We start from the raw sequence: 57,671 nt of genomic DNA, 5'->3' as shown, positions 1-57,671 counted from the left end.
GAATGCCATAAACAATGTCATGACAAAACTGAGGTATTTGCTGATATCCGGTATAAAGTTAACGCTTTCTGGCGTTGTTTTTACAAAGAAGCCAAAAGCTAACGGGAATACCACAAAGTAAGCAAATGCCATTCCTAGATAGAATAGGAAGCTACTTGATACCAGTAACGGCAGCATTAATCGACGTTCATGCTTATACAGCGCAGGCGCGATAAATGCCCAGACCTGGTATAAAATGACGGGTATCGAAACAAATACAGATACCATCATGGTCAGTTTAATCGGAGTAAAAAACGTCGATGCTACGTCTGTCGCACTCATTTGAGAGCCAACAGGCAGCTTATCAATCAAAGGCGCAGCAACAAGGCGATAAATATCATTTGAAAAATAAGCGAGCGCCGCAAAGACGATTAATACCGTAATCAAACAGTTTAGTAGCCGCTTTCTTAGTTCAATCAGGTGGCTAATAAGTGGTTGAGCATCATTGACAGCCATGTGTTATTTTTCACTTTCTGTTTGATTGGAGTTTGTTACTTTAGCATCGAGTGGCTTAGAGTCTGTTGGTGTTGCTGAAGCTGGTTTTTCTTCAACAACTGCAGCCATCTTAGCAGCATACTCAGGATCAGGGTCTGACTCTTGAGTTTGCGAAGAACTAGCATGGGATTCCTTTACCGCAGCATCGTAGTTTTCTGTGATCTCTTTTGCTTTGTTCAACTCAGATTGGACATCATTGGTTGTTGCCTGATAACCACTTTGTAAAGACAAAGCAGCATGACGCAGGTCATCCATCGACTTTTTAAGTTCTGGAGAAAGAGTTTCCAAACCCGCTTTCTCTTCAACTTTTTTAAGAGTCTCTTGCAGTTCTTGCAATTTCAGTTCTTGTGATAGCTCATTCTGGACATTAGCAGCCATAGAGCGCATAGCACGAATCCAACCAGCAACAGTTCTCACTGCCACTGGTAGACGTTGAGGGCCTAATACCACAAGACCGATGATCGCAACTAGCAGTAGTTCACTAAAACCTATGTCAAACACGGTTTATCCCTGCTCTTTATTTTTGCTCTCAACTGGGCTCTCTTTTTTCTCAGGAGCCTGTTGTTCAGTGATGTTTTTTGGCGCAAAATCAGCGTCTTGCTTCTCTTGCTCTGCTTTCGCTTTTGCAGCTTCATCATCACTCATTGCTTTTTTGAAGCCTTTAAGTGATTCGCCCAAGTCAGAACCTAAAGAACGTAATTTCTTGGTGCCGAAAATTAAAATGATAAGCAAAGCAATGATAATTAATTGCCAAGGACTACCGAAAGCAGCCATTGCAAAAGTTGATTCCATTGTTAATACCTCTATAGTTTTGGGATCAATTGTAACTAACTCTATTATATACAACCAACGCTAAATACGGAAATGATCACAGCCTTATAAACTTGTCGCAAAACAAAGTCTACTTAATTATCCTCTCCTTTACACCAACCTACAAGCCACGACAATGCACCTACAGCCATAAATGCTGCTGCAATTCGGGTTAAGTCGGAAATAAAGAATAAGCTACCACAAAGAATAAAGGTTGCCCCAATTCCTAATAGGTACTGTGATTTACGTTGTTTAGTGCGTTGGTGCTTTAACTCTTGTGTAAGCTGTTCAATATTGGACTGCAAGAAACGGTGCTGCTTTAATGCCCCATAGATCAAATCAGGGATTTCTGGCATTTTCTCTGCCCAATATGGCGCTTTTTCCTTTAACGCTTTGGTAATAGCCGGAATACCCACTTGGCTATGGATCCAATCCTCTAGGAATGGTTTTGCTGTTTTCCATAAATCCAACTGCGGATATAACTGACGACCCAGACCTTCAACGTACAACAAAGTTTTCTGCAATAACACCAATTGCGGCTGCACTTCCATATTAAAGCGACGGGCGGTATTGAACAGATTCAATAACACATGCCCAAATGAAATCTCAGCTAATGGCTTTTCAAAGATAGGCTCACAAACAGTGCGAATAGCAAACTCAAAATCTTCAACATTGGTATCTGGCGGAACCCAGCCAGAATCCACATGCAACTCAGCAACTTTACGGTAATCTCGATTAAAGAATGCAATAAAGTTTTCAGCTAAATAGCGCTTATCTTCTTTGTTAAGTGAACCCACGATCCCACAGTCGATACCAATATAGAGAGGATCTTCTGGGTGGTCGTAGCTAACAAAAATGTTGCCTGGGTGCATATCTGCGTGGAAAAAACTGTCACGAAATACCTGAGTAAAGAAGACTTTTACGCCCCGCTCTGCCAACAACTTCATGTTCGTGCCTTGCGCTTCTAATGCCGCAATGTCTGAAACAGGAATACCGTAGATACGCTCCATGACCATCACGTTTTCACGGCAATAATCAGGATAAACTTCAGGGATATACAGCATAGAACTGTTTTCAAAGTTGCGTCGTAACTGGATAGCGTTAGCAGATTCGCGAAGAAGATTTAGCTCATCAATTAAGGTTTTTTCGTACTCACGCACGACTTCTTTAGGACGTAAACGTCGTCCATCAGGAAGAAGAGGAACCCAATTGGCGATACGGTACATCAGCTTAATATCCGCTTTGATGACAGGCAAAATATCTGGGCGAATCACTTTTAAAACAACATCTTTGCCATTTTCTTTTAATGTTGCAGTATGAACTTGGGCAATCGACGCAGAGGCAAGAGCTTGCTCATCAAAGTTATCAAACCATTGTTCTAATGGACCACCGAGTGACTCTTCAATATAACGACGGGCTAATTTACCATCGAAACTCGCCACTTTATCTTGTAATAATGACAGCTGGTCAGCAATTGCAGGAGGGAATAAATCTCGGCGAGTCGAAAGCATTTGACCAAATTTGATCCAAACCGGCCCTAATTCTTGCAATGCTAAGCGCAGTCGTTCACCAAGATCTTTATCTTTGTGTCTGTTTTTGATCCAAAAAAAACCTAGCCGCCCAATTCTTAAAGGCAATGTCAGCTTAATTTTAGGGATCAGCTCATCTAGTCCATAAGAGAGAAATACCCGAATAATGAAGTAAAGGCGTTTTATTTCACCGGGAGTCATTCTTCTCCTCCAACTGATTGAGTCGTTGTTCTAACTGACTCATTGAATTTGAAACCTGCTCAACTTCGTCGCTAAAGTGCGCCAATTCCAGCTGGCTTGGTGCCATTTTCCACTCTTCCAGAATAATGTCTTTAACGTATGTTTTTTGGCGACCGACTAAACGAGACGCGAGGCAAGCCCCTTTACCCAACACTTTACTGATGCCTTCTGCCGCAATATCACCAATATAAGGGGATAAATAATGAGCCGGGTTCCAGATAGCTAAATCCAGTAATGAAGACCAGTGTTGAACAATTTGCATATCGCCTTCAATCACAATGTCACCATTATTGATGAGTTGTGAAAGCTGCTGCTTATCTTTCAACTTTATCAATGTAAACAGTGACGTTTTGATAGTGCAATCTGCAGGTTCTTGCCATTCACTTAATACATCAACATGATTTTCAGCAAAAATAAGTGTCAGAGTTTTATTCAGCTCTTTAAGCTCAATCCCCATCACTTTACCTGCTAAACGCATTCTTGCAGGTTGCAGGACTTTTTCCTTGAACAACATGTGGTTCAAGGAGGTTTCCATTAATGCCGTCATCAAGGAATACAAAACAGTATTAGGATTTTCAATATGCGCTGATGGTGCTTCCATCTTAGAATTTAAACCCTTTATGTAATGCAACAATACCACCGGTCATATTGTCATAAGAGACTTGCTCGAAACCTGCGTTTTCCATCATTCCTTTCAAGGTTTCTTGATTTGGGTGCATACGGATAGATTCAGCGAGGTAACGATAGCTTTCAGGATCATTCACAATCACTTGACCGATACGCGGTAAAATATGGAATGAGTAAGCATCGTAAGCTTTGTTCAGTGGTTCAAGAATTGGTTTAGAGAACTCAAGTACTAATAGGCGTCCACCCGGCTTCAATACGCGAAACATGGAGCGTAATGCTTTATCTTTATCGGTCACGTTACGTAAACCAAAAGAGATAGTAATACAGTCAAAATAGTTATCAGGGAATGGCAATTCTTCTGCGTTCGCTTGAACGTAATTAACATTACCAACAATGCCTAAATCGCGTAGTTTCTCGCGTCCCATTTTTAACATTGAATCGTTAATATCTGCCAGAACCACTTCACCCTTTTCACCCACAAGGCGAGAGAATTTTGCAGTAAGGTCACCAGTTCCACCAGCAAGATCAAGTACACGTTGATTACGACGCACACCACTCGCTTCGATTGTGAAACGTTTCCAGATACGATGAATACCAAAAGACATTAAGTCATTCATCAGGTCATATTTAGAGGCTACAGAGTGAAAAACATTTGCGACTAGGCCAGCTTTTTCTTCTTTCTCTACAGTACGGAAACCAAAATCGATGGTTTCTTTTGTTGGTTCGGTCATTTCTATTATGCCTGTTAATCGTTCAAACTTTTTTGTGAAGTGTACCAGCCTTTGAGTGAAAACCCTATTATAACTCTAAGATTCCGCACAATTAGACTTGTCAGCCCGCTCAGCTAGCTGAGGGTCTATAGATTGCTTAACTTCCACACCTAACTCTTTAAAGCTTTCCGCTTGAGCAAGCAAATTACCTCGACCTTCAGCAAGGCGCTTCATTGCTGAAGAATAAGTATGATTTGCTTTCTCTAAACTCGAGCCCAATACCTGCATATCATCGATAAATAAACGCAGCTTATCGTACATTTTAGCGGCTCTATCTGCGATTTCTTGAGCATTTTGCTCTTGCCGTTCATAGCGCCACAAATTATTAATGGTACGCACGGCCACCAACAAGGTGGATGGACAAACCAACATAATATTCAGTTTTAATCCTTCATCAAGTAGTTCAGGCGCTTCTTTTAGTGCTAGTAAATACGCAGGTTCAATCGGAATAAACATGAGCACATAATCTAAAGAGCGAACTCCCGGTAACTGATGGTAGTCTTTGCGACTGAGCATTTTCATATGATTACGAATGGACGCCACATGCTCCTTGATGCCTTGCTGCTGCTGTTCTGGATCATCGCTATTAAAATAGTGTTCATAAGCCACCAGTGACATTTTCGCATCGACCACCACATCTTTGCCTTCAGGAAGATGGATAATCACATCGGGTTGATAGCGGCTATTAAACCCCGTATTGATGCTTACCTGAGTTTCAAATTCACTGCCTTTTCGCAGCCCTGAAACTTCTAAAATCCGCGTTAAAATCGTTTCCCCCCAGTTCCCTTGGATTTTGTTATCTCCTTTTAGGGCTCGGGTTAAATTGACCGCTTCTTTGGTCATTTGGTTATTTAACTGCTGTAATTGGCGAATTTCATAAGTGAGTGTATGGCGTTCTTTGGCTTCTTCACCATAGCTTTGCTGTACTTGCTGGCGAAACCCTTCAAGTTGCTCACGAAACGGTGACAGCATCGCCATTAAATTTTTCTGATGTTGTTCGGATGCTCGACGTTCGTTCTGCTCAAAAATACGATTGGCTAAATTTTCGAACTGAGCGGTAAGGCGCTGCTCGCTGTTTTGTAAAATCCGTTGTTTTTCTTCATTGGCGAGCTGCGTCTGTTCAAAACGGGTCATCACTTCCCGCAGCTCAGCTTCCTGTTCGCGGTTAATATCCCGCTGTGTGCGTAGCTCCTGATCGAGCCTGTCACATTCCTCTTTCCACTGCGCTAAATGCACATTTTTTTCATCGCTCGCCGCCAGTTGGCGATATGCCTCTTGTAGCTCTCGCTCTTTTCCCGCTATTTTTTGGACAATAGAAAACCAGACCGCTAAACCGCCGACCAAAATGCCACTTAAGGCGCCAATAATTGCATATAAAAGAGAGGTATCCACGACTCAATCCTTACTTTTTAAAATCTAGAGTAAGGTAATGGGATACTGTATAAGTGTCCAGAGGTAAATCTCCCAACGGCTACTTTTTGCGAGCGGCTTCGCAGCTTATCCCATCCAACTCGCAAACCAACGTAAACCAAGCGCGCCAGGGGCTAAAATGCCAAACGCCCAAATCATCGCAGAGGCTAGGTTAGCGACTTGGAAATGTCGCTGCTTCATTTCACAGATCCCCGCAACAAGCGGCACTACCGCCCTCAGTGGCCCGAAAAACCGACCAAAGAAAATGCCCCAAACGCCCCACTTCTCAAAGAAGCGATGCCCTTTGTCTATCATTTCAGGGTTGCGGGAAATCGGCCACATTTCACGAACTTTATCTTTATAGTGAAAACCAAACCAATAAGAGACCCAATCCCCGAAAAATGCGCCCAATGCAGCGGCTAACCAAATCGGGAAAAAGGCAATCTCACTTTCACCAATTAATGCCCCTAGCCCAAGCAAGATAACGGTCGCAGGGAGCAATAACGATAAGAAAGCGAGGGACTCGCCAAACGCAAGAATGAACACAATAGGGATAGCCCACACTTCGTGAGCGCGAGTGAATTCTGTAATGACCGTGACAATTTCATTAATGCTCAAGGGCGAATTCCTACGGTTTGAGATTGGTATGTTAACTATGAGTAGACTAAGTAACTATTATTCAGCTAATTAACTGTTATTAAGATAAGCAATTATTACGCCGCTAAGTGAATATATTATAGTTCTTGGAAGTAAATAAAGTTGCAACAAAACTGGCATATTGCAACTTCAATTCCGCAGAGGTTTATTCGAGGAAGTAACTTTGTAATACGCTGCGCTGAGCTTTATCTAAACCAAAGTCTTTTTCTAGCCAGCCATCCACACCACCATAATTATTTTCTATACTTTTCAATGCAGTTTGTAAAAATTCTTCACGAACAGAAAACACATATTCGAATTTTTTCACCACGTTTTCACTCATGGTTTTGGAGAACTCTTCGAGTAAATGGTTACGGAATGGCGCTAACGTCTCGTTCGTTAAAAGGTAATCATCCATCACGGTATTCACATCTGCACCCAACGCAAACAACACGAGCGCCGAGCCAACCCCAGTGCGATCTTTACCCACGGCACAGTGTTGCACAAGTCCACCTTTTTCTGGCTGCTTCAACATGTTCACTAATTGGTGATAAGCGGCATTATTCAGCGGAAGTAACTCATAGAGGCGGAACATAAAAGCTTGAGGATCAAACTGTTCTAGTACTTCAGGGGTGAGTTTATCAAGATTCGCACTCACTTCTTTTGCCAGCGGGTTCGCAGGGGCATGCACATAATGAGCGCCACTCCACACCACATCCGGTTTATCCAAAATTTCAGCTTCATCGCGATAGTCGATGATTTGGAAAAGGTTTTGTGACTGTAAAACTTTTTCATCATCTTGGGTTAAGCGGTCGAGCGCCCCAGAACGAAATAAAACACCGGGCTTTATTTTTCCACCATTGGAAAGCTTTTTTCCCCCTAAATCACGAAAGTTAATTCCACCTGTTAAAGGTAGTACAGAGGGGTGAAGGTAAGGTTTGGTTGACATACGTTTTCCCTTTTTAGCTCTGTCATTGCTCAAACTAAAAATAAACGAAATCATCAATTACTTGTAATTTGAGTAACTTAAGAGGCTTCTATTAATTGTTTTAAATGACAATAACAGATTCATCGATGAAGGGAATAAGAAAAACGCGAGAAAATAAATTTTGCGCTGATCAATTAGAGATACAAGAATATTTAAGATACATGGGTAGCACGATGATAACTGAACCCGTTTACCGAAAATCCACAACCGAGTGAAGTCAGTAAACGGGTCAGCTAATTAGGATTACAGCAGGCGACGAGCAGCTTCGACAACGATACTCAGAACATTGCCTTCTGTTTTTTTCAGAAGCGCTTCATTTGGAATTTCTTGCTGAGTACGGTTTACGATAACTCCAGCGACCATACCTGCACGCAGGCCTTGGCTTGCACACATGGTTAACAGCGTTGCAGATTCCATTTCATAGTTCATCACGCCCATGTCTTGCCACTCTTTCATTGAACCTCTGAAGTGACGCATTACGCGGCCTGTATAGGTGTCGTAACGTTCTTGACCTGGGTAGAAAGTATCGGAAGATGCGGTAATACCAACGTGTACAGTTGCACCCGCTTCTGTCGCCGCAGCATACAGCGCATTAGTACACGTGAAGTCAGCAACTGCAGGGAATTCCAGTGGTGCAAAGTGCTGGCTTGCGCCATCTAAACGAACCGCACCTGTGGTGACAAGTACATCACCCACATTGATGTTTTCTTGGATTGCGCCTGTTGTGCCAATACGTAAGAAGGTACGGATACCTAACTGAGCCAGTTCTTCAACTGCGATAGAGGTTGATGGGCCACCAATACCGGTTGAGCAGACAATCACGGCTTTGCCATCAAGCTCGCCACGCCATGAGGTGAATTCGCGTAATGAAGCCAGATGTACAGGGTTGTCCATCAGACGTGCAATTTTTTCAACACGGTTAGGATCCCCAGGAACAATAGCAACGGTTGCACCCTGTAAGTCACTCTTTTTTAAACCTAAGTGGAAAACGTCAGACATATCAAACTCCTTTACACAATGGCATCATTGAATTAGTACGTTATTGTCAATATAGCGCTTAGCTTTGATTAATTTAGTGACCAATATCTACTTTAATAGAAACAGATACATATGAATTTCATTAAAATGAGATCGTGATCACAAATAAATTATCTTAAGATGAATGTGAATAATGAGATACACCCAGTATAGATGAATGTTTGTGATTATCGAAAGAAAGCGCCCGAATGGGCGCTTTTATTAGGCAGAAGAAAAAATACTATAATATCAATACACTAGATTTACAGTGCTACATCAGATTACAACACTACGTCAAGGATCAAGACCCCAACCAACCCGATAGCCCAAGCTATTGTTGTTGGAATAGACCAAACAATCATTTGTTGTTTAACGTCTTTGATCCCCATCATTCTGTTCACTACCCAGTAAAGGCTGTCGTTAAAGTAACCGAAGAACAGAGACCCCATCGTTGCCGCTTGGGCCGCAACTAATAAGTTGATATCAGGAATTTGGCTAATGATTGGTGCAGAGATTGAAGCCGCGGTGATCATTGCTACCGTTCCAGACCCCTGAATTAAACGCACTAATGTCGCGATAATAAACGGGATTAATACGGGCGTAATCGGTAAATTCGCGACATGCTCCGCAAGAATGGTTCCCGTCCCGCTGTCACGCAATACTGCACCTAATGCTCCACCAGCACCTGTCACAAGCAGGATGATACCCGCTGCTTGTAAACCTTCTTCCATACGGTCGATAACTTCTTCTTTCGATGCTTTTGGCATTAACGTATAGACCGAAATCAGGACACTAATAGATAAGGCGATAATCGGTGCTCCCAAGAATTGGAATGATTGGAAGTACCAATTATCATCCATGCCTTGGAAGGCGGCTGTTTTCAGTAATAATCCGTTGATAGCATTAATAAAAATCAACAGAATTGGCGTGATAATTGGTAACAATGATAAGAATAAGCTCGGTAATGGTTTGTTGGCTTTTTCTTCCATGTAACGCGCATGTACTTCTTTTAAATCTTCGCTGCCCGTCTCATCTGGCATAAATTCAGGATATTTAGTTCCCAGCCACTTGGCGTAGAACACAATCCCGATAACGCACGGCACTGCCAGCGTCATACCCGCTAAAATCATGGCACCAACATCAACCCCGAAGATCCCAGCAACACCGAGAGGGCCCGGAGTTGGTGGTACAGTATGGTGGGTAACAACCAGACCACCCGCCAATGCGACACCAAGGGTTAAAATACTGCGCTTCCCATTCTTCGCTAACGCTTTTGCCAGCGGATACAAAATAACGAATGCAGAGTCGACAAAGATAGGAATACTGACAATATAACCGGTAATTGCCAGCGCCCACTCTTCGCGTTTTTTACCTAACCATTTGATAAAACTATAAGCTATCTGCTCAGCAGCGCCGGACACTTCCAGCACCCTTCCCATCATTACCCCGAGACCGATAACAATACCAATGCTACCGAGGGTCGAACCAAAGCCCTTTGTAATAACGGTGACGGTTTCCGCCGCAGTTAATCCCCCTGATAACCCTGCGATTGCAGCCGCAATCAACATCGCTAACAAGGCGTGAACCCGCGTTCGCAATACTAAAAAGATAAGGACAAATATGGCCACCGCGAGGCCAATAATAGGAATATAGGACATTGTTTAATCTCCTATTTTGCACAGCCGTGGTGCTTAATGAAGGAACGGATCGCATCGCTAAATGATCCATCAGCTTTAAAACCTAAATCCAGTGCACGGCGAATATCGAATTTACCCGGCCAGCTAGCTACGATGCGGTTGACGGCTTCATCCGGTTCAAAGCGAATTAAATCAACTGCTTGTTGACCAGCGACATCACGCAGGGCATCAATCATCTCTTGCACTGTCACGGTGATCCCTGGCAGGTTCACTGTGCGTGAAAGACCAAATTTCTCTGCTGGAATCGAAACCGCATGGATGAAGTTGTTGATGACCGTTTCTGGGCTAGATAACCATAGCGCCAACTCTGGAGACACTGGGCAAACACTCTCAATCCCATTGAGAGGCTCGCGGATAATACCGCTAGCAAAAGAAGATGCCGCTTTATTCGGGACTCCCGGGCGAATACTAATGGTAGGTAAGCGCATCACGCGTCCATCCACATAGCCTTTACGGGAATAGTCGTTCACCATCAATTCACACATGGCTTTTTGAGCGCCATAAGAAGACTGAGGGTTCACAACACACAGGTCGGTGATCACATCCGGTAATTCACCGCCAAAAACCGCAAGGGAGCTGGTGAATAAAAACTTGATGGCAGGGTTTTTAGCGCGAGCGACTTCAAGCAATTGGCGAGTCGCATCGAAGTTCACTTTCATGCCTAAGTTAAAGTCACTTTCAGCATGGCTACTGACGATCGCCGCAAGGTGGAATACCACATCAGTTTGCGCGTCAATCAGCTTATCGGCCGCTTCTGGCTGGGTTAAGTCTAATGCAACGCAACTCACGCGAGAGTCTTCAATAGGCGATGTAGGGCACTGAATATCCGCTAAAACGAGCTGGTCAAATTTTAATCCTTGGTTGTTTTTAAGCAAAGCAGCGGCTAGCTGCTGGCCCAGAAAGCCTGCGCCACCAGTAATAATAACTTTCATTGTCATTCTCCTTGCTATAACCCTGTCGGGCTATGCATCAGTAGGTAAGATGTTTTTTATGTATTTATTAAATGAAGTTTTATGTTTTTTTCGAGTATCCGTTGCACCACATCAGACGGTAAATGTTGGTCACAAATGATGTCGTGCAATTGATCTAATGGGCAGACACGGAACATACCGTATTTACCGAATTTACTGCTGTCTGAAACCAGTACACATCGACGAGCAACATCCAATAAAGTTTGTTTTATTTGGACTTTTTCCTCATGAGGAGTGGAAACCCCATGTTGCAGATCCCACGAGCTGGTACTAATAAACGCGATGTCTACATTCAGTGTCTGCAACATAGCGGCCGCCGTATTGCCAACACAGGAGTGATTGCGTTTATCAACCTGCCCGCCAGTGTGATACAGGTTCAGTTGTGATTTATTCATCAAGTACTGCATGATGGAAAAATCATTGGTCACGATAGTGAGATTAAAACGCTCACCTAATACGCGGGCAATTTCAAAGGTAGTCGTGCCTGCATCGAGGTAAACCACCTGACCATCTTCAACCAGTGAACTGGCAAACTGCCCGATTTCGCGTTTCGTTTGATGATGAAGCCTCGCCTTTTCGCTCCATGGTAGCTCTTGGCGTAACGCATCATTTAACCGAACTCCACCGCTAATTCCGACAACCTTCCCTTCCTCTTCCAACATGCGAATATCACGTCTAACCGTCATATGAGAGACATTCATTAAACCAACTAAGTCATTGATAGACACAGTTTGGTGCTCATAGACATAGCGATAAATAAAATCACGACGTTCGGAAGGGATCATTCGGTTCTCCTAGGAATTAGCTTGCTTTAGCCAGCCTAAACCGTCTTCGGTGCGTCCTGCTGGGTGGTATTCACATCCCAGCCAGCCTTCATATCCCATTTCATCAAGTTGATTAAAAATCCATGGGTAATTGACTTCACCGCTATCAGGTTCATGGCGAAAAGGTACTGATGCTATCTGAATATGACTAAATTTACCCCAAAGACGCTCAATTGTTTTCAATAAGTCACCTTCCATAATCTGGCAGTGATACAAGTCCAATTGAATAAATACATTGTCGCGATTGATTTCAGGTAACAGCGCTTCAGCCTGCTTTTGGGTCGTTAAGAAATACCCCGGCATATCGCGGGTATTAATCGGCTCGATAAGCACACGAATGTCGTGCTCAGCCATCACATCCGCAGCATACTGTATATTCTTAATAAAACAGGTTTTTTGCTCTTCAGGCGTGAATTTATCATCCACTTTTCCTGCCATAGCATGCACTTGCTTGCAGCCTAATGCTAAAGCGTACTTCAGGGCGGTTTGTACCCCTTGAGCGAATTCTGCTTCACGACCGGGAATAGACGCCATTCCACGCTCGCCAGCGCCCCAATTTCCCGCAGGCATATTAAATAGTGCTTGAGTAAGCTGATGTTTTTTTAATTCAATCGCAATAACATCCGCATCTTCTTCATAAGGGAAAAGATACTCAACGCCCTTAAAGCCAGCCTGAGCGGCACGTTCAAAGCGTTGAATAAACGGAACTTCGTTAAACATCATACTGAGATTTGCTGCAAATTTAGCCATATCTATCGCCTCATTTCTGTGGATAACGGCTTTCGAGCTCATGAACCTGCTCTTGCGTTAACGTGGTGAAGCCGTGTGGGCGCAATGTAATGTATAGACGCGCGGTATCTTCTAATTCTTCCGCATTGAAAAACGCCTGTCTTAAGGTTTTTCCGCCAACAACGGGGCCGTGGTTAGAGAGTAAAATCGCATTATGATTTGGCGCTAATTTTGCGATTTCTTCACCAATACGGTCATCACCCGGTGGTAAATATTCAATCAACGGTAATTTGCCCACACGCATCACGTAATAAGGCGTGATCGGCGGTAAGCAGTTTGCGGTATCTAAATTCGGTAAACACGACAGTGCCGTTAGCCAAGGTGAATGTAAATGAACCACCGCTTGGCAATCTGAACGCTGCAAATACATTGCCATATGCATGGAAACTTCTTTTGTTGGCTTGTCACCATCAATCCAGTTACCTTGCGCATCGAGCTTGCTCAGGCGCTCAGGATTTAAATCACCAAAGCTCGAGTTAGTCGGGGTGACAATAATGCAGCCATCCGGCAAGCGTGCGCTGATATTGCCTGCACCACCGCTGCTGTAGCCGCGATTAAACATTGATTTAGCCCAATCCACTAACTCTTGGCGTAGCGCCTTTTCATTACTCATTAACCATCTCCTGTGCTAACTGGAAGAAATTCTCTTGACCAAAATTGCCTGATTTCAGTGCTAACCAGTTACCGCTCGCTAAGTCTTGTACCCAAGGCACACCTGGCGCGATAGGTGAGCCAATACTTAATTGTTCAGTTCCAAGGCTTTGCACCACTTTCCCAGAGGTTTCGCCACCTGCGATAATAAAAGTGTTATAACCTTGCTGCTGAAGTAACGTCACTACCTGCCCAAACACATTTTCCACCGCGGTACTCGATAATGCGGCGCCGTATTTTTCCTGTGTTTGCTTCAACAACTCAGGTGGTTGGGTTGCATATAACAGAGGCGCTAACCCAGTGATTTTCTGGTCTTTAACCCATTTCGCTAATACAGTTGCATAGTCTGGATTATTGATGCATTCACCCACATCTAGCGCTTTGCTAGGTGCAACTTGTTGATAGCTTTGTACTTGCTTGTTGGTCATTAGCGAGCAGCTACCTGATAGAATGACCGTTTTTCTCTCTTTGCCCGTCGGCTTAGCGCCACGGCTTTCCCCTTGCCCCCAAGCTACTTGGCTATCAATATTCGCAAGTGCAGCCCCCAATCCAGACCCGCCCGTTAATAAAGGCAGTGATTGCGAAGCCTGAGCAATCGGCAGTAAATCATCCATCGTGAAGCTATCCACAACCGCATAGCTGATACCTTGCTGGCGTAGCTGTTCTAACTGCTCTGTGATAGCGGCGCTACCCTTTTGTACGGTTGCCAAGTTAATCAGCCCCGCTTTACCTGCGGACTGTTTTTCCATGACGCGCATCAGGTTGGCATCGGTCATTGGTGTCACTGGGTGATGCTGCATTCCACTTTCATTGAGCAATTGACCGTTAACAAACAGGTGCCCATGTACCACGGTTCGACCGTTAACAGGCAATGCAGGGCACACTAGCGATAATGAGGTATCCAGCTGCTTCATCAGTGCATCGGTGACTGGACCAATGTTGCCTTTCTCGGTTGAATCAAATGTGGAGCAATATTTAAAGAAAATTTGCTGGCACTGCGCCGATTCCTTCAGCCAGCGGCAGGCATTCACCGAGGCACTAATGGCTTCATCCACAGGGCAAGAACGACTTTTCAAGCTCACCACAATGGCATCCACATCTTGAGGGATTGGGGTATTTTCATTCGGCTCATTCAGTAGCTGCACCACTTTCCAGCCGTTTTGTACCATAAAGCCTGCAATATCTGTCGCGCCGGTAAAATCATCAGCAATCACGCCTAATTTCACTGTCATGCCTTTTTCTCCGGTAAAGTAATTCCCTTAAAGGTTTTGATAACGGCACTATCATCCTGTAAGCCAAAACCTTCATTACTGGCTGAGATAAACATTTGATGCGCTGTTGCCGCCAAAGGTAGCGGGAAATTCAGCGCTTTTCCGGTTTGCATCACCAAACCGAGATCTTTCACAAAAATATCGACTGACGATTTAGGTGTATAGTCTCCATCAAGTACATGCTGCATGCGGTTCTCAAACATCCATGAGTTACCAGCGGCATGGGTGACGATGTCATACATCACATCTAAATTGATACCCGCTTTTGCCGCCAGCGCCATACTTTCCGCAGCAACCGCAATATGCACCCCCGCCAGTAGCTGGTGGATAGTTTTCACGGTTGAGCCAAGGCCGATTTCATCCCCCACACGATAAAGGCGCTCTGAAATTGCCTCAAATACCGTCGCAAGCTGAATGAATAGCTCTGGAGAACCCGATGCCATGACGGTCAGTTTGCCTTCTGCCGCTTTAATCGCGCCGCCAGATATCGGCGCATCGACTAATGGAAGCTGGTATTCGGCAAGGCGCTGAGCTATCTGTTTTGTCTGCTCCGCCGCCAGTGTGCTGTGCAACACAATGGCAGTATTTGGACGAAGCTGCTCGACCAGTGGTTTCTCACCACCAAACAAAATCGCCTCAACTTGTCGGCCATTAACAACGACCATAAGTAGTGCATCTAGCTGTTGCGCATACTGCGCAGCATCTTTACCTGTAGCTTGCGCCCCATATTCGAGTAGCGCCTCACAGGCTTGTGGATTTAAATCAAACCCATAGGTTGGGATCTTATTTCTTATTAGTGATTGCGCGATCCCCATCCCCATCGAACCCAGACCAATAACGCCAACATGGTTAACGGTATTTTTCATCTAGCCCCCTGATGTTGTCAGTTCCAACAAATGATAAATTCTGGTGAATACTGTTAGTTTAGTTTTGGTAAGTACTGTTAATTCTGGTGAATATTGTGAATTTTCACATAACCAAATTCACAAACACATGACTACCATCACACTAAAGATAATATAAATTTTAAACAATTATTCTATATCCCAATGATATTTAAATAATTTTTAATTTAACAACCTGATATCTCCCTTCACAAGAAAGTGTGATAAAAATTGTGATTGATTTGGCTATTTTTTAACCCATTGGTTTTTATACCGATTAAATTCCCTCTTTGTCTCTGATTTTCATTGACCTGTTGAGTAAATTCCCCAAAATAGCCGCCTATTATTTTTTGTAAAATGTTCCATACTTGGTATTGAACGCATCAATTACGTTATCGAGGAGTCAAAATGGGTCTGTTTGATCAAGTGTTAGGCATGGTTGCAGGTGATAAAATGCAACAGTTTCAATCTGTTATTGATTGGGTTGAAAAGCAAGGTGGGCTCTCAGGTGTCGTCGATAAATTTAACACTGAAGGCTTAGGCGGGATCGTTTCATCATGGATTGCTGAAGGTGAAAATTTGCCAGTTAATGCTAGCCAGTTAATGCAAGTTTTCGGTGATTCAGGGATCCAAGAACTCGCTCAGCGCGTTGGTTTAGATCCACAACAAGCAACAGATATGGTCGCTAAGTACTTACCGACTATCGTAGATAGTGCTAGCCCGAATGGTGTGCTGCCAGAAAATATTGATTTAGCGTCAATTGGCATGAACTTACTGAAACAAAAACTGTTCGGTTAAGATCTGCACTCAGCACAGATAACAAAAAGCCCACTTTAAAGTGGGCTTTTTACTGAACTAGCTTTGATACTCATTTCGCAGTTTTTTCGCCGCTTCCACCATGTTAGCCAGTGCTTGGCGAGTCTCTGTCCATCCGCGAGTTTTTAAACCGCAGTCTGGATTCACCCATAAACGCTCCACGGGCACTCGCTGTGCAGCCTTACGTAATAGCGCCACAATCCACTCTACATTTGGGACGTTAGGCGAGTGAATATCATAAACCCCCGGACCAATTTCATTTGGGTAATCAAAATCTTCGAATGCGTCTAATAGATCCATATCCGAGCGCGACGTTTCAATGGTGATAACATCAGCATCCAGCGCAGCAATCGAATCCATGATGTCATTGAACTCGCAATAACACATATGGGTGTGAATCTGTGTCTCATCATCGGCGATAGCGGCACTTAATTTAAAGGCATCTACCGCCCAAGTCAGATAGTCATTCCACTCATCGCGGCGCAGCGGCAGCCCTTCACGTAATGCAGGCTCATCAATCTGAATGATGCCAATACCCGCTTTTTGTAAATCATCCACTTCGTCACGCAATGCCAGCGCAATTTGCTTGGCTATCGTTTCACGACTGACATCTTCCCGAGGGAATGACCAGCACAGGATTGTCACCGGGCCTGTCAGCATTCCTTTGACCGGTTTATCCGTCAACGACTGTGCATACTTCGCCCACTCCACGGTAATGGCTTCTGGGCGGCTAATATCACCAATGATCACAGGTGGCTTCACGCAGCGAGAACCGTAACTCTGTACCCAACCATTTTGCGTAAAGACATAGCCATCAAAGTGTTCACCGAAGTATTCCACCATGTCATTTCGCTCGGCTTCACCATGCACGAGGACGTCAATATCCAGTAGCTCCTGCTCCTTGATAGCTTGTTTGATATGCTCACTGATACTGGTACGGTAATTCAGTTGATCCACATTACCTTTTTTGAAATCAAGACGTAAAGAACGAATTTCACTGGTTTGCGGGAAAGAGCCAATCGTCGTGGTTGGCCACAACGGCAGATTAAAACGTTGGCGCTGAAGTTCAGCGCGCTTTACATAAGGACGAGTACGCTCGGTATCTTTCGCGTTAATTGCCGCTAAGCGCTGAGCGACCTGCGTATTATTGACTCGAGAAGAGGTGCGGCGAGCACGAATTGGCGCACTATAGGTTTCTAGCGCTGCGATGTATTCTGCCGTTGGTTGATTGAGTGTTTTCGTCAATAGTGCCAGTTCTTCACATTTTTGCAGCGCAAACGCAAACCAGCTTTTCACTTCGGCATCCAGACGCGTTTCATCATTTAAATCAATTGGGCTATGCAGTAACGAGCAAGATGAACCGACCCACAGAGTGCGCTCTCCTAGCAGCGGTTTCACCCGTTGGAATTTTTCGCCTAAATCCCCTTTCCATACGTTACGCCCATTAATTAACCCTAACGAAAGCACCCAGTCCTTAGGAAGTGCTTGATGCAGTGCCGCGATATCATCCTTACCCGCAACCACATCCACATGCAGTCCTTGCACTGGCAGTTGTTTAATCACATCCAAGTGATGGCTAATACCGTCAAAATAAGTGGTTAACAGTAAGTTAGTTTTACCTGCTAGGGATTGATACGCTTGTTGATATGCGTCCTGCCATTCGAGAGGTAAATCGAGTACCAGTGCGGGCTCGTCAATTTGCACCCACTCCACGCCTTTTTCAGCCAGTCTAGTTAGAATTTCTTGGTAAACAGGCAGTAAATCTTTCAGTAACGATAGGCGGTCGAAGGCAGGTCCCTTCACTTTTCCTAACCACAGGTAGGTAATCGGGCCAATGACGACAGGTTTAACGTTGTGACCGAGTTTTAATGCTTCGTCGACTTCTTCAAACAGTTGATTCCACGACAGTTTAAATTGTTGCCCTTGCTGGAATTCCGGCACGATATAGTGATAGTTAGTATTAAACCATTTCGTCATTTCTCCCGCCGCCGCTGGCTTGCCTGTTGGCGCACGACCACGAGCCACACGGAATAAGGTATCTAAATCGACAGTGCCATCTTCATTTTGATGACGCGGCGGAACGTTTCCTAGTAATAAACTAGTGGTTAAAACTTGGTCATACCACGCAAAGTCACCGACGGGTAGCAGATCGACACCGGCATTTTTTTGTTGTTCCCAGTGACGAACACGTAATTGATAACCCGTTTCAAGAAGTGCAGATTGGTCAATTTTGCCTGCCCAATAATCTTCTTGTGCACGTTTGAGTTCTCTTTTTAGACCGACACGTGGAAAACCAAGTGTATGATTTATAACAGACATATTGACCCCTTAAAATATTTAGCCGTCTAGATGTTTACACATCTATAATCAACAGGTACTGTATAAAGCACAAGCGCAAATTATTCATCGTCTACTTGAAGGTTTCTCATGATCGAATTAAAACATTTAAAAACGTTGCAGGCACTCAGCCAATACGGATCATTAGCTGCCACTGCGACGCACCTGCACCAGACTCAGTCGGCGCTATCTCACCAATTTAGTGATTTAGAGCATCGCTTAGGCTACAAACTGTTTGTTCGTAAAACTCAGCCCATCCATTTCACACCGCAAGGGGAAGTGCTGCTACAATTAGCGCAACGTATTTTGCCAATGGTGAAAGACGCGATTCGTGTCTGCAATGAACCGACCGTCAGTACGCTGCGTATCGCGATTGAGTGCCATAGCTGCATTCAGTGGTTGACCCCTGCGCTACAACAGTTTAGGCAAGCATGGCCACAAGTGACCGTCGATTTTAAATCTGGCGTAACCTTTGACCCGCAGCCTGAATTACTTTCGCGAGAATTAGACATCGTGATGACCTCCGATATCCTTGCGGATCAAGATTTACACTACACACCGATGTTTGATTATGAAGTGAAACTGGTGGTGGCGAATGACCATCCATTAGCTAAAAAACCGTTGATTGAGCCTCATGATCTTGCCAAAGAGACATTGCTGATTTATCCAGTTCAGCGCCAACGTTTTGATATCTGGCGTCATTTCTTACAGCCTGCGGGTGTTTCACCTAATATCAAAACCGTCGACAATACGCTGATTTTAATTCAGATGGTGGCGGCTAAAATGGGGATTGCAGCACTGCCACACTGGGCGGTGGATTCCTTTGAAAAACAAGGTTTGATTACGACGAAAACTTTAGGAAGTGGGTTATGGAGCCGACTGTACGCTGCATGTCGTGAAGGCGAACAGCGCCAGCCAGCCATTGAAACATTTACCAATACCGCTACTGATCACGCGGTGGAGAATTTGTCTTACGTGAAGTCGGTGCGAGGATCCAACGCTTATGCACCCACAGAGACGCAATTATCAGGCTCGACCCCATGGTAAAACTGAGCCAATTAGGATGTTGCTGCCAAATAGCAAAGTTCACTAATAAACCGGCTGGAACCATCATGTTATTCATTATCGCGAGGGTTCCGGCATCCACTTTTGTGGCGCCATAGTTCCACAGAAAATAACCAATCCCCGACGCAACCACACCCAACCAGAGTAAAACTATCCATTGAGCTTGGCTTGTCGGCACCATCGCCTTATTTCCAAACAGTAGCCATCCCATCAAGGCAATCAACGTCGCCCCGAGATAAAACCATGAAAAGGCTTGATGCTGGGGGATCGGGTGCACTTCCATTAAGCGCTTATATCCCACTTGCCCCAATGCAAAGAAGATGTTGGCAAGCTGAACAAACATCAGACCAATCCAGAATGATTCGCTAAGGTGATCATAACGAATAATGGCAGCACCAATCACGGCTAATATCGAGCTAAACAGATAGCCTTTACGTAGGCGTTGGCGCTCTAAAAGGTCATAAATCAACGTAACATATAGCGGAGTTAATACCGTAAATAGCAAAAATTCTGCCACACTCAGGTATTTATAGGCTTGGAAAACAAAGTAATACATGATCCCCAGCTGGCAAGCACCTACCAACATATACAGTGAGATCACTTTGGCGCTGAAGTTGCGCCAACGCAGAAAAGGTAGGAATACCAAAGAGGCTAAACTCACGCGGATAAGCACAGATAGCCAGCTATCCACCTGCCCTGCGAGGTATTCCCCCATTAAACTAAAAGACGCTGCCCAAAGCAGCGTCGTGAAAACGAGTAACCACATTGTTGTTCACTCTCAAGCACAATGATTTAACAAACAAGATGCCCGTAGAATACGCGTTTTTTCGATTTAATGCTCTTTTTCGATCAGTACGGCTTCTAATAAATCCAGATCCACCAGCAAGCTTTGCAAGGTTTCATTACTGATTTTCCGTGTTGCACGCAAGTGATAGAGCTCACCACGTTCTGCACGTAGCGCCGTTAAGCGAAAACGCCGTTCAAGGTCTTCAATCTGCAAGTTGTGTTCCATCTCGTCTTGGTCGGCGGTTCGACGGCGTAAATGACCAATCACCCTTGTCGCGACCTCGTTGATGTCTTCCGAATCTAATTGCTCTTCCACATCCGCCGATAAACGCTCTTGCATCTTGTTCAAGCTGACAATCGCCACTTCTGCCATTGCGGCTTTCGCCATACGGATCTCGTTGATATCCGCCTCTTTATCCCCCACTTTAAAATTGCGCAGCAGGAGTGGTAACGCCACAACGCCCGCAAAAATGGAAAATAAAATAACCCCTGCGGCGATAAACACCAGCTGGTACCTTGCTGGGAACGGAGAACCATCGGTTAGAAACAATGGCACCGAGAGCACACCGGCTAAGGTAATTGCCCCACGAACCCCGGCAAACGACGCTAACCACAATTCACGGACGGTATAGCTCGCGAACTGTAATGGGCGTTTTTTCAAGAACAAGCGGCTGAATCTCTTCATCAACCATAGCCAGCAGAAACGCAAAATCAGTAAGGCAAAATAGATAATAACGACGGCGGTAAACAGCATCCAAGTTTCGACGCTTGGGTCGAGTTCCGCTTGAATAACCGATGTTTCCCAAATCCCCGGTAATTGTAAACCGAGCATAATGAACACTAATCCGTTAAAGACAAACTCTAACATCGACCAGACGCTATCGGCACGTAAACGCATCGCCAAAGGTGCATTACGGATAACGCCAGACTTGGTGATAGTCATACCCGCAGCAACCGCCGCCAAAATACCCGAGAAACCGATATGTTCCGCAATCATGTAGGATGCGAATGGTAACAGCAGCATGAAGACAATTTGCGTTGCGGGGTCATCCCCACTCCAGCGGCTCATTAAGCGTAGAGACTTACTGTATAGCCACGTCACAGCAACACCCGCCAATAGACCACCGACTGCGACTTTAAAGAATTCGATTGTAACGCCCGATACGCTGAAGACCATCGTTCCCATGGCAATCGCCACGGCGAACTTCAACGCCACCAGACCGGAAGCATCGTTCATCAATGCTTCCCCTTCGAGTACGCTCATCATGCGCTTGGGAATTCGTCCTTTCCCGACGATAGAGGACAAGGCCACCGCATCTGTTGGGGAAAGTACCGCAGCCAGCGCAAAGGCGGCAATAAGTGGAATACCAGGCATCAACCAGTAAATCAGATAACCAATCCCGATAACGGTTACTAATACTAGCACTAATACCAGAATGAAAATTTCTCGCCCATTCTGGAAAAATTCACGGGTAGGGGTTTTCCAACCATCGACGAATAACAGCGGTGGAATCAACAGAACCATAAAGAGTTCGGGGTCAAAAGAGACATGTAACCCAAATTGAGGCCACGCTAATAATGCACCGATAGCAATCTGAATAAGAGGAAGGGGAATACGGATGGGAATGACTTTCGTCACCACACCAGAAACAGAGACAGCCAAGATCAAAATCAGAATAGTAAAGAAAATTTCCATGTTGCCCTTACTTATTAACTAATGCATACCCTAAATATCGCAGCTTAAAGTATAACGGGATAACCCAAAATTTGCCTGCCGCCGCATAGTAAGAGATAGCACCGTCCAGACCATGAGATTTTCAGTCAAGGCAGCCACTGGTTGAAAATAGGCATTTTCACTTCATATACCGCCTTAGCACTATTCTATCCTTAACAGGCTATCTGACGGGAAAATAATTTGGAGTTTAGAACGAATCGCAACAATCCGTTAAAGGGCGACAGCAGCTGCCGCCCTATCATTAGAATTACCTTTAGATAGCGAGGTCGGCAGCATAAAACGCTACCAATAGAACCGCGATAACCACGCTACCAATATTCAGTTTACGCCATTCACCCGCACAGATACGCCCGATAACCAGTGAAGCGAAACCTAGCATGATACCGGTGACGATATTACAGGTTAATACGATAAATACCGCGCACAGTAAACCTGACATCGAATCCACAAAATCATCGAAATCTAATTTCGAGACATTGCTCAGCATCAACAGACCCACATACATCAGTGCTGGCGCCGTTGCATAGGCAGGTACCAGATAAGACAATGGAGATAAGAACAAGATAAATAAGAATAAAACACCAACAACTACGGCGGTTAAACCTGTACGACCGCCTGCTGCGGTTCCTGCAGCAGATTCGATATATACCGCGGCTGGCGATGCGCCGATAGCCCCTGCAAAAATGCTGCTTACAGAGTCAGCGGTTAACGCTTTTCCACCATCGATAATCTGACCGTCTTTATCCAGTAAGTTCGCTTGACCCGCAACCGCGCGGATAGTCCCCGTTGCATCAAAAACTGCCGTCATTACTAATGCCAGAACGCTTGGCAGAACCGCAGCTTGAAGTGCACCCATGATATCCATGCTAAACATCAGCGCTAAACCATCTTCACCAAATGAAGGCAATTTAAAGAAACCTTGGTATTTAACGGCAGGGTCGAAAATCAAACCAATAATCGAAATCGCGATAATGACTAATAACACCCCACCCGGTACACGGCGTTTTTCTAAACCAAAAATCACCGCTAAACCAATCAGAGACATTAAAACAGGGAATGAAGTAAATTCACCCAGCGCAACGGGTAAGCCTGCATTTGGGTTTTTAACCACTAAGCCAACGCCCGTTGCTGCAATCAAGAGTAAAAACAGACCAATACCAATACCCGTACCATGAGCCACGCCCATTGGCATGTTACGTAAAATCCAACTGCGGATACCTGTCACAGAGATAATGGTGAATAAACACCCCATTAAGAACACGGCACCCAGCGCAACTGGAATACTAATGTGTTGCCCTAACACTAAGCTAAAGGCGGTAAACGCCGTTAATGAGATTGCACAGCCAATTGCCATTGGCAGATTCGCCCATAACCCCATTAATAAAGAACCGAAACCCGCTACTAAACAGGTTGCGATAAATACTGCAGTAGGTGGGAAGCCTGCTTGTCCTAACATACCCGGCACGACGATGACAGAATAAACCATCGCTAAGAATGTCGTTAATCCCGCAATGATTTCGCGGCGCACTGATGAGCCACGCGCTGTGATCTTAAAATATGAATCCAATTTGCAATTGGATGAAGCCTGTTGGCCTGCCATGGTATACCTCTGCTATTAATTTTAGAAAATTCTATGTCACTATTTTTGCTAAGCTTTTCATAAGCATTTATTCATTTTTTGCTTGGTGGCTTAGCGAATATCGCCTCACACTGAAATTCACGTAAACGATTACCTTTTTAAAAATATTCACTGAACTGAGATAACAGGTAAACAGAATGACTCTCTAGGGACAGTGCGCAAACGTTTGGCTTTCAGAACAAAGTGAGGCGAATTGTGAAGAGCGTAATTATCGTTCGAAAGGGGGGAATTGATCAAGTGTTTTATGATGGGCTACTTTTCAGTCAAAAATCATAAAAACTGCGCCGTATTTTTACAATCCTCCATAAAAGTCAGTCATATTTCGTTCTATATACCCTTTGTTTAAATACATGTGTAAGAGTGTTGCTAAAATTCCCACTAATATTGAGTTTTTAATAAATAATCTGTTTATGAAAGTATTTATTCTCTAATGCTAATTAAATAACTCATTTCTCTGGTGATTATTTTTATAAATATATTTTTTAATAATACTTAACACTCGCTATAAATATTATGTCAACCATTACAACCTCAATTAAAACAATGCCAAAAAGTGCCTTAATACTTTTTGCTGTATTTTTACTGGTTTATCTCCTTCCCGGGATTTATGGCCATAGCCCATGGAAGCAAGATGAAAACTACAGTTTCGGTATTATTCAAACCATGTATGAAACTGGAAATTGGCTAGTTCCTACTAATGCTGGTGAACCCTTCATGGAAAAACCGCCATTCTATTATTGGACGGCGACAATTTTTTCTCATTTACTCTCCGGAGTGATGCCGCTATACGATGCCGCACGCAGCGCCAGTTTATTTTTCTCTATTATTAATTTTTATTTTTTTGTTTTATTAGCTCGCCGCTTTTTTAAGTCTGACAGTTTTTCTGATGCCCGTATTTGGACAGCATTTGCACTGTACGTTTGTGCGCCGGGAGTATTGCGACACACCCATGAAATGTTCACGGATGTTTCGTTAATTACAGGGGCTACCATCGGCTTATATGGTTTATTAGGGTTAATTCAGCAACAGAAAATTGCTACGTCCGCCTTCTGGCTCTGCCTTGGAACCATTATCACCACCTTATCTAAAGGCGTATTTATTCCCGGCGTTCTGTGGATCAGCCTATTTTTGGCGCCTGTATTTCTTGTTCAGTGCCGATCTAAACAGTTTTGGCAACCCGCTCTACTCGCAGGCTTAGTCTCTCTCATCGCTATCCTGCCTTGGCCAATTATGCTGTATGTGCAGCATCCAGAGCTGTTCGTAACTTGGTTTTGGGAAAATAATATTGGCCGTTTCCTTGGATTTTCCGTTGAAAAGTTAGGAGCTAAAGCTAATTTTACGCGAATTCCTTCCGCTATTGCATTCTTTGCCCTTCCTGCAGGGCTACTGGCAACAGCCTATTTTTTACGTCATCCACTCAAACGCCTGCGCGATCATAATGAATATTTGATTGCCATATTTCCTGTCCTTGGCGTGGTATTCTTGCAAATGTCTGCCAGTGGGCGAGCGCTCTATTTACTGCCCTTTATTGCTCCGATGGCGATCCTCGGTGTGCAGGCTCTTGGCTGGTTTTCAGAGAAAATCTTGAACGCATTTGCACTCTTCGCTGCCTTTTTCTGGTCTGGGTTAATTCTCTTTCTGTGGGCTTGCTACATTATTGTATTAACGGGTCATCACGCCCAATGGTTACCTGTTTTTGGTCGTTGGTTACCGCTTGATTACCAAATGCATTTTTCTGTGTTTGCGTTGATAGCGGGCATTTTTATTACCTGTTTTTGGTTCTTCCGCAATCGTCTTATTTCCTCTTCAAACAGCGCTTTCCAAGCGATAAGAAACTGGTCTCTAGGGATGGTGAGTGTGTGGAGTATTATTCTCACATTGTTTGTTGGTTGGATTGATTATTCAAAAGGCTACGAAGGCGTTTTTGTAGACCTTCGTCATCATTTAGAAGGGCAATTTACCCAGAATGACTGTATGGCTTCCGAAAACCTTGGGGAATCAGAAGCGCCGATGCTCTATTACTACACGGGTATTTTACATCAAAGGCAGCTGGGATTTGAGAAGCCGCAACAGTGCCGCTGGCTGATTGTGTTATCCAAAGAAATTCAACCTGCGCCTGAAGGCATGGAATTGTTTTGGTCAAATCATCGTCCTGATGAATTCCGCGAGAATTTGGTGGTTTATCGAGTGACAGAATAGTTGATAGCGAATAAAAATCCCCGAGCCAGAACTGAACTCGGGGATTTTTTATATATTGAGGAAAAAATGTTACTGAGCTTGTTGCTCAATGGCTTGAGCGCCATATTTTTCACGGGTAAACCATAAAAATAGTCCCGCTATTCCAATCAATAATATCGGCAGACCTGATGGCGAAATCGCCGTTGCAGCGCCAGCCAACAATGGACCAGAAAGGTTACCAATTCCCCATAACATTGCCGCTGCGGCGTTGGCTATAATTAGCTCATTCCCTCTGAAGTATTGGCCAATCTGTACTAAAGCGATAGTGTAAATGGCCCCAGCCGTCGCCCCCAACACAAACAGTAAAACCCAAATAAAGTAAGTGTGCGTAATTAAGAACGGTAGCAACATACTTGCCCCTAACGTCACCACGCCGCAAATTCGGTACAGTTTTTCGCGATTCATATGGTCAGCTAACCAACCAAATGGCATTTGCATAATCGCATCTCCCGCCAAAATTGCACTGATCATCATCGCCGCAACCGCCTCGGTATGCCCCATGCCCATCCCGTAAATTGGGAACATTGACAGGATAGTGCCATCGAAAAAAGCAAAAAATAGAATTCCGGCACAAATTCCAGGAGCAACTTTCACGAACTGCACAATTGAAAAGTTAGATTCTGACGCCGTTTCTGCGAGCCTATCTCCCACTTTTTGATCCATAAGTAGGAATAAAGCCACAGAAATTAAGTGAATCAAGGTACAAATAAACAGCGGGGATTTATCTTCCACACCATAATAGGCAATAAATGACGGACCTAATAATTGGCTTACAGTAAATACCGTCGTGTAAATCGCCAATATACGCCCTCGCTTGTTTTCAGGGGATAATTCGTTGATCCACGTTTCCCCCAAACAAATCATCACCCCGCTTGCAAGTCCCGTAATCAGCCGCAAAGGGAAAAGTAACCATAAAGGCAATGAACTTAACAGTGGCAGTAAGCTAATGGCTGAGATCACCGTCGCGATTAACATCGCTTTGCGCTTTCCACACCACTTCACAATGCGCTGTACCACTGGGGCAATCAAAAACATCCCCAAGGCCGGAGCCGCAGAGATAATACCAATGTACAGCTCACTCACACCAAAATTATTCAGTCGCAGCGCCACCATCGGGATACTGAGACCAATCACGATGCCGATAACGGCAATGCTGGTTGTAATCGTAAAAATAGCAAAAGAAGCAGAACGTCGAAAATGTTGAAAACTCGAATTAGCAGGGTTCATTTTTGTATTAATCTGCTCAATTAGGATTAATTGTCAGATATAAACTCCGAAAAGATATTATTTATTTGAAATAAAACACTGTGACACATTCAGTCATTAGAATAATACAAATTAAATTATATCATGAATTCATTCAACAAAATAACACACTGAAAAAACAATAAATCTTATTTTTATAACCGTGTATTTAAAAAATAATTTTTAGATTATTTTTCCATTTATTCGCATTCAGCAAAATATTATTTTCATAATATCGGGTTTCTGACATTTCATATTTAAGATGTTAGAATTGACAGCAGAAATGAGAATTTATAAAAGCAATATTGTGGAAGACAGTGTCGTGGAAAATAAAATAAATATAAAAATTGGTCAGAAAGTGCGTCTGCTACGTCAGGCGAGAAACCTTTCTCTGAGTGAGCTTTCTCATTTATCAGGGATCTCTAAAGCCGCCCTCTCTAAGTTGGAATCAGGGGATTCAAATCCGCGCATCGACACTTTGGAGTCCATTGCGGCAGCTCTGCGTTTTCCGCTCAGCGATTTATTTACACGCCAAAATGAATCTTACCCCTATTTGGTAAAGGCCACGCCACTCGAAGGCGATTATTTAGAGCAATTTAAATTCCGTATCAGTATGGGTAACGTCTCTGAAATTTGGCAACTTAGTATGAAAAGAGGCGCCATTATTAATAGCCCCGCGCATATGGTCGGCACCCATGAACACATTATGGTACACGCGGGCTCCCTAATGTTACGCTTAGAAAATGAACAAAATGTCGTTCTTGAGGCTGGGGATTTTTACGCGTTCAGCGGAGACTTTCCTCATGCTTACTTATGCATTGAGGGGGATGTGCACGCCACCGTCGTGATGACCTATTCACATTTAAGTGATGGCGTGTAATTCGTCAGCCTACGCTCCTTGTAAGCCGACCTTATTCATTCAGAATTACTGCAAATAATCCTGCATGGTTTCAAACACGCGCAGATCATCGCTAAAGCGAACTTCACGGACGTCTTCCAGTTTTTCAACTTGGTTAACCATCTGGGATAAACGCTCATCTTTCTGAACTAATAACCAAATGCGGCTTTCGTCCCTATCTTTAATTGGCATACATAGAATGCCGTCCACGTTAAATGCTCGACGCGCAAACAACCCGCAAATATGTGACATGACGCCCGGATGGTTGCGAACAATTAATTCTAAGGCGATTGGGTGATGTTCAAATACCATAATTACGCTCCGATCATATCAATATTAGCGGCACCAGGAGGAACCATTGGATATACCTTCTGATTGACATCAATCAAGGCATGAATTAAGCAAGGCCCTTTAGTGTTCATAATCGCTTCCAGCGCCATTTCAGGCTCGGCTTCATTATTTAAATCACACGTTTGGAAACCAAACCCAGAGGCAATTTTAATAAAGTCGGTCTGATAAGGATAAGCCGCAGCAAAGATACGATTCTCAAAAAACAGGTCTTGCTGCTGATGCACCATGCCCAGCGCTTGGTTGTTCATTAAAATGATTTTAATGTTTAATTGATGCTCCGCCGCTGTCGCCAGTTCCTGAATATTCATCATTAAGCTGCCATCACCTGAAAAACAAACGATGGTTTTATCGGGGTGAGCCAATGCAGCGCCAATCGCTGCCGGTAAACCAAAGCCCATGGTGCCCAAACCACCGGATGTTAACCACTGGCGAGGACGTGACAATGGATAAGCTTGCGCCGCCCACATTTGATGCTGTCCAACATCCGTCGTGACAATCGCCTCTTCCCCTGCCGCACGTGCGGTGGCTAATACCAAACCGTAGTGATCTAATGGATCATCCGCATTAGCTAAGTTCAGTGGATAATTATTTTTCAGCTCATTGACTTGTTGAACCCACTCTTGACGATCATTGCGCTCAATTAACGGTAACAGTAATTCTAAGATTTGCCCTGCATCCGCATGGATAGCAATGTCTGGACGTTTGATTTTACTGATTTCTGCTTTATCAATATCAACGTGAATGATTTTGGCATTCAGGCAGAATTTTTCCGCTTTACCAATGGCGCGGTCATCAAAGCGAGCACCGATAACAATCAGCAAATCAGACTCTTCCATGATCATGTTCGTGCTACGTGCCGCATGCATGCCTAACATGCCCAAATACAGCGGATGACGCATCGGAATGGTCCCCAATGCCATCAAAGTCATTGTCGTTGGTAAAGAGGCTTTTTCGGCAAAAGCGATAGCCGTCGCGGTTGAATCAGAGCTAATCACCCCGCCCCCGAAATAAAGTACTGGACGCTTCGCACGATTGATCATTTCCGCCGCTTGGATCACTTTCTCCATATCGAAGCTTGGGGTTTTATCTTTCGGTAAAACCTCTGGCAGCGCATCTAATTCAATGGTTGCAGTCTGAACATCTTTTGGAATATCAATCCAAACAGGTCCCGGACGCCCAGATTCAGCAATACGGAATGCTTCGCAGATAACGTAAGGCAGATCTTCAATGCTGCGTACCAAATAGTTGTGCTTCGTAATCGGAATTGAAATGCCGTAAGTATCCACTTCCTGAAACGCATCGGTACCAATCATCGAAGATGGCACCTGCGCAGTGATGCATACCAGTGGAATTGAATCCAGTTTCGCATCCGCAATGGCAGTCACTAAGTTAGTGGCGCCGGGACCGCTTGAGGAAATACACACCGCCGCTTTGCCTGTGCTACGCGCAATTCCCTGTGCAATAAAACCCGCACCTTGCTCGTGACGCGCCAGTATGTGGCGAATTTTTTTGCTCTGTCCCAGTGCATCATAGAATGGCAATGCTGCCCCGCCAGGGATACCAGAAACGATGGTAATACCATGTTTTTCCAATAAATGGACGATTAATTCTGCGCCTGTAAAACAGGTTTTTTGTGGTGATGTTGTGCCCGACTCGCTCATAATTTTTTATTCCTTCACTAGCCTGCGGATCCGAGTTTTAGGTCATAAAAAAACCCCGCTCGGTTTGCGCCGGCGGGGTTTCTAAATCGCGTGATTTGTTCCCGTTACGGCGCTAAGCCCACGACCACCACCACACGCACGACTACCGCGGCTAGTGGCGCGGTAAGTAGTAGGTTTGAACGGTTAGCAGTCATTTTCACGAGAGTTTCCTGTCATTTAATTCTGTCTGATTTAGCCAAAATCCATATTTAATGAATTTCATGTTTAGCTAAAGTCTGTCTGATTTTTCATTTTTGTGCTTGCTGCATTTAAGAAACCATAAAATCCTAACCTTCACAACCCTTTTTTTCGTTTTTGTTGGTTGTGGATTTCAAATGAGAGGCATATCACAGAATGTTGCTGAGGCGTGATAATTTGAGCTGAAATTGCTCATAAAAAATTAAAGCCCTTAAAATTAAGGGCTTTAATCGATGATTTTGATTTTCTAATTTAGAAATTAGAACGGGATATCGTCATCAAAATCCATTGGTGGTTCATTGGTTTGTGGAGCTGGTGAACGCGCTGGCGCTGCGCCGCCGCCACTGAACTGTTGTGCTGCTTGTGGCTGTTGTGGTTGACCCCAACCGCCTTGCCCACCGCTTTGACCTTGTGATGGTGCATCACCGCCGCGACCACCAAGCATCTGCATTGAACCGCCGATATTGACCACAACTTCGGTGGTGTAGCGATCTTGACCGCTTTGGTCTTGCCATTTACGGGTTTGCAGTGAACCTTCGATATAAACTTGTGAACCTTTTTTCAGATATTCACCAGCAACTTCGGCTAATTTGCCGAAAATCACAACACGGTGCCATTCGGTTTTTTCACGCATTTCACCGGTTTGCTTGTCACGCCAACTTTCAGAAGTTGCCAGAGTCAGGTTAGCGACAGCTCCGCCGTTAGGCATATAACGGATTTCTGGATCTTGTCCTAAGTTACCGATAAGAATTACTTTATTTACGCCTCTGGTGGCCATTTATTACTCCTGATGCATTGAATTTTTAATCTCTGGACTGACCGTGAAGTTTACCACGACCTATCTGTATTGCACCATAAATTGAGATTGCTTGATGATAAGTTGCGAAGCGCTTTCCAAATTTAAGTGAAATCTGCATTACTGTTTTTTAGTATAGACGCTAATTATTGGCGTCACAGATAAGTTGCCATCATCCCCCTATGAAATGATATAGAAAGAGCACATATACTGTATATCCATTCAGCAAATTTTGTGCAATACTAAATCGTTTATTAGTACTGGCTCATTAATTAAGACGACCAAGTTCATTTTTGTTCACTATCAATTCATTCGGGAAGTGGTAAATGGAGAATATCGAAGTCCGCGGCGCACGCACGCATAACCTAAAAAATATCAATCTCATCATCCCCCGAGACAAGCTGATAGTTATTACAGGGCTATCTGGTTCAGGGAAATCCTCCCTCGCCTTTGATACCCTCTATGCTGAAGGTCAGCGTCGCTATGTTGAATCACTATCCGCGTATGCTCGTCAATTCCTTTCTTTAATGGAAAAACCGGATGTTGACCATATCGAAGGGCTGTCGCCTGCTATTTCCATTGAACAGAAATCCACTTCCCATAACCCGCGTTCAACGGTCGGGACCATTACCGAAATCCATGATTACCTGCGCCTATTGTTTGCCCGTGTGGGTGAGCCTCGCTGTCCTGATCATGATATTCCGCTTGCGGCACAAACCGTTAGCCAGATGGTGGATAACGTCCTCGCACAGCCGACCGATCGCCGTATGATGCTGCTGGCTCCGGTCGTGAAAGAGCGTAAAGGTGAGCACGTTAAGTTACTCGATAACTTAGCGAGCCAAGGGTATATTCGCGCCCGTATTGATGGTGAAGTTTGTGATTTATCCGATCCACCAAAACTCGAATTACAGAAAAAACATACCATTGAAGTGGTGGTTGACCGCTTCAAAGTACGCGACGATATCGCCCAGCGTCTTGCGGAATCCTTTGAAACTGCACTGGAACTGTCTGGCGGCACCGCTGTTGTCGCAGATATGGATGATCCGAAAGCTGAAGAATTAGTGTTCTCCGCTAACTTTGCGTGCCCTGTTTGTGGCTATAGCATGATGGAGTTAGAACCGCGCCTATTCTCATTCAACAACCCAGCAGGGGCCTGCCCAAGCTGCGACGGTTTAGGGGTTCAGCAGTTTTTTGACCCTGAGCGCGTGATTCAAAATCCCGAAATTTCCCTTGCGGGTGGAGCTATCCGCGGCTGGGATCGTCGTAATTTCTATTATTTTCAGATGTTAATGTCATTGGGCGAACACTATAAGTTCGATGTTGAAGCCCCTTATGACTCACTCAGCCCTGCCATTCAAAAAGTCATTTTGTATGGTTCAGGCAAAGAAACTATTGAATTCAAATACCGTAATGATCGCGGAGATATTACCGTACGCCATCACCCATTCGAAGGTGTGCTTAACAATATGGAACGCCGTTATAAAGAAACGGAATCCACCGCGGTGCGCGAAGAGTTAGCAAAATACATTAGCAACCGCCCTTGCGTGACTTGTGCAGGAACCCGTCTGCGTAAAGAAGCCCGTTTTGTATTTGTGGAAAATACCACGCTGCCTGAAATTGCAGATTACAGCATCGGTCATGCGATGGAATTTTTCCAAAACTTAAAACTCAGCGGACAACGCGCCAAGATTGCCGAAAAAATACTGAAAGAGATCAGCGACCGCCTGAAGTTTTTAGTGAATGTGGGGCTGAATTACCTAAGCCTTTCACGCTCCGCAGAAACCTTATCCGGTGGTGAGGCGCAGCGCATCCGCCTAGCAAGCCAAATTGGAGCGGGTCTGGTTGGGGTAATGTATGTGCTGGATGAACCGTCTATAGGGCTCCATCAGCGCGATAATGACCGATTACTGGAAACCTTGATTCACCTACGTAATTTGGGAAACACCGTCATTGTGGTTGAGCATGATGAAGATGCGATCCGAGCAGCCGACCATGTGATTGATATTGGCCCAGGAGCCGGTGTTCACGGTGGGCAAATTGTAGCGCAAGGCACATTGGAAGATATTGTTGCTAACCCTGAATCGTTAACCGGTAAGTTCTTAAGCGGCGAGCGCAAGATTGATATTCCACAAACGCGTGTTCCGTTTAATAAAGATAAAGTGCTGACTGTCTCTGGCGCAACAGGCAACAACCTGAAGAATGTTACTCTGAATATTCCTGTTGGTTTATTTACGTGTATTACAGGGGTTTCTGGTTCCGGTAAATCGACGCTTATCAACGATACGTTATTCCCTATCGCTCAGCGTCAGTTAAATGGCGCTACAGTGATTAACCCTGCGCCGTATACCAATGTCGAAGGTTTAGAGCATTTCGATAAAGTGATCGATATCGACCAAAGCCCTATTGGACGTACTCCACGTTCGAACCCAGCCACTTACACGGGTATCTTTACACCAATTCGTGAGCTGTTCGCAGGTGTACCAGAGTCACGGACTCGTGGCTATAACCCAGGGCGTTTCAGTTTTAACGTCAAAGGCGGCCGTTGTGAAGCGTGCCAAGGGGATGGGGTGATTAAGGTGGAAATGCACTTCCTACCCGATGTCTATGTGCCGTGTGACCAATGTAAAGGCAAGCGCTATAACCGCGAAACCTTAGAGATCAAATACAAAGGTAAAAGTATCCATGAAGTGCTGGATATGACCATCGAAGAGTCCCGCGAGTTCTTTGATGCTGTACCTGCACTCGCGCGTAAGTTACAAACACTGATGGATGTGGGTCTGTCTTATATTCGCTTAGGCCAATCTGCGACAACCTTGTCAGGTGGTGAAGCCCAGCGCGTGAAATTAGCTCGCGAGTTGTCTAAACGCGGCACCGGACAAACTATCTATATCTTAGATGAACCAACCACCGGATTGCACTTTGCCGATATCCAGCAACTGCTTGTGGTCTTGCATCAACTACGTGACCAAGGCAATACCATCGTCGTCATCGAGCATAACTTGGATGTGATCAAAACGGCAGACTGGATTGTCGACTTAGGCCCTGAAGGCGGTAGCGGTGGCGGTGAAATTTTAATTTCAGGCACCCCAGAACAAGTGGCTGAATGTAAAAAATCCCATACTGCGCGTTTCTTGAAGCCTATCTTAGCGCGTGGCTACTGAGTTAACTAAAACCGTCCATTAAGATAGAAAAAGGGGAACTGAGTTCCCCTTTTTAACGCTTATATAACCGTTCGTTACTAACTATTACTGGCTAACTGCTGCGAACGCTTCCACGATACGCTTCACGTTATGACGGTTCACCCCAGCCATACACACACGACCGGTTCCAACTAAATAAACCGCAAACTCATCTTTCAGACGGTCAACTTGTTGTTGAGAAAAACCAGTGTAGCTGAACATACCACGTTGTTTTAACAGGTGGTCGAAGTTTTTGTTTGGTAGCGCTTTTTTCAGCTCATCCACCAAGACGGTGCGCATATCTAAAATACGTAGGCGCATCTCTTCCACTTCATCCAGCCATTTAGCTTTTTGTTGGCTATCAGTCAGTACTGCTGCAACAATTTTCGCGCCGTTAGACGGTGGGCTTGAATACAGACGACGAACACCCGCTTTCAATTGCCCCAGCACGCGATCGCGCTCATCTTTATCTTTACAGATAACAGATAAACCCCCCGCACGTTCACCGTAGATACCAAAGATTTTCGAGAATGAATTACTGACGAATACTGGCAGACCCGCTTTTACCATCGTGCGAATTGCATAAGCATCTTCATCGATACCTTCCGCAAAACCTTGATATGCGATATCTAAGAATGGGATCAATTTGTGTTCAAGTGCCACTTTCGTCACTTCATCCCACTGAGCTGGCGTTAAATCGGAGCCTGTTGGGTTATGGCAGCATGGGTGCATTAAGATGATGCTATTTTCTGGTAACTTCTTGAAAGTTTCCAGCATTTCATCAAATTTAACCCCTTTGGTTTTTTCATCAAAATAAGGGTAATAATGCACTTTTGTGCCAGCGCCAGAGAAAATAGAAGCGTGGTTTTCCCATGTTGGGTTACTGCACCAGACTTCTGAATTCGGGAAATAATGGTGTAAAAAATCAGCCCCGATTTTCAGTGCGCCAGAGCCACCAATGGTTTGTACGGTAGCGATACGCTCTTGAGCGATTAACGGGCAATCTTCGCCGAACACCAATTTTTGTAATTCAGTACGGTAATCTTTCAAACCTTCCATTGGTAGATAAAGCGATGCACTTGCCGGAAGTTTTCTCAGTGCAGCTTTCGCTGTGCCGACGGTTTCCAGCTCAGGGGTTTTCCCCTCTGCATCATAATAAAGACCAATACTCAGGTTAATTTTGCCTTCACGAGTATCTTTATTAAATTCATCCATCAGCGATAAAATTGGGTCGCCCGGATAAGCATCAACATGTTGGTACACAGGATATCTCCTACTTGTAGGTTTTCTTTATTACTTTTGTCTTGTGAAAATAACCCTTTAAAATCTATTCGTCTACATATTCCATTGCGACTCGTGAGGTCAATTTCGTCAAAAGCTCATAGTTAATGATGCCTGTTTGTGTGGCAATTTCTTCCACTGGCAGAGCATTTCCCCATAGAATGACGTCATCCCCCACTTTATCGGTGGCATCTGGCCCTAAATCCACGACAGTCATATCCATGGAAATTCGTCCAATAATCGGCACTTTTCGTCCATTGACTAGAACAGGCGTTCCTGATGGCACGTTACGCGGATAACCATCTCCATAACCAATCGCTACCACCCCAAGGCGGGTATTACGTTCACTGCACCATGTTTCGCCGTAGCCAACACACTGCCCTGCCGAATGCTCTCTCACAGCAATCAGGCTGGATTTTAAGGTCATGACGGGTAATAAACCGAAGCTTGCAGCGCTTTTGCCTTCTTGCGGTGAGGCGCCATACATCATAATACCGGGGCGAACCCAGTCATAATGGGCTTCTGGCCATAAGAGGATCCCCGCGGATGCCGCGATGGATTTTTCACCCGGTTTGTCAGACACAAACTGTTGGAAGCATTCGATTTGTTTTTTGGTGGTTGGGAGTTCAGGCGCATCGGCCTGACAGAAGTGGCTAACAATATTGATAGGTAAATCAACGTTGCTACAGCTTTGAAGACGTTGGTAAAAACTTTCCGCATGCTGAGGAAGTACGCCAAGGCGATGCATGCCAGTATCGAGTTTCATCCATACTTTGATTTTTTTGGCAAGCTGGGCATTTTCCAGCATTTCCAGTTGTTCAATGCAGTGGATCACCGTATCGATGTTGTATTCCACCATCAACTGCAAATCGGATTTTTCGAAGAAACCTTCTAATAAAACTATCGGTTTTGTCACGCCTTGATGTCGAAGCAGCAGGGCTTCATTTAAACGCGCCACCCCAAAACCGTCGACAATTCCTTGAATTTCGGTGCCAACTCCAATTAATCCATGACCATAAGCGTTTGCTTTAACAACTGCAATCAGACGGCTATTCGGCGCCAATTCTCTCACGCGTTGCAGGTTGTGTCGCAGAGCGCGGCGGTTTATTAATGCGGTTGCCGCTTTCATTTCTTCCTCTTAATTATTCATTTTTAAAATTTAACTTATTTAGTCTTCAATCTTCAATTTTCTATAAGCTCTAAATAATTCGCACTGTGGCTAGGCGGCAAGAGAAGCTAAGCCTAGGGAGCATACATAAGTATGTGACTCAGGTTAGCGAACGCAGCCAACAACGCCACAGTGTGAAGTATGACGAGGTTATTCGTCGTCGTAAGCTGGCCCCGCATAATTATCAAACCTCGACCACTGCCCATTAAACGTCAGCCTCACCGTCCCTATCGGGCCGTTACGCTGTTTACCTAAAATAATTTCCGCCACCCCTTTGAGGTCGCTGTTATCATGATAGACCTCGTCACGGTAGATAAACATGATTAAGTCGGCGTCTTGCTCGATGGAGCCTGATTCACGTAAGTCGGAGTTTACTGGTCGTTTGTCTGCTCGTTGCTCCAAGCTACGGTTTAACTGGGAAAGCGCCACTACTGGCACGTTTAATTCTTTTGCTAACGCTTTGAGAGAACGAGAAATTTCAGCGATTTCTAATGTACGGTTATCGGACAACGCGGGCACACGCATTAACTGAAGGTAGTCGATCATAATCAGGCTTAGCCCACCGTGTTCGCGATAAATTCGGCGAGCACGAGAACGAACTTCCGTTGGTGTTAACCCCGATGAGTCATCGATGTACATATTGCGTTTTTCCATCAATATGCCCATGGTACTTGAGATACGCGCCCAATCCTCATCATCAAGTTGCCCCGTACGAATACGAGTTTGGTCGACGCGAGACAGTGACGCGAGCATACGCATCATGATCTGGTTGCCGGGCATCTCCAAACTGAAGATAAGCACCGGTTTTTCTTCTGTCATCGCGGCGTTTTCACACAAGTTCATCGCAAAAGTGGTTTTACCCATGGATGGACGTGCTGCAACAATAATCAAATCTGAGCCTTGTAACCCCGCAGTTTTCTTATCTAAATCTTGATAGCCCGTGGAAACTCCGGTGACACCATCATGAGGCTGCTGATAAAGCTGTTCGATTTTCTCAACGGTTTCCGACAAAATCGCTTCGATCCCTTTCGGACCTTCATCTTTATTCGCGCGCGACTCTGCAATTTGGAAAACTTTGGTTTCCGCGAAATCGAGGAGATCTTCACTGCTGCGGCCTTGTGGGTCATACCCAGCATCAGCAATATCATTGGCGACGGAGATCATATCGCGCACAATGGCACGTTCACGGACGATATCTGCATAGGCGTTGATGTTCGCCGCACTTGGGGTGTTTTTCGATAATTCAGCTAAGTAAGCAAAGCCCCCAACGCTGTCCAATTCCCCTTGCTGTTCGAGGGATTCTGACAAGGTGATCAAGTCAATAGGCTTGCCCTGCTCAAGCAGGATTTGCATTTGTGCAAAGATAGTACGGTGAGGGCGACTAAAAAAATCCGCTGATGTAACACGCTCGGACACCGTATCCCAACGTTCGTTGTCTAACATCAGTCCCCCCAATACAGACTGTTCCGCTTCGATAGAGTGCGGCGGAAGTTTTAAGCCTTCCATTTGCTGATCGCGCGGTGGGTTTGTCTTGTAATCTGAGGAGGGTTTTTTAGCCATACTTGAAATATCCACGTCTATAATTAACCAACAGTTAGTATACGCGAATCTTAGGTGTCATGTGGCGTCTTTATTGTTATCTGCACAAGATATTATTGCAGGCACAATCTTAACGCAGCGCACAAACCGATAATTCTTCTCATTAAAGCATCGCGTTATGATGGAGCAATTGATACTGTTAATAAAAACAAACTCACTCATTGGAGATGATCATGGCAAAACGTATTGAATTTTCGCAACATGGTGGTCCTGAAGTTCTCAATTTTGTCGACTATTCCCCGAATGCACCGGCTGAAAACGAAATCCAAATCGAAAACCGTGCAATTGGTATTAACTTTATTGATACCTATGTACGTAGTGGACTGTATCCAGTTGCAAGTTTGCCATGTGGGCTTGGCACAGAAGCGGCGGGTGTAGTGGTTAAAACTGGCTCCCAAGTCACAGGTTTCAAACCGGGTGATCGCGTTGTTTACGCACAAGGTCCTCTAGGCGCATACAGTGAAGTTCATAATGTGCCCGTCAATGCCGTGGCACACTTACCTGACGGCATCACCTTCGAACAAGCAGCAGCCTGTTCGCTTAAGGGTATGACGGTTTACTACCTGCTCAATCAAACCTACCAAGTTCAAAAAGATGAAGTTTTCTTATTCCACGCTGCAGCAGGTGGTGTTGGTCTAATTGCTTGCCAATGGGCAAAAGCGTTAGGCGCGAAAATGATTGGTACCGTTGGCTCTGAAGAGAAAGCGCAGCGTGCGAAAGCCGCAGGCGCATGGGAAGTCATTAATTACCAAACCGAAAATATTGCTGAGCGAGTAAAAGAAATCACTCACGGCGAAAAAGTGAATGTCGTGTATGACTCCGTAGGTCAAGCGACGTGGTTGGCGTCTTTAGATTCACTGAAACGTCGCGGTTTGATGGTGAGCTTTGGTAATGCTTCTGGAGCCGTAACTGGGGTTAATTTAGGGATCTTAAATCAAAAAGGCTCTCTGTATGTTACCCGCCCATCACTAGGTGGCTATGTTACTAATAGAGAAGAGTTAGACCAAGCCAGCAAAGCCCTGTTTGACATGATTTTAAGTGGCAAAGTGAATGTGGATGTGCCAGCATCCCAAATTTTTGCACTGAAAGATGCCCAAAAAGCCCATCAAACACTGGAACAACGTAAAACCCAAGGCTCAAGCTTGCTCATTCCTTAATTCATAAAAAAGCGCCAGCTATCAATAACTGGCGCTTTTAAAATTCTAACAACGGCAATTTTTACGAGCTTCAGTTGCACTAATTAATAGTGCCCTTTGCGTGCTTGCTGCTCTTTGTAGATCTGCTGGTTCTCTTTAATGGTGTTTAGCACCGTTCCCTCATAAGGATCTTGCTTTGGTGGTTCTCGCATCTGCCCACCTGACCCCGAACATCCAGCAACTAACAGCAGCAAAGAGGTTGCGATTAATGTTTTCATCTGATTCTTCCTCATTCATTAATGAGTTTTATCATAGCATGCAGATAATCCTATTCAGCCCGCATCAACCAAAATCGCAATTTCATTTAAGTAATATTTACTCGCCACGAGTCACAAACGCGAGAGCTTGTTCAACCACTGATAAGTCGGCACCTTGTTTATGGGCGTTTTCACTTAAGTGGCGACGCCATTGACGAGCGCCCGGAATGCCTTGAAAAATCCCTAACATATGGCGAGTCATATGCCCTAAATAAGCCCCGTTAGACAGCTCTTTTTCGATGTATGGATACATGCTACGAACAGCGGCAACGCTATCGACAATTGGCATTGTTTCATCAAACAATTGATTATCTACTGCGGTTAAAATTGACGGATTTTGATACGCTTCACGACCCACCATCACGCCATCTAAATGTTTTAGATGCTCTTTAGCTTCTTCGAGAGTTTTAACTCCCCCATTGATAGCCATAGTGAGATGCGGGAAATCACGTTTTAATTGGTATACGCGAGGGTAATCCAGCGGGGGAATTTCACGGTTTTCTTTTGGGCTTAATCCTGATAACCACGCCTTGCGAGCATGAATAATAAACATGTCACAGTCCCCTTTTGTGGAGACGGTATCAATGAATTCGCATAAAAATTCGTAGCTATCTTGCTCATCAATCCCAATACGTGTTTTCACCGTCACAGGAATAGACACCACGTCACGCATCGCTTTGACACAATCTGCGACCAGCTGAGCATCCGCCATTAAACATGCACCAAAACGCCCGTTCTGCACGCGGTCTGATGGACAACCAACGTTCAGGTTGATTTCATCGTAGCCACGTTCTTGCGCTAATTTTGCGCATTGCGCTAAAGCCGCAGGGTCACTGCCGCCCAATTGCAAAGCAACAGGATGCTCTTCTTCACTGTAAGCAAGATAATCGCCTTTGCCATAAATGATCGCCCCCGTCGTCACCATTTCGGTGTACAGCAACGTATTTTTCGTTAATAAGCGATGGAAATAACGACAATGACGGTCGGTCCAATCAAGCATAGGCGCAACCGAGAAGCGGTTAAGATTTTTGTAACCATCTGTTGTTGATGGTGTATTTTTTTCTATCGTTTGATTTTGTTGCATGTTGGTCTTTTGGCGTTGATATCGAATTTAAGGCTTATGCTGTTGTGAAATAGCAAAAGAAAGCCGCATTTTAACAGCTGGCTTTCTTTTGTCATAATAAACTGTGCGGATCATTTTCGAGGAATTAAGCAACTTTCTGGGATTTTTGTTTTAATAATGTTCTATCGATATTCAAATAATTAAAAAGCAAGAAGACGTTGGCTGGATTTCAACCTCATGGGCTCATGGTAAATACTTTATAAAATGCAATGCCTGTGCCAGCAATAATCCCAATAAACCATTTTAAATTAGCGGATTGCATATCCTTAATCTGGTTAAGAACTGATTGTTCTGATCTCAAAATAGACTGAACTAATATATTATATTTATCATCTATCTTTTCTTGCAAAGCATCGCATCGAATATCCATTCTTGCTTGCAAAGCATTACATCGTTCATCCATTTTCTCTTGCAAAGCACTACATCGTTCATCCATTTTCTCTTGCAAACTGTTGCATCGTTCATCCATTTTCTGTTGCAAACTGTTGCATCGTTCATCCATTTTTGTTTGTAAGGCATTACACCGTTCATCCATCCTCTCTTGCAAAGCATTACATCGCTCATCCATTTTTATTTGTAAAGCATCTATTTTTTCTTGCAAAACACCACACCTATCATCCATTCTTGCCAAAGCAGAATCATGCTTATCATCCAGTTTTTCCTTCAGAATTTCATGATTGCTATCTACTTTGTTCGTGATATTCGTTATGTGGTTTTCTAGTGTGGCTTTTAGGGTATTGTAAGCCCCCATCCCTTGGATAACCCATTGCAATTGTGCGCTCTCAGGTAATGCCTTTTCCGGTTTTTGGCCTTCGTACATGTAAGGTTCCTTATGCGTTTCATGAAAAAAATAGAAAATATTCGCACTCCAATACTTTCTGAATTTCTGAATATAACGCATATAGAAAAACACTTTTTCCGAATAAAAATTAGCAAGCTAATCATTGAGTTAATAAGAATAAACAGACTGAAACCAGACGCCCTTTTTATCAACAATAAAAAAGGCGTTTATGGCTTAGATTTTTTGAAGGGAAATTTGACCGAATGTCATAAAAATCAGTGTATTTCCTGCAACGCCACGATAAACACCTTGCTGTTGATTTAGCTCACATGCTAATGCAGCGAGTTGCCATGCATCATACTCTTCGATATCACTCACGCGGGAAGTCAGCAAGCTATTATCTTGGCGCTCGCCGTAGGCTTTAACCGCAATCGCATCCTGCATTAATGATGGGTCAATAGAGCTATTCGCCCAGCCCCACATCCAGCTCCCCACATTTTGATCATAAGTACCAACTATTTGCACAGGTGCCGTCACCATTATATTGTCCGGCGCATGAAAAATAATGGTGCCTTCATCTTGATCCACTGACCAACTGGCTTCATCCAGTTTCCAATTATCGCAATGGAACTGGTTTTTCAATTGCAGGGAATTCATGCTGCGTTCAATTAATGCCTCGTAAGGCATCTGTTCTAATTCACTGTTCATGTTAAATACAATTCCGTTAGCCAATATTTTTCAGTGCGTCGATAACCATTTGCCAAAACTTATCGCGGTCTAATTTCACAGCAACCTGCGTATGGCAATCCGCTGGGGCTGGATGGCGAAAATCTGCCACCGTCATACCGAGAGTCAGCGTTCCCGTTAATTCGATATCCACAGGGACTTTCTGGGTAGTCATCACTGACGGGTCAATCACGTAGGCAACGGCACAAGGATCATGCACCGGCGGTGCATCAAAGCCCTGAGCCTGTTTATACATTTTGCCGAAGAAATCCAGCAATTCGACGACAAACTGCGAGCATTTAGTATCAATTTCGGCAATTTTCGCCACCACATCTGGCGTTGCCAATGCTTGGTGAGTGAGATCCAAACCGACCATCGTTAACGGCCACTTTTCATTAAAAACGATATGTGCCGCTTCTGGGTCTATTTTGATATTAAATTCCGCGACTGGGCTCCAATTTCCCACATGGTAGCCCCCGCCCATCAACACCACTTCCTTCACGCGCTCCACAATCCGAGGTTCTAATCTTGCGGCTAATGCGATATTGGTCAGCGCCCCCGTAGGCACTAAAGTAACGGTTTTTGGTGGGTGGGACATAATCGTATCGATGATCAAATTCACCCCATGGCGTTCATCCAACGCTAACGCTGGTACTGGAAGTTCAGGGCCATCCAACCCAGAATCTCCATGAATATCGGGTGCCACTTCCACTTCACGCACTAATGGGCGCGCAGAGCCTGCTGCAAAAGGAATACCGCGAATATTCGCCATTTCAGCAATAGCGCGGGCATTACGGGTGACTTTTTCGAGAGTTTGGTTGCCTGCAACCGTGGTGACGGCGAGTAAATCGATGTCTGGATTACCGTAAGCCAGTAGCATAGCGATGGCATCGTCATGCCCTGGGTCACAGTCTAAAATAATCTTTTTCGTCATAGGGTTGCCTTATCGTCAATCGGGATCCACATTTCGCGGATCCCAATTTAGCTATCTCATTCGGCAAAATCTATGCTTGATGTCTGAATACGATGAAATTTATTTCAAAACATGCGCATACACGCGTTTTGGCCCATTTTCATTTTTCGAAATATAGACCCCTTGCAGCTCAGGTGCAAAGCCCGGCAAGGCATTAATTCCTGCTTCCAGTGCTTTAAAATACTGAAGAACAGGACCCGACCACACCTCCCCCGGCACGACACACAGCACGCCCGGCGGATAAGGCAACGCCCCTTCTGCAGCAATACGCCCTTCTAGTTCATCCAGAGGCAGTAACTCCACATTGCCACGAATAAACTCCAGATGTGCCTGTTGTGGGTTCATTTTCACCACAGGAAAATGCGCCTTACGGAACATCTCTTTTTGCAGCTGTTTAATATTAAAATCCACGCTTAATTGATGCATTTCTTGGCATAATCGACGCAAAGTATACCCTTGATACTGTTCCTGATAACGCTGATACACTGACGGTAATACGTCTTCAAATAACGCGTCTTCATCCAGAAGCTGCTCGAAACGCACTAAATGAGAAACCAGCAGTTCGAGCTTTTCACGCGATTCCGCAGGGGTTAACAAGAACAAGATGGAGTTCAAATCGCATTTTTCAGGGATAACGCCGTGTTCACGCAGGAAATGCGCCAAAATTGTTGCCGGAACCCCGAAAGATTCATACTCCCCACTTTCGACATCAATCCCCGGTGTCGTTAGCATCAACTTGCACGGGTCAACGAAATATTGATCCTGCGCGTAGCCATCAAACGCGTGCCAACGTTCTTTCGGAATAAAATTAAAGAAACGCTGTTCCGACGCAATTTGCTCGGTTGGGTATTCATGCCACGGCTTGCCATCCACTAACTCTGGCACAAACGGTCTAAAGTAACGGCAGTGCTGAATAATGGATTTTCTAACCTCAATTCCTTGTCTCACACACTCCATCCACATCATTTCCCCCGCTTCCCCTTGGTGCATACGCGCATTCACATCCAGTGAAGCAAACAGCGGGTAAAACGGGCTGGTAGAGGCGTGCATCATAAACGCGTTATTCAGTTTCTTATGGGAAACAAAGCGTTCTTGGCCTTTGATATGGTTATCTTTTTTATGGATCTGTGACGCTTGGGAAAAGCCCGCTAACTGTTTGTGAACCGATTGAGTCACCATAATACCGGGGTCATTCTCGTTCAGTTCCAGCAGTAACGGCGAGCATTGGCGCATCATCGGAATAAACTGTTCGTAACCCACCCACGCGGAATCAAACAGAATGTATTCGCAAAGATGCCCTATCTTATCCACCACTTGCCTCGCGTTGTAGACCGTGCCGTCATAAGTCCCGAGCTGGATCACGGCAAGACGGAACGGTTTTTCTGCCTGTGCTTTTTCAGGCATCACGTCGCTCACCGCGTTTCTTAAGTATTCTTCAGTAAAACAGTGGGCATCAATCCCACCAATAAACCCAAATGGGTTACGAGCTGTTTCCAAATAAACGGGTGTTGCCCCAGCTTGGATCAGGGCGCCATGATGGTTAGATTTATGGTTATTGCGGTCAAACAGCACTAAATCACCCGGTGTTAATAAGGCGTTCAGAACGACTTTATTGGATGATGAAGTGCCATTAAGCACAAAGTAGGTTTTATCAGCATTGAACACTTTCGCCGCGAATTTTTGTGCTTCTTTGGCTGCCCCTTCGTGGATCAGCAAATCCCCCATCGCCACATCGGCGTTGCACAAATCGGTGCGAAAGAGGTTTTCACCGTAGAATTGGTAGAACTGTTCGCCCGTTGGATGACGACGGAAAAATTGTCCACCTTGGTGCCCGGGGCAGGCAAACGTCACGTTGTGACCCGCTGCATAATCCATCATTCGCGCAAAGAATGGCGGTAATAACTGTTCAAGGTATTGGTTTGCAGCATCCCGTAATTGGCGGCTATTCTCTTCACGCGCAGCAGGCGCTGGCGGTAATAATGCGGTCAAATAGTCAGGCATTGGTTCATTGTCTGGTAGCTGCTTGTCACTAATGACAAACAGCGGAATACTGAGTTTACTGTCTGCAACTCTCTTCCACAGCCCTTGGTTGGCATCTTGTTCAGAGAGCACAACCGCAGCGATATTATTTAACTGTGCATCGCGAATATCTACCCACTGGAATTGACCCGTAAAATAGATAGCGACCCCCTGGCTACATGCCACATTGATTTTCTTCATAGCAGTCTGGCTCTTGGTTAGCTGAGGTAAAGAGGGGCTCAATATACTTGATAGATACTGAGATTGAAATAGTCAGAATTAATGCAAAATTATTCAGTTTTTCCTAGGGTGAATATTTTTTATAACTCACTGGTTAATAGTATAAAAATTTCCGGATAACCTCACCGGCTTTTTAGCCATAAACCATGAAAAATAGATTATTTGCAGATTAACCGACCGAAGCAGACAATAATGACAGTGGATCAGTCGGTTAATTTTTCAGGACGACGAGGTTACTTGTTTCTTTCCACGTACAGGGTTTGAGATGGATATGCAAAGTCCGCATTGTGACGCTTAACTATCTCAATAATTTTCAAATAGACCGCTTGCTGTGCAGCCAGCCATTCAGCCCATACGGTGGTTTTCGTAAAGCAGTAGACCATAATATTCAGGGAAGAATCCGCAAACGCATCGAAATAGACCAGCAAGGTTTGCCCTGTATCGATATTTTCATCTTGCTTTAGCATGGTGCGAATATCTTCCACAATCGCGCTAACTTTGTCGGAATCTTCATAACGTAAACCGATTTCCGTTTTAATTCGTCGGTTGGTCATGCGCCCTGGGTTTTCAACGCTAATGGAAGAAAACAGTGAGTTGGGAATATAGAGCGGGCGATGGTCAAACGTGACAATCTTGGTGATCCGCCAGCCAATCTCGACGACTGTTCCTTCAATATTTCTATCTGGCGAACTGACCCAATCCCCAATATTAAACGGGCGGTCGAAATAGAGCATGATCCCTGAGAAAAAGTTACTCAGAATATCTTTACCCGCCATACCGATGGCGATGCCGCCAATGCCTCCAAATGCCATCAATCCTGACAAGCTCATACCAAAATGTTCGCCAAATAACAGCATAATGATGACGATGACCGCGGTCTTAAATACGCGCGCAATAATCCGCGCGGAAGTTGGGTCACTGCCTTTTTTAATCTGTTTCTTCTCTAGGCGGTTAACCAACTGGAAGAATTTTCGCGTGATAATCAATGCGATCGTCGATATGGCGACTAAATTAATCAGTGGTGTTGAAATAAAGGTTAAATCAAAGTCACTCGCTGCCATATCCACCGATTGAGCTGCGACTAACACCATCACGCACAGCACCACGGTTTGAATAACATGAACCAAAATGCTTTTTCGCTTATGTTTGTGCCGCTTGTGTAAAACTTCAAAAAGCAAATACAACGCTAAACAGACGGCAATGATGGTCATGCCAATGGCATATTTTTCAAGTAATGCTTCTATCATGTTTATTGCCCTAAACTGACATTAAAAACTAATTTGCTGTGTAAAATATAACACTCTAAATAGTGAGTGAATAACTGCTAAGATAACAATTATTCACCTAGTTATCTCAATAATTATCAATTACTTTTTAGGTAATCCAATAATGAATAGCGCCTATTTTTCGCCTAAAGAGCAAGAGATCAACAATGTTCTATTGCTCTCCCCTCATCGCCGATATCTCTATTTTGTTGGCAAAGTTGCTGATTGGGAACAGGTTTGGACATTAGCTAACCATGATGGATTAGTGACCGCGCAGAATGATGACCACTGCTTATTTTTACCGCTATGGGCTGCGAAAGAGTACGTAGAACTGTGTTTGACGGATGAATGGGCAGAATGTTATCCGCTACCGATGACACTAGAACATTTGATGACAGAAATCTTACCGGATATGGCAAGTGCCAATATTCAAACGGCAATCATGATGTTACCGAATGGGAAAAGCACTCCTATATTTGATGCGCAAAGCTTACTTGATGACTTACAAGAAGAGTGTCAACAATATGAATAAAAGGCTGCTCAACGGCAGCCTTAGTAAAAAAGTTACTGCTCTACACCCGTTGTCACCGTAAATTGACGGTTTTCTCCGGCTTCTAGCCAAATCAGCGTCTGGTTATTTTTAGCGGCAATAAACCCTTCTGGGCGGCAGGTTGCTGGTAACACAAATGCCCCCACTTTTTGATCGCCATTATATAAAATCCAGCGTGTCGCATAATTTAGCTCATTCGATTTAAAACGAGTTACAAAGGTATTGCCTGCTGGTGACCGCATTTTAAATTCAGGACTGGCAGTGTATTGGCTCAAATTATCCATAAAGAAGACAATCTCAGGGTCACACATCTGCGGCTGATTTAATTGATTTAGCGTCACCTCTCCAGACTTGAGCGCTTGGTTAAAATCGAGCCATTTTTGAGTTGGGTGTACATGCCCCGGAATAGACTCCCGCAACTTAATTGCCTGCTCAGGAATATTTTGCGTCAAGGTGGCATCATCCACATAGGCGTAGTTCATATGGCACATATATTGAAGCGGCATTGGTACAGACGCTAAGTTAGTCACTGACATGTGGATATCAAACAGTGCACTATCCGCATTTAATTGTACGGATGGCGCAGCACGATAATGGTGACCAAAGCCCATCACATACTCATATTCACCGCACACTTTAAGGCTGGTTTCAGTCAATTCAAGCCATGCGCTATCCATTGGTGCGCAAGGCATTTCCCCGTGTAATGGGTGATTATCTTCTGGCGATGGGCAACCATTACTAATTAATCCAGAATGGAAAGCGAAGCAGCCATAGGTTTCAATGACTGTAGGGACAGGCTTGGGTTCTAAAAACATATTTTCCATTTTCAGGTTTTGCCCGCAAAACTCAGCATCCCAAATCATCTGCCCTAAAAATGGCAAAATGGTTAAGTGCCCCTGCGAGTTTTCAACACGCAGCCCTTGCACACCAGATTGATAGACAAATGCGGAAACGGAAAACTGGCTATTTTTCAGAACTAAGGTCGGTTTTTCCGTAAATAAGCGTTTATGTAACGGGATAATTGTGTTCATTGTCATACTCACGGTTTGAGGTAAAGAGGGGTAGGCACAGCGCCTACCCTGAGCAATAGCGAATTATTTGGCTTGTTGTTTCGCTTTAAAGCGACGTTCGCCGACGAAATAGATGCCCACGTAGACGAAGCACAGCATTGAGACTAAGAAAGAGAGCTGCAGAGAATGAGTGATATCCGCGACATAGCCTTGGATTGCAGGTACAACTGCCGCACCAACAATCGCCATCACAATCACCGCACCCGCCATTTCAGTATGCTCGTTATCGACGGTTTCCAAAGTGCCCGCATAGATAGTTGCCCAGCATGGTCCAAATAGAATGCTCACTAATACCGCCGCATACACTGCGGTGAAGCTTGGCATAAAGGCCACATACACTAAGAACAGTACACCGATAATGGAATAGATAATCAGGACTTTATCGGCATTAAAACGGGTCATTAAGATGTTGGCAATAAATTTACCGATAAAGAAACAAGCAAAGCTGTACACCATGAAGTTAGAGGCATCACGCTCGTTGATATCCCCCATTTCCAGCGCTAAACGGATGGTGAACGACCAAACAGCAACTTGCATTCCCACATATAGGAACTGGGCGATGATCCCTTTTCTAAAGCGACTGTTTTTAGCTAAATATTTTAAGGTATCCAGTGCAGAAGGACGTTTATGTTCCGCAGTTTCTGCCACTTTACATTTCGGGAATTTCGTCAGTAAAAACAGGATCATCACCACAACCAATACCATGATCATATAACGGTATGGTTCAAGGGTGTTTTCCAGCATGGCTAAACGGAATTCATGGATTTGAGTTGCATCCATTCCTGCCATTTGGCTTTGCAGGCTTTCCCCTTCGGAGAAGACCAAATATTTACCTAATAAGATCCCGCCAGCGGCACCGATTGGGTAGAAGGTTTGGCTGATGTTCAGACGCAGAGTCGCGTACTGTTTTGGACCAATCATCGAACTGTAGGTATTCGCTGCGGTTTCAAGGAAGCTTAAACCAATCGCGATAGCAAAAATCGCCGCCAAGAACATGGTGTAAGTCGCCATATGAGACGCAGGGAAGAACATGGAACAACCCGCGATATACAAAATAAGCCCAATCATAATCGCGTATTTATAACTGGTTTTTTTGATAACCAAAGAAGCTGGAATGGCAATCAAGAAGTAACCGCCGTAGAACGCACTTTGCACTAATGCAGAAGCAAAGTTACTGAGTTCAAAAACGCTTTTAAACTGTGTGATTAAAATATCGTTCAATGCAGCTGCGCATCCCCAAAGCGGGAATAAGCAGGAAAGTAGGATAAATTGGAATATAGGTGTCTTATTCAGGTACCCATCAGGTAACTGAGTTATGTTTTTGATGTTCATATTAACCCTTAATAATTTTTATTATATTTTTAACCGGCTAAACGGGCTTTTTTGCTCTAATGGCAACCTTCATTTCAACCGGTCATGCTCAACATCGTTCAAATTCAGAGCAAATATTGTGGGTACAGGTAATGCTTCTGGCGCTTGAAAGATGGTTAATACTAATTATTCAACTGCACATTATTTAACTGCACAAACTCACTGAACTGCTCGATACTTGGGTAAGAAGATTGCGTGCCTTTTCCCGTTACGCTAAAGGCTGAAAACAGAACCGCTTTTTTCATCGCCTCTTCGATATTGCCGGTGTGAACATAGTAATGAGAGAAGCAACCAATAAACGCATCGCCAGCCCCGCTGGTATCAATCGCGTTCACTTTGATAGCCGGAATGAACAGTTCGCTTTCACGAGTCATCCATAACGCACCTTTATCACCTAAAGTGACAATCAGGTTTTTCAGGCCTTTGTCTAACAGGGATTGTGCAGCACGACGCACGTTATCCATGGTATCCACTGGCATATTGGTCAGAATTTCTAACTCAGTTTCATTCGGTACAAAGAAATCACAACGGCATGCGTAATCTAAATCCAGTGCGCGTTGTGCCGGCGCTGGGTTAAGTAACACAGGAATGTTGTGCTTATTACCAAAGGCAATCGCGTGGTAAACCGTTTCCAGCTGCACTTCCAGCTGCAATACGATCAATTTGCACTTTTTCAGATCTTCCGCAGCGCGGTCGATATCTTCAGGGGATAAAAACTTATTCGCCCCTTTGACGATCAAAATACTGTTCGATGAGTTTTGATTAACAAAAATCGGCGCAACACCACTGGAGGTACACGGTACTTTTTCCACATAGCGGGTATTGATGCCATAAGACTCAAGGTTACGAATGGTGTTATCCGCAAAAATATCGTCGCCTACTTTAGTGAGCATAATAACTTTGGAGTTTAATTTTGCTGCGGCAACAGCTTGGTTTGCCCCTTTACCGCCACAACCGATTTTGAAGGCTGGGGCTTCGAGGGTTTCCCCTTCTTTAGGCATTTGATCAATGTAGGTGATCAAATCGACCATGTTTGAACCGATAACTGCTATATCCATAATGTCCCTCGTGTTAAATAAATCACATAATGATATAATCCTAACATTATCATGTTGCAAAAATATCATTTGTGATTAGGATCTCGAATAACGAATGATCAAGTGTTATATCTGCCACATTTCCTCATTCTTTGTTACCTATTCCACATCTATTCTGAAAACGTCATATAGGAAGGTTTAAATGCAAGATTTAGCGAAATATATTGATCACACTTTATTGGCTGCCAACGCAACAGTTAACGATATCAAAACGTTATGTACAGAAGCGGCTCAACATCACTTTGCTTCAGTGTGTGTTAACACTGGTTATGTCCCATTGGCAAGCGAATGTTTAAAAGATAGCGATGTGATGGTGTGCTGTGTTGTTGGTTTCCCATTAGGCGCATGTTTAACAGAGGCTAAAGCGTTTGAAGCCGCTGAAGCTGTTCGCCGTGGTGCCGATGAAGTGGATATGGTCATCAACGTAGGTATGCTGAAAAGCGGTGATTTAGACTTCGTTCGTCAAGATATCGAAGCCGTTTTTGCGGCCTGTGGTAAAGCAACACTGAAGGTGATCCTAGAAACTTGCCTGTTAACTGATGAAGAAATCACACAGGTTTGTGAAATTTGCCGCACAATTAACGTTGGATTTGTGAAAACTTCAACAGGATTCAGTACAATGGGTGCCACTGAGCATCACGTCGCTTTAATGCGTAAAGTGGTTGGCAATGAAATTGGCGTCAAAGCATCCGGTGGTGTACGTACGCGTGAAACCGCAATTAAGATGATTGAAGCTGGTGCTAACCGCGTTGGTGCAAGCGCGAGTGTCGCTATTGTGACTGGAGAAAATACCACTCCAAGTGACTACTAAACAACGGGGCGCGGTTCGTCCGCGCCATCATAAAAAGGATTGCAGGGTGATAGAAACTAAACAAAAAGAACGCCTTCGCCGATTAAGTGAATGTATTAAACGTTCAGGACGCATTCATCTTAAAGAAGCCGCGAGAATACTTGAAGTCTCTGAAATGACCATTCGTCGAGATCTCAATGCGGATACTGAAGGCCCTATCCCCATGTCACTGCTTGGTGGCTATATTGTTTCTGTCACTCAACCTACTGCTTTAGCCCCGCACGAACCCCATGCCGATGTTTTCACACCCGATCAAACTGAAGAGCTGTATATCCCTAATTTAGCCGCCAGTATGGTGAGTGAAGATGATGTGATCTTTTTTGATAATGGCATCGAAATGGCCACCTTGATAGCGTTGATCCCTGAAGAAATCAGCTTTACCGGCATTTGTTATTCCCATAACGTTTTTCTCGCCTTGAGCCAGAAAAAAAATGCCACAGCACTGCTGTGTGGTGGGGAATATCGCCCCAAAAGTGATTCGTTTTACAGCCCTACGCTGCCCTCTTTACTCGATTCCATCAATCCCAAAAAAGCCTTTATGTCTGCCACTGGGGTTCACAGCGCCTATGGGGTGACTTGCTATAATCTCGATGATTTACCGATGAAAAAGAAAGGCATGGAAAAATCGATTCGCAAGATTTTATTAGCGCCTTATAACCTGTTTGATGAAGTGGCGACCGCCAATATGGGCGAACTGTCCCAATTTGATGTGATTGTGACAAACCGACAGCTAAGTGATGAATACGAAACTTACTGTCGCAATGGGTTTGTGAAAGTGATTTACTAACCTGATACTATTCATTCGAACAAAATCGACACGTTTTATCCCGTGTCGATTGCTTCAACACTAAATCCGCACCGTCAAATAATCTTCCGCTATCTGTGTTTCAGGAAACTCAGCTTGGCACTCCGCCAGTAAACGAGGAATATCCTCTGTGCCATAGCGCCCGCTGAGATGCGTCGCGATAAACCGTTTTACCCCCGCTTGCTTGGCAAGCTGTGCCGCTTGGCGGGTTGATGAGTGTCCGTGCTCATTGGCTTTCGCTTCTAGCGCCACTTCTAACGTAGTTTCGTGCACCATAACATCAGCATTTTTCGCCAATAAAAGTGCTTGTGGGGTTGGGATGGTATCCCCAAAAATTGCGACCACTTTACCTGTGACTGGCTCACCAAGATAGTCGGCTCCATTCACAGTGCGACCATCTTCTAACTCAATAACTTCGCCCTTCTTCAGCGCCTGCATCCAAGGTCCACGAGGGATCTCATCTTGCTCCAGTTTTTGCACATTTAGCGCCCCCGGTTTTGGATGTTCTTCAATACGATAGCCATAACATTCTACGCGGTGATCCAATCGATACGCTGTGACAATTAGCTCCCCATCATCAAATAATTTACCTGCTTCAATTTCTACAATCTCAAGAGGATAAGTCATGTAGGAGTCGCTCACTGATAAAACAGTTTCCACATACTGCTTCAGCCCTTTCGGCCCATATAGCGTCAAGGGATCCGTCGTTCCCCCCATAGAGCGGCTACAGAGCAATCCCGGCAACCCAAAAATATGGTCACCGTGTAAATGGGTAATAAAAATCTTCTCGATCTTGGGTGTTTTAAAGGGACTGTTTAAGATTCGGTGCTGAGTCCCTTCGCCACAGTCAAAGAGCCAGTAGCTTTTACGGATACCGACTAAATTTAATATCATGCTGGTGACATTGCGCTCTTTTGTTGGCACACCTGCGCTAGTACCTAAGAAAGTCAGCTCCATCATAATTCCTTGTTTTATCGTTGTTATTCTTTAAATCTGTCTGATTTTATCCCAATCCAACCCAAATTTGGCTAAATACTTTCGCAGCCTATCTGCATCATTCGGCTGTTTTTTCTGTTGGCGAGACACCGCAAACAACGTGCGCCCAGCTTCAGACAAAGAAGATGATTTCCTGCACACATCCAGTACTGTGGCCAACTGCTGCTGCTCAAATAGGTCGATTTCCCCCACTTGTTCAGGAAGTTGTCGCTTAAATTTTGGCTGCCACTGCTGGCTTAAGCGCTGAATTTCTTCCTCTACCACTGACTGGGTGATACGCCCATGTTCCGCGAAGGTTGCCATACGGGAAATTGAAGCACCTAATTCACGGAAATTACCACGCCATGCGGCTTGAGGGGAGCAAGCAAACTGAACATAGTGTTGACGTGCTTCTCTATCAAAGCGGATTTGGCTCTGCTCCGCTTGGCAGAATTTTGCCAATTCATAATCGATATTCGGCTCAATATCTTCACGGCGATCCGCCAGCCCCGGCAACGCAAATGTCCACATATTAATACGGGCGAATAAATCTTCGCGGAATTTTCCCTCTTCCACCCACTCGGTAAGGTTGCGATGGGTTCCTGCAATCAACTGGAAATCGCTTTGAATTTCACTGTCTGACCCGAACGGAAAAAAGCTTTTTTCTTCAATAGCTTTCAATAGCATTGCTTGCTCATCAAGACCCAATTCGGCAATTTCATCCAAAAATAAAATTCCGCCATCAGCTTCTTTCAATAGCCCTTGGCGTGGATTAAGCGCGCCCGTAAATGCGCCCTTCACATGCCCAAATAACGTAGACATTGCATTATCACCACGCAAAGTGGCACAGTTGATCTCCACAAAACGCCCTTTAACTTGGTGGCGTCCTTGGCGCAATTGATAAATTCGCCGAGCGAGAAAAGATTTCCCTGCACCCGTAGGGCCATTGAGCAAAATCGGTGCTTTAGAACGCAGTGCCACGCGCTCAATTTGCTCAATCATGGCATTAAACGCCCGATTACGGGTGGCGATACCCGCCTTTAAGAACGCCAACTGAGTCTGTTGCTGGTTCTCAAAACGGCTGGTGATCTGCGCATAACGGCTTAAATCGAGGTCAATTTCCGCATACATACCCACCGGATCGGTTTCCCGTTCCCCACGAGTCGGTGAAGTTTGGATCAATTTTGCGGGCAAATAATGGGCTTCAGTTAGTAAAAACCAACAGATTTGCACCACGTGGGTGCCCGTGGTGATATGCACCAAATACTCTTCGTTTTCCGTATCAAAAGGATAGTCTGCGGAAAAATCCAGCAGTGAAGTGTAGACCTCTTCAAAATCCCATGGATCCGCAATATCCACTTCACGCAGCACCACCTCAGTTTTCGGCGATGCCTGCTCAATATCCTCTTTCACACGGCATGCTAACGAATAGTCATTCACCTGGTGGATAAGCTCAAAGCGGTGAATATCTAAATCTGCTTGTTGGCACAGCCCCACAGTAGGGCGCCATTTTTTCCAGCGATTGGCTTTTTTACCACGTCGGTCGAGCACGGTACCCAATACGCCAATAACCACTTTTCTTTTTTGATTCATATTATAAATATTTATAAAAGGCGATATAAAAATATATAAATAAGCATAAGTCATTCTGCCTAACAATGGCACCAAAAAAATCATCGAAACAATTAATTGTTAAATATCAATAAATTAAAAACATTTAATGGCATTTATAAAAAGTTGGCACGCATCTGGCTATAGTCTGATTGTCCACTACCGGAATTTGTCAGAACTTCAGTTCTACCGGTGCAGACATGGTGGCTAGCCCCACTGCATGGTCTGTATTCCGCCGTTAGTAAGACCTATCTGGTAATAGCATGCGCTATCGGGTTCGAGTCCCGACATTCAAAACCAAATGAATAAAACGTGGTTGCCGTTTCGCCACACAGTGTTATCCGAGTCATCGTACCGGGCATTGAGCAGAACAGTAGACAGCCGTAAGGCGCTCGATTGTTTCCCTCCTCGCTTCGTCGATGATTTCGATAACACCTCTATAAATAAAAAGGAAAATAACAATGACAAAAATTAACGTGGCACAGGGATACATTGCACTGACTTCAAACAAAGGCGATTTCAAGCAACTGTTCGTGGCTGGCGAACATCGCCTCAATGATTGGTTTAATAAACTGACAGTTTCACTGTTTGAACTGAATAATGACCCAATTGAAGAGAAACTTGCTGAGCATTTACGCCAGTTTCATCCTGATTGGGTTGAAGAATACTGCGTGAACATCACTCTCGCAGACGATGAAATGGGCTTTGTTTATTTGCATAACAGCCTAGCGGAAATTTTAGCGCCCGCGACGCGCCGACTGTACTGGAAAACGGGCAATACGTTGCGCATCGAAACCCAATTGACGGACGATGTCGTTATCAACCCAACATTGCTGGCGCGTTTGGCAGGTAAAAAACGTATCAAAGGTACCGATTTGGCGTTAATCAGCCAAGTTCCTGCATGGCATGTCGGTATCTTTAAATTAGACGGCGAGATCCAATCGATTTTACAACCCGGCACTTACGGTTACTGGAAGATTTGTCGTAAGCCTGAAGTGGACGTGATTGATACGCGATTACAGGCCTTGGAAGTCAGCGGTCAGGAAATCTTGACCAAAGATAAAGTCACTTTGCGTGTTAACTTATCGGCAAACTGGCGCTATGCCGATATTTTGTTGGCGTTATCCAAATTGAGCCAACCCGTGGATTATTTATATCGCGAGCTGCAATTTGCCCTGCGTGAAATTATCGGCACACGTACCTTAGATGAACTGTTGGAAAATAAGCAGTTAATCGACCAGCTGATGATGGAGCATGTGGTACAAACCGCCCTCACCTTCGGTTTAGAAATCGATAGCATTGGTGTGAAAGACATTATTTTACCCGGAGACATGCGTACCATCTTGTCTCAGGTTGTAGAAGCCGAAAAATCGGCGCAAGCCAACGTGATCCGTCGCCGCGAAGAAACCGCTGCCACGCGCTCACTGTTAAATACTGCCAAAGTGATGGAAAACAATCCCGTTGCCTTGCGTTTAAAAGAGCTCGAAACCTTAGAAAGTATTGCACATAGAATCGACCAAATTTCCGTTTACGGTGGATTGGATCAAGTATTAAACGGATTGGTAAAAATTAAGGAATAACAATGAATAACAATAACTTTAACCAAATCATGCAACCCAATAGTGCGCCAGTAAAAATGTGGACTCACGGAGTTCCCGTTGATCCTGCGGCAGTAACCCAGTTGCAAAACACGGCAAAAATGCCGTTTATCTTTAAACATCTAGCAGTGATGCCAGATGTGCATGTAGGTAAAGGTTCCACCATTGGGAGCGTAATCCCAACTAAAGGGGCGATTATCCCTGCGGCGGTTGGTGTGGATATCGGGTGTGGGATGATTGCGGTGCGTACATCATTAACTGCATCGGATTTACCCGATAGCCTGCAAAATATTCGTTTTGCCATTGAAGCTGCGGTACCTCACGGACGAACCACCCATCGACACGGTCGAGATAAAGGCGCTTGGCATCGTGCCCCTGATATTGTGGATACCCACTGGACGCAACTGGATGAAGAGTTCAAACGCATCTGCGATAAATACCCAAAACTGCGTGGAACTAACCATTACAATCACTTAGGAACGTTG

52 protein-coding genes (2 of these 52 cut by a window edge) are annotated in these 57,671 nt (G+C 44.6%); 11 read left to right on the top strand and 41 right to left on the bottom strand.

The window, feature by feature from the left end; translation table 11 throughout:
• From tatC to ltnD, 17 genes are all read right to left on the bottom strand, one after another.
• Positions 1-495, bottom strand: the 5' portion of a protein-coding gene (gene tatC / locus PR799_RS13310; RefSeq protein ID WP_036954937.1) for a Sec-independent protein translocase subunit TatC. Its footprint begins 267 nt before the window's first position; the window shows 495 of its 762 coding nt (coding positions 1-495); it begins with the start codon at positions 493-495; the stop codon falls past the left edge of the window.
• A gap of 3 nt (positions 496-498) precedes the next feature.
• On the bottom strand, positions 499-1,035 hold the full coding sequence (gene tatB, locus PR799_RS13305) for a Sec-independent protein translocase protein TatB (RefSeq protein ID WP_036954940.1): 537 nt from the start codon (positions 1,033-1,035) through the stop codon (positions 499-501).
• A 3-nt stretch (positions 1,036-1,038) separates the two neighbouring features.
• Positions 1,039-1,326, bottom strand: a complete 288-nt coding sequence (tatA, locus tag PR799_RS13300) for a twin-arginine translocase TatA/TatE family subunit (RefSeq protein WP_154626108.1) — start codon at positions 1,324-1,326, stop codon at positions 1,039-1,041.
• Between the two features lie 113 nt (positions 1,327-1,439).
• On the bottom strand, positions 1,440-3,074 hold the full coding sequence (ubiB, locus tag PR799_RS13295; RefSeq protein WP_154638720.1) for a ubiquinone biosynthesis regulatory protein kinase UbiB: 1,635 nt from the start codon (positions 3,072-3,074) through the stop codon (positions 1,440-1,442).
• Positions 3,061-3,714, bottom strand: coding sequence for a ubiquinone biosynthesis accessory factor UbiJ (locus PR799_RS13290; protein WP_272522368.1), 654 nt, complete (start codon positions 3,712-3,714; stop codon positions 3,061-3,063). The genes ubiB and PR799_RS13290 overlap by 14 nt, the downstream gene beginning before the upstream one ends.
• A 1-nt stretch (position 3,715) precedes the next feature.
• Entirely contained in the window at positions 3,716-4,471 is a 756-nt protein-coding gene (gene ubiE, locus PR799_RS13285; RefSeq protein WP_036954951.1) for a bifunctional demethylmenaquinone methyltransferase/2-methoxy-6-polyprenyl-1,4-benzoquinol methylase UbiE, read from the bottom strand.
• A gap of 75 nt (positions 4,472-4,546) precedes the next feature.
• Positions 4,547-5,902: a DNA recombination protein RmuC gene (gene rmuC, locus PR799_RS13280; RefSeq protein ID WP_272522366.1), complete on the bottom strand. Its 1,356-nt coding sequence runs from the start codon at positions 5,900-5,902 to the stop codon at positions 4,547-4,549.
• 105 nt (positions 5,903-6,007) lie between these two features.
• Positions 6,008-6,538 carry a DedA family protein gene (locus PR799_RS13275; protein ID WP_154626116.1) on the bottom strand — a complete coding sequence of 177 codons (531 nt, stop codon included), beginning with the start codon at positions 6,536-6,538 and terminating at the stop codon, positions 6,008-6,010.
• 184 nt (positions 6,539-6,722) lie between these two features.
• Positions 6,723-7,505, bottom strand: a complete 783-nt coding sequence (locus PR799_RS13270; RefSeq protein ID WP_272522365.1) for a tyrosine-protein phosphatase — start codon at positions 7,503-7,505, stop codon at positions 6,723-6,725.
• Positions 7,506-7,787: 282 nt separating this feature from the next.
• Complete coding sequence (gene udp / locus PR799_RS13265) at positions 7,788-8,543, bottom strand: uridine phosphorylase (RefSeq protein WP_006658334.1); 756 nt, start codon at positions 8,541-8,543, stop codon at positions 7,788-7,790.
• A 299-nt stretch (positions 8,544-8,842) separates the two neighbouring features.
• On the bottom strand, positions 8,843-10,219 hold the full coding sequence (locus tag PR799_RS13260) for a GntP family permease (protein ID WP_036954960.1): 1,377 nt from the start codon (positions 10,217-10,219) through the stop codon (positions 8,843-8,845).
• An 11-nt stretch (positions 10,220-10,230) separates the two neighbouring features.
• Positions 10,231-11,190: a D-erythronate dehydrogenase gene (denD, locus tag PR799_RS13255; RefSeq protein ID WP_154626120.1), complete on the bottom strand. Its 960-nt coding sequence runs from the start codon at positions 11,188-11,190 to the stop codon at positions 10,231-10,233.
• A gap of 56 nt (positions 11,191-11,246) precedes the next feature.
• A complete protein-coding gene (locus PR799_RS13250) occupies positions 11,247-12,014 on the bottom strand; it encodes a DeoR/GlpR family DNA-binding transcription regulator (RefSeq protein ID WP_036954967.1) in 768 nt (255 codons plus the stop codon).
• Positions 12,015-12,023: 9 nt separating this feature from the next.
• Positions 12,024-12,803 (bottom strand): 2-oxo-tetronate isomerase, encoded by a 780-nt coding sequence (otnI, locus tag PR799_RS13245; RefSeq protein ID WP_154626122.1) that lies wholly within the window; start codon positions 12,801-12,803, stop codon positions 12,024-12,026.
• A 10-nt stretch (positions 12,804-12,813) separates the two neighbouring features.
• Positions 12,814-13,455 carry a 3-oxo-tetronate 4-phosphate decarboxylase gene (gene otnC, locus PR799_RS13240; protein WP_154626124.1) on the bottom strand — a complete coding sequence of 214 codons (642 nt, stop codon included), beginning with the start codon at positions 13,453-13,455 and terminating at the stop codon, positions 12,814-12,816.
• Entirely contained in the window at positions 13,448-14,725 is a 1,278-nt protein-coding gene (otnK, locus tag PR799_RS13235; protein ID WP_272522361.1) for a 3-oxo-tetronate kinase, read from the bottom strand. The genes otnC and otnK overlap by 8 nt, the downstream gene beginning before the upstream one ends.
• Positions 14,722-15,630, bottom strand: coding sequence for an L-threonate dehydrogenase (ltnD, locus tag PR799_RS13230; protein WP_272522360.1), 909 nt, complete (start codon positions 15,628-15,630; stop codon positions 14,722-14,724). Before ltnD ends, otnK begins: the two co-directional genes overlap by 4 nt.
• 426 nt (positions 15,631-16,056) lie before the next feature.
• Here ltnD and PR799_RS13225 point away from each other — a divergent pair, with 426 nt between their 5' ends.
• A complete protein-coding gene (locus PR799_RS13225) occupies positions 16,057-16,446 on the top strand; it encodes a YidB family protein (RefSeq protein WP_154626130.1) in 390 nt (129 codons plus the stop codon).
• A 57-nt stretch (positions 16,447-16,503) separates the two neighbouring features.
• On the opposite strand, the gene metE is transcribed toward PR799_RS13225, so the two are convergent.
• Positions 16,504-18,783 (bottom strand): 5-methyltetrahydropteroyltriglutamate--homocysteine S-methyltransferase, encoded by a 2,280-nt coding sequence (metE, locus tag PR799_RS13220; RefSeq protein ID WP_272522359.1) that lies wholly within the window; start codon positions 18,781-18,783, stop codon positions 16,504-16,506.
• Between the two features lie 108 nt (positions 18,784-18,891).
• On the opposite strand from metE, the gene metR reads away from it, so the two are divergent.
• Positions 18,892-19,848 carry an HTH-type transcriptional regulator MetR gene (gene metR, locus PR799_RS13215; protein ID WP_154626134.1) on the top strand — a complete coding sequence of 319 codons (957 nt, stop codon included), beginning with the start codon at positions 18,892-18,894 and terminating at the stop codon, positions 19,846-19,848.
• Here the strand turns inward: metR and PR799_RS13210 are convergent.
• The 3 genes from PR799_RS13210 to PR799_RS13200 form a co-directional block, all read right to left on the bottom strand.
• Positions 19,745-20,632 carry a carboxylate/amino acid/amine transporter gene (locus PR799_RS13210; RefSeq protein ID WP_154626136.1) on the bottom strand — a complete coding sequence of 296 codons (888 nt, stop codon included), beginning with the start codon at positions 20,630-20,632 and terminating at the stop codon, positions 19,745-19,747. The two genes, metR and PR799_RS13210, sit on opposite strands and share 104 nt — an antisense overlap.
• Positions 20,633-20,698: 66 nt before the next feature.
• Positions 20,699-22,348, bottom strand: a complete 1,650-nt coding sequence (locus PR799_RS13205; protein WP_036955001.1) for a Na+/H+ antiporter — start codon at positions 22,346-22,348, stop codon at positions 20,699-20,701.
• Positions 22,349-22,640: 292 nt separating this feature from the next.
• A complete protein-coding gene (locus PR799_RS13200; RefSeq protein ID WP_036955005.1) occupies positions 22,641-23,987 on the bottom strand; it encodes an NCS2 family permease in 1,347 nt (448 codons plus the stop codon).
• Positions 23,988-24,539: 552 nt separating this feature from the next.
• Here PR799_RS13200 and PR799_RS13195 point away from each other — a divergent pair.
• A complete protein-coding gene (locus PR799_RS13195) occupies positions 24,540-26,225 on the top strand; it encodes an ArnT family glycosyltransferase (protein WP_272522356.1) in 1,686 nt (561 codons plus the stop codon).
• A gap of 69 nt (positions 26,226-26,294) precedes the next feature.
• On the opposite strand, the gene PR799_RS13190 is transcribed toward PR799_RS13195, so the two are convergent.
• A complete protein-coding gene (locus PR799_RS13190; RefSeq protein ID WP_154626142.1) occupies positions 26,295-27,491 on the bottom strand; it encodes an MFS transporter in 1,197 nt (398 codons plus the stop codon).
• Between the two features lie 340 nt (positions 27,492-27,831).
• On the opposite strand from PR799_RS13190, the gene PR799_RS13185 reads away from it, so the two are divergent.
• Positions 27,832-28,389: a helix-turn-helix domain-containing protein gene (locus PR799_RS13185; RefSeq protein ID WP_272522383.1), complete on the top strand. Its 558-nt coding sequence runs from the start codon at positions 27,832-27,834 to the stop codon at positions 28,387-28,389.
• Positions 28,390-28,434: 45 nt separating this feature from the next.
• Here PR799_RS13185 and ilvN read toward each other — a convergent pair whose 3' ends face one another.
• The 4 genes from ilvN to PR799_RS13165 all read right to left on the bottom strand — a co-directional run bounded on the left by ilvN (position 28,435) and on the right by PR799_RS13165 (position 31,434).
• A complete protein-coding gene (gene ilvN / locus PR799_RS13180) occupies positions 28,435-28,719 on the bottom strand; it encodes an acetolactate synthase small subunit (protein WP_132497153.1) in 285 nt (94 codons plus the stop codon).
• A gap of 2 nt (positions 28,720-28,721) precedes the next feature.
• Positions 28,722-30,419: an acetolactate synthase large subunit gene (ilvB, locus tag PR799_RS13175; RefSeq protein WP_272522355.1), complete on the bottom strand. Its 1,698-nt coding sequence runs from the start codon at positions 30,417-30,419 to the stop codon at positions 28,722-28,724.
• 104 nt (positions 30,420-30,523) lie between these two features.
• Entirely contained in the window at positions 30,524-30,613 is a 90-nt protein-coding gene (gene ivbL, locus PR799_RS13170) for an ilvB operon leader peptide IvbL (protein ID WP_108479355.1), read from the bottom strand.
• 302 nt (positions 30,614-30,915) lie between these two features.
• Positions 30,916-31,434 (bottom strand): single-stranded DNA-binding protein, encoded by a 519-nt coding sequence (locus tag PR799_RS13165; RefSeq protein ID WP_036955024.1) that lies wholly within the window; start codon positions 31,432-31,434, stop codon positions 30,916-30,918.
• Between the two features lie 344 nt (positions 31,435-31,778).
• Here PR799_RS13165 and uvrA point away from each other — a divergent pair, with 344 nt between their 5' ends.
• Positions 31,779-34,613, top strand: coding sequence for an excinuclease ABC subunit UvrA (gene uvrA / locus PR799_RS13160; protein ID WP_154602086.1), 2,835 nt, complete (start codon positions 31,779-31,781; stop codon positions 34,611-34,613).
• Positions 34,614-34,697: 84 nt separating this feature from the next.
• On the opposite strand, the gene PR799_RS13155 is transcribed toward uvrA, so the two are convergent.
• The 3 genes from PR799_RS13155 to dnaB all read right to left on the bottom strand — a co-directional run bounded on the left by PR799_RS13155 (position 34,698) and on the right by dnaB (position 38,640).
• A complete protein-coding gene (locus tag PR799_RS13155) occupies positions 34,698-35,894 on the bottom strand; it encodes an amino acid aminotransferase (protein WP_036955033.1) in 1,197 nt (398 codons plus the stop codon).
• 64 nt (positions 35,895-35,958) lie between these two features.
• Complete coding sequence (gene alr / locus PR799_RS13150) at positions 35,959-37,041, bottom strand: alanine racemase (protein WP_132497157.1); 1,083 nt, start codon at positions 37,039-37,041, stop codon at positions 35,959-35,961.
• A gap of 189 nt (positions 37,042-37,230) precedes the next feature.
• Complete coding sequence (gene dnaB, locus PR799_RS13145) at positions 37,231-38,640, bottom strand: replicative DNA helicase (protein WP_036955040.1); 1,410 nt, start codon at positions 38,638-38,640, stop codon at positions 37,231-37,233.
• Positions 38,641-38,852: 212 nt separating this feature from the next.
• Here dnaB and PR799_RS13140 point away from each other — a divergent pair, with 212 nt between their 5' ends.
• A complete protein-coding gene (locus PR799_RS13140; protein ID WP_036955043.1) occupies positions 38,853-39,836 on the top strand; it encodes a quinone oxidoreductase in 984 nt (327 codons plus the stop codon).
• Positions 39,837-39,919: 83 nt separating this feature from the next.
• Here the strand turns inward: PR799_RS13140 and PR799_RS13135 are convergent, their stop codons facing one another.
• From PR799_RS13135 to PR799_RS13105, 7 genes are all read right to left on the bottom strand, one after another.
• The gene (locus PR799_RS13135) at positions 39,920-40,093 is read right to left on the bottom strand and encodes a hypothetical protein (RefSeq protein ID WP_195848207.1); all 174 of its coding nucleotides are present in this window, start codon (positions 40,091-40,093) and stop codon (positions 39,920-39,922) included.
• A gap of 97 nt (positions 40,094-40,190) precedes the next feature.
• Positions 40,191-41,216 (bottom strand): tRNA dihydrouridine(20/20a) synthase DusA, encoded by a 1,026-nt coding sequence (gene dusA, locus PR799_RS13130; protein ID WP_154626151.1) that lies wholly within the window; start codon positions 41,214-41,216, stop codon positions 40,191-40,193.
• A gap of 214 nt (positions 41,217-41,430) precedes the next feature.
• Entirely contained in the window at positions 41,431-42,075 is a 645-nt protein-coding gene (locus tag PR799_RS13125; RefSeq protein WP_272522352.1) for a hypothetical protein, read from the bottom strand.
• 195 nt (positions 42,076-42,270) lie between these two features.
• Positions 42,271-42,744, bottom strand: coding sequence for a DUF6882 domain-containing protein (locus PR799_RS13120; protein WP_272522351.1), 474 nt, complete (start codon positions 42,742-42,744; stop codon positions 42,271-42,273).
• Between the two features lie 16 nt (positions 42,745-42,760).
• Entirely contained in the window at positions 42,761-43,696 is a 936-nt protein-coding gene (gene uriH, locus PR799_RS13115) for a uridine-preferring nucleoside hydrolase UriH (protein WP_272522350.1), read from the bottom strand.
• Positions 43,697-43,795: 99 nt separating this feature from the next.
• Complete coding sequence (locus tag PR799_RS13110) at positions 43,796-45,955, bottom strand: ornithine decarboxylase (RefSeq protein ID WP_272522349.1); 2,160 nt, start codon at positions 45,953-45,955, stop codon at positions 43,796-43,798.
• Positions 45,956-46,227: 272 nt separating this feature from the next.
• Positions 46,228-47,241, bottom strand: coding sequence for a mechanosensitive ion channel family protein (locus tag PR799_RS13105; protein ID WP_272522347.1), 1,014 nt, complete (start codon positions 47,239-47,241; stop codon positions 46,228-46,230).
• Positions 47,242-47,383: 142 nt separating this feature from the next.
• Here PR799_RS13105 and PR799_RS13100 point away from each other — a divergent pair, with 142 nt between their 5' ends.
• A complete protein-coding gene (locus PR799_RS13100; RefSeq protein WP_154626163.1) occupies positions 47,384-47,791 on the top strand; it encodes a DUF2750 domain-containing protein in 408 nt (135 codons plus the stop codon).
• Between the two features lie 32 nt (positions 47,792-47,823).
• Here PR799_RS13100 and PR799_RS13095 read toward each other — a convergent pair whose 3' ends face one another.
• From PR799_RS13095 to rbsK, 3 genes are all read right to left on the bottom strand, one after another.
• Positions 47,824-48,840, bottom strand: coding sequence for an aldose 1-epimerase family protein (locus PR799_RS13095; protein ID WP_272522344.1), 1,017 nt, complete (start codon positions 48,838-48,840; stop codon positions 47,824-47,826).
• Between the two features lie 63 nt (positions 48,841-48,903).
• Positions 48,904-50,211, bottom strand: coding sequence for an L-fucose:H+ symporter permease (gene fucP, locus PR799_RS13090; protein ID WP_006658295.1), 1,308 nt, complete (start codon positions 50,209-50,211; stop codon positions 48,904-48,906).
• Positions 50,212-50,372: 161 nt separating this feature from the next.
• Positions 50,373-51,308, bottom strand: coding sequence for a ribokinase (gene rbsK, locus PR799_RS13085; protein WP_272522342.1), 936 nt, complete (start codon positions 51,306-51,308; stop codon positions 50,373-50,375).
• Between the two features lie 181 nt (positions 51,309-51,489).
• Here rbsK and deoC point away from each other — a divergent pair, with 181 nt between their 5' ends.
• Both deoC and PR799_RS13075 read left to right on the top strand, forming a co-directional pair.
• Positions 51,490-52,158 carry a deoxyribose-phosphate aldolase gene (gene deoC, locus PR799_RS13080; protein ID WP_272522341.1) on the top strand — a complete coding sequence of 223 codons (669 nt, stop codon included), beginning with the start codon at positions 51,490-51,492 and terminating at the stop codon, positions 52,156-52,158.
• Positions 52,159-52,204: 46 nt separating this feature from the next.
• Positions 52,205-52,984, top strand: coding sequence for a DeoR family transcriptional regulator (locus PR799_RS13075; RefSeq protein WP_272522340.1), 780 nt, complete (start codon positions 52,205-52,207; stop codon positions 52,982-52,984).
• A gap of 60 nt (positions 52,985-53,044) precedes the next feature.
• Here the strand turns inward: PR799_RS13075 and rnz are convergent, their stop codons facing one another.
• Both rnz and rtcR read right to left on the bottom strand, forming a co-directional pair.
• Complete coding sequence (gene rnz, locus PR799_RS13070) at positions 53,045-53,959, bottom strand: ribonuclease Z (protein WP_272522382.1); 915 nt, start codon at positions 53,957-53,959, stop codon at positions 53,045-53,047.
• Positions 53,960-53,989: 30 nt separating this feature from the next.
• On the bottom strand, positions 53,990-55,570 hold the full coding sequence (rtcR, locus tag PR799_RS13065) for an RNA repair transcriptional activator RtcR (RefSeq protein WP_272522339.1): 1,581 nt from the start codon (positions 55,568-55,570) through the stop codon (positions 53,990-53,992).
• Between the two features lie 479 nt (positions 55,571-56,049).
• On the opposite strand from rtcR, the gene PR799_RS13060 reads away from it, so the two are divergent.
• Both PR799_RS13060 and PR799_RS13055 read left to right on the top strand, forming a co-directional pair.
• On the top strand, positions 56,050-57,168 hold the full coding sequence (locus tag PR799_RS13060; RefSeq protein WP_154626169.1) for a slipin family protein: 1,119 nt from the start codon (positions 56,050-56,052) through the stop codon (positions 57,166-57,168).
• Positions 57,169-57,170: 2 nt separating this feature from the next.
• Positions 57,171-57,671, top strand: partial view of an RtcB family protein gene (locus PR799_RS13055; RefSeq protein ID WP_272522338.1) — the start only. The gene runs 726 nt beyond the window's last position; only the first 501 of its 1,227 coding nucleotides appear in the window; the start codon lies at positions 57,171-57,173; the stop codon falls past the right edge of the window.

Origin of the sequence: Providencia sp. PROV202, assembly GCF_028479565.1 — a bacterium.
Taxonomy (GTDB): Bacteria; Pseudomonadota; Gammaproteobacteria; order Enterobacterales; family Enterobacteriaceae; genus Providencia; species Providencia zhijiangensis.
Note: the sequence above shows the minus strand (reverse complement) of the source record. Positions and strands in the feature narration are given on the sequence as shown.

Excerpts from the sequence above, each read along its gene's own strand:
- tatA (WP_154626108.1), bottom strand. The coding sequence starts at position 1,326 with ATGGAATCAACTTTTGCAATGGCTGCTTTCGGTAGTCCTTGGCAATTA.
- ubiB (WP_154638720.1), bottom strand. The coding sequence starts at position 3,074 with ATGACTCCCGGTGAAATAAAACGCCTTTACTTCATTATTCGGGTATTT.
- PR799_RS13290 (WP_272522368.1), bottom strand. The coding sequence starts at position 3,714 with ATGGAAGCACCATCAGCGCATATTGAAAATCCTAATACTGTTTTGTAT.
- ubiE (WP_036954951.1), bottom strand. The coding sequence starts at position 4,471 with ATGACCGAACCAACAAAAGAAACCATCGATTTTGGTTTCCGTACTGTA.
- PR799_RS13270 (WP_272522365.1), bottom strand. The coding sequence starts at position 7,505 with ATGTCAACCAAACCTTACCTTCACCCCTCTGTACTACCTTTAACAGGT.
- udp (WP_006658334.1), bottom strand. The coding sequence starts at position 8,543 with ATGTCTGACGTTTTCCACTTAGGTTTAAAAAAGAGTGACTTACAGGGT.
- PR799_RS13260 (WP_036954960.1), bottom strand. The coding sequence starts at position 10,219 with ATGTCCTATATTCCTATTATTGGCCTCGCGGTGGCCATATTTGTCCTT.
- denD (WP_154626120.1), bottom strand. The coding sequence starts at position 11,190 with ATGAAAGTTATTATTACTGGTGGCGCAGGCTTTCTGGGCCAGCAGCTA.
- PR799_RS13250 (WP_036954967.1), bottom strand. The coding sequence starts at position 12,014 with ATGATCCCTTCCGAACGTCGTGATTTTATTTATCGCTATGTCTATGAG.
- otnI (WP_154626122.1), bottom strand. The coding sequence starts at position 12,803 with ATGGCTAAATTTGCAGCAAATCTCAGTATGATGTTTAACGAAGTTCCG.
- otnC (WP_154626124.1), bottom strand. The coding sequence starts at position 13,455 with ATGAGTAATGAAAAGGCGCTACGCCAAGAGTTAGTGGATTGGGCTAAA.
- otnK (WP_272522361.1), bottom strand. The coding sequence starts at position 14,725 with ATGACAGTGAAATTAGGCGTGATTGCTGATGATTTTACCGGCGCGACA.
- ltnD (WP_272522360.1), bottom strand. The coding sequence starts at position 15,630 with ATGAAAAATACCGTTAACCATGTTGGCGTTATTGGTCTGGGTTCGATG.
- PR799_RS13225 (WP_154626130.1), top strand. The coding sequence starts at position 16,057 with ATGGGTCTGTTTGATCAAGTGTTAGGCATGGTTGCAGGTGATAAAATG.
- metE (WP_272522359.1), bottom strand. The coding sequence starts at position 18,783 with ATGTCTGTTATAAATCATACACTTGGTTTTCCACGTGTCGGTCTAAAA.
- metR (WP_154626134.1), top strand. The coding sequence starts at position 18,892 with ATGATCGAATTAAAACATTTAAAAACGTTGCAGGCACTCAGCCAATAC.
- PR799_RS13210 (WP_154626136.1), bottom strand. The coding sequence starts at position 20,632 with ATGTGGTTACTCGTTTTCACGACGCTGCTTTGGGCAGCGTCTTTTAGT.
- PR799_RS13205 (WP_036955001.1), bottom strand. The coding sequence starts at position 22,348 with ATGGAAATTTTCTTTACTATTCTGATTTTGATCTTGGCTGTCTCTGTT.
- PR799_RS13200 (WP_036955005.1), bottom strand. The coding sequence starts at position 23,987 with ATGGCAGGCCAACAGGCTTCATCCAATTGCAAATTGGATTCATATTTT.
- PR799_RS13195 (WP_272522356.1), top strand. The coding sequence starts at position 24,540 with ATGTCAACCATTACAACCTCAATTAAAACAATGCCAAAAAGTGCCTTA.
- PR799_RS13190 (WP_154626142.1), bottom strand. The coding sequence starts at position 27,491 with ATGAACCCTGCTAATTCGAGTTTTCAACATTTTCGACGTTCTGCTTCT.
- ilvN (WP_132497153.1), bottom strand. The coding sequence starts at position 28,719 with ATGGTATTTGAACATCACCCAATCGCCTTAGAATTAATTGTTCGCAAC.
- ilvB (WP_272522355.1), bottom strand. The coding sequence starts at position 30,419 with ATGAGCGAGTCGGGCACAACATCACCACAAAAAACCTGTTTTACAGGC.
- ivbL (WP_108479355.1), bottom strand. The coding sequence starts at position 30,613 with ATGACTGCTAACCGTTCAAACCTACTACTTACCGCGCCACTAGCCGCG.
- PR799_RS13165 (WP_036955024.1), bottom strand. The coding sequence starts at position 31,434 with ATGGCCACCAGAGGCGTAAATAAAGTAATTCTTATCGGTAACTTAGGA.
- uvrA (WP_154602086.1), top strand. The coding sequence starts at position 31,779 with ATGGAGAATATCGAAGTCCGCGGCGCACGCACGCATAACCTAAAAAAT.
- alr (WP_132497157.1), bottom strand. The coding sequence starts at position 37,041 with ATGAAAGCGGCAACCGCATTAATAAACCGCCGCGCTCTGCGACACAAC.
- dnaB (WP_036955040.1), bottom strand. The coding sequence starts at position 38,640 with ATGGCTAAAAAACCCTCCTCAGATTACAAGACAAACCCACCGCGCGAT.
- PR799_RS13140 (WP_036955043.1), top strand. The coding sequence starts at position 38,853 with ATGGCAAAACGTATTGAATTTTCGCAACATGGTGGTCCTGAAGTTCTC.
- PR799_RS13135 (WP_195848207.1), bottom strand. The coding sequence starts at position 40,093 with ATGAAAACATTAATCGCAACCTCTTTGCTGCTGTTAGTTGCTGGATGT.
- dusA (WP_154626151.1), bottom strand. The coding sequence starts at position 41,216 with ATGCAACAAAATCAAACGATAGAAAAAAATACACCATCAACAACAGAT.
- PR799_RS13125 (WP_272522352.1), bottom strand. The coding sequence starts at position 42,075 with ATGTACGAAGGCCAAAAACCGGAAAAGGCATTACCTGAGAGCGCACAA.
- PR799_RS13120 (WP_272522351.1), bottom strand. The coding sequence starts at position 42,744 with ATGAACAGTGAATTAGAACAGATGCCTTACGAGGCATTAATTGAACGC.
- uriH (WP_272522350.1), bottom strand. The coding sequence starts at position 43,696 with ATGACGAAAAAGATTATTTTAGACTGTGACCCAGGGCATGACGATGCC.
- PR799_RS13110 (WP_272522349.1), bottom strand. The coding sequence starts at position 45,955 with ATGAAGAAAATCAATGTGGCATGTAGCCAGGGGGTCGCTATCTATTTT.
- PR799_RS13105 (WP_272522347.1), bottom strand. The coding sequence starts at position 47,241 with ATGATAGAAGCATTACTTGAAAAATATGCCATTGGCATGACCATCATT.
- PR799_RS13100 (WP_154626163.1), top strand. The coding sequence starts at position 47,384 with ATGAATAGCGCCTATTTTTCGCCTAAAGAGCAAGAGATCAACAATGTT.
- PR799_RS13095 (WP_272522344.1), bottom strand. The coding sequence starts at position 48,840 with ATGAACACAATTATCCCGTTACATAAACGCTTATTTACGGAAAAACCG.
- fucP (WP_006658295.1), bottom strand. The coding sequence starts at position 50,211 with ATGAACATCAAAAACATAACTCAGTTACCTGATGGGTACCTGAATAAG.
- rbsK (WP_272522342.1), bottom strand. The coding sequence starts at position 51,308 with ATGGATATAGCAGTTATCGGTTCAAACATGGTCGATTTGATCACCTAC.
- deoC (WP_272522341.1), top strand. The coding sequence starts at position 51,490 with ATGCAAGATTTAGCGAAATATATTGATCACACTTTATTGGCTGCCAAC.
- rnz (WP_272522382.1), bottom strand. The coding sequence starts at position 53,959 with ATGGAGCTGACTTTCTTAGGTACTAGCGCAGGTGTGCCAACAAAAGAG.
- rtcR (WP_272522339.1), bottom strand. The coding sequence starts at position 55,570 with ATGAATCAAAAAAGAAAAGTGGTTATTGGCGTATTGGGTACCGTGCTC.
- PR799_RS13060 (WP_154626169.1), top strand. The coding sequence starts at position 56,050 with ATGACAAAAATTAACGTGGCACAGGGATACATTGCACTGACTTCAAAC.